General features: G+C 35.4%; 46 protein-coding genes, 1 tRNA gene and 1 pseudogene. 32 read left to right on the top strand and 16 right to left on the bottom strand.

The annotated features are described in order from the left end of the window. Positions 1-90 precede the first annotated feature (90 nt). The 4 genes from DFR56_RS21450 to DFR56_RS21435 all read left to right on the top strand — a co-directional run bounded on the left by DFR56_RS21450 (position 91) and on the right by DFR56_RS21435 (position 2,772). Entirely contained in the window at positions 91-513 is a 423-nt protein-coding gene (locus DFR56_RS21450; protein WP_244916610.1) for a phage holin family protein, read from the top strand. 38 nt (positions 514-551) lie between these two features. Further along, positions 552-1,538: a peptidoglycan-binding protein gene (locus DFR56_RS21445; RefSeq protein WP_110397503.1), complete on the top strand. Its 987-nt coding sequence runs from the start codon at positions 552-554 to the stop codon at positions 1,536-1,538. A gap of 275 nt (positions 1,539-1,813) precedes the next feature. Beyond that, the gene (locus tag DFR56_RS21440) at positions 1,814-2,287 is read left to right on the top strand and encodes a hypothetical protein (RefSeq protein ID WP_110397502.1); all 474 of its coding nucleotides are present in this window, start codon (positions 1,814-1,816) and stop codon (positions 2,285-2,287) included. Further along, on the top strand, positions 2,287-2,772 hold the full coding sequence (locus tag DFR56_RS21435; protein ID WP_110397501.1) for a hypothetical protein: 486 nt from the start codon (positions 2,287-2,289) through the stop codon (positions 2,770-2,772). Before DFR56_RS21440 ends, DFR56_RS21435 begins: the two co-directional genes overlap by 1 nt. A gap of 71 nt (positions 2,773-2,843) precedes the next feature. Here the strand turns inward: DFR56_RS21435 and DFR56_RS21430 are convergent, their stop codons facing one another. The 6 genes from DFR56_RS21430 to DFR56_RS21415 form a co-directional block, all read right to left on the bottom strand. Then, entirely contained in the window at positions 2,844-3,029 is a 186-nt protein-coding gene (locus DFR56_RS21430) for a hypothetical protein (RefSeq protein WP_110397500.1), read from the bottom strand. Between the two features lie 258 nt (positions 3,030-3,287). Next, complete coding sequence (locus tag DFR56_RS23165; RefSeq protein WP_158525761.1) at positions 3,288-3,455, bottom strand: hypothetical protein; 168 nt, start codon at positions 3,453-3,455, stop codon at positions 3,288-3,290. 110 nt (positions 3,456-3,565) lie between these two features. Then, a complete protein-coding gene (locus DFR56_RS23160; protein WP_158525760.1) occupies positions 3,566-3,727 on the bottom strand; it encodes a hypothetical protein in 162 nt (53 codons plus the stop codon). Between the two features lie 200 nt (positions 3,728-3,927). Next, positions 3,928-4,000, bottom strand: a tRNA-Val gene (locus DFR56_RS21425). A 128-nt stretch (positions 4,001-4,128) separates the two neighbouring features. Then, on the bottom strand, positions 4,129-5,226 hold the full coding sequence (gene serC, locus DFR56_RS21420) for a 3-phosphoserine/phosphohydroxythreonine transaminase (protein ID WP_110397499.1): 1,098 nt from the start codon (positions 5,224-5,226) through the stop codon (positions 4,129-4,131). Between the two features lie 212 nt (positions 5,227-5,438). Beyond that, positions 5,439-5,777: a MerR family transcriptional regulator gene (locus DFR56_RS21415; protein ID WP_242694595.1), complete on the bottom strand. Its 339-nt coding sequence runs from the start codon at positions 5,775-5,777 to the stop codon at positions 5,439-5,441. A gap of 143 nt (positions 5,778-5,920) precedes the next feature. Between DFR56_RS21415 and DFR56_RS21410 the strand changes: the two genes are divergently transcribed. Beyond that, positions 5,921-7,147: an MFS transporter gene (locus DFR56_RS21410; RefSeq protein ID WP_110397498.1), complete on the top strand. Its 1,227-nt coding sequence runs from the start codon at positions 5,921-5,923 to the stop codon at positions 7,145-7,147. Between the two features lie 13 nt (positions 7,148-7,160). Beyond that, complete coding sequence (locus tag DFR56_RS21405; RefSeq protein ID WP_110397497.1) at positions 7,161-7,580, top strand: carboxymuconolactone decarboxylase family protein; 420 nt, start codon at positions 7,161-7,163, stop codon at positions 7,578-7,580. 100 nt (positions 7,581-7,680) lie between these two features. Here the strand turns inward: DFR56_RS21405 and DFR56_RS21400 are convergent, their stop codons facing one another. Beyond that, positions 7,681-8,250 (bottom strand): uracil-DNA glycosylase, encoded by a 570-nt coding sequence (locus DFR56_RS21400; RefSeq protein WP_110397496.1) that lies wholly within the window; start codon positions 8,248-8,250, stop codon positions 7,681-7,683. Between the two features lie 524 nt (positions 8,251-8,774). Here DFR56_RS21400 and DFR56_RS21395 point away from each other — a divergent pair. From DFR56_RS21395 to DFR56_RS23605, 3 genes are all read left to right on the top strand, one after another. Beyond that, positions 8,775-9,437, top strand: coding sequence for a LiaF transmembrane domain-containing protein (locus DFR56_RS21395; RefSeq protein WP_110397495.1), 663 nt, complete (start codon positions 8,775-8,777; stop codon positions 9,435-9,437). A 71-nt stretch (positions 9,438-9,508) separates the two neighbouring features. Then, entirely contained in the window at positions 9,509-9,970 is a 462-nt protein-coding gene (cynS, locus tag DFR56_RS21390) for a cyanase (protein ID WP_242694596.1), read from the top strand. Positions 9,971-10,525: 555 nt separating this feature from the next. Next, positions 10,526-14,371, top strand: a complete 3,846-nt coding sequence (locus tag DFR56_RS23605) for a 5'-nucleotidase C-terminal domain-containing protein (protein WP_244916609.1) — start codon at positions 10,526-10,528, stop codon at positions 14,369-14,371. Between the two features lie 425 nt (positions 14,372-14,796). On the opposite strand, the gene DFR56_RS21380 is transcribed toward DFR56_RS23605, so the two are convergent. After that, on the bottom strand, positions 14,797-16,248 hold the full coding sequence (locus tag DFR56_RS21380) for an aminotransferase-like domain-containing protein (RefSeq protein WP_110397508.1): 1,452 nt from the start codon (positions 16,246-16,248) through the stop codon (positions 14,797-14,799). A gap of 125 nt (positions 16,249-16,373) precedes the next feature. Here DFR56_RS21380 and DFR56_RS21375 point away from each other — a divergent pair, with 125 nt between their 5' ends. From DFR56_RS21375 to fosM, 4 genes are all read left to right on the top strand, one after another. Further along, positions 16,374-16,991, top strand: coding sequence for a LysE/ArgO family amino acid transporter (locus DFR56_RS21375; RefSeq protein ID WP_110397507.1), 618 nt, complete (start codon positions 16,374-16,376; stop codon positions 16,989-16,991). A gap of 348 nt (positions 16,992-17,339) precedes the next feature. Beyond that, positions 17,340-17,969 (top strand): class I SAM-dependent methyltransferase, encoded by a 630-nt coding sequence (locus DFR56_RS21370; protein WP_242694603.1) that lies wholly within the window; start codon positions 17,340-17,342, stop codon positions 17,967-17,969. A 151-nt stretch (positions 17,970-18,120) separates the two neighbouring features. Beyond that, the gene (locus DFR56_RS21365) at positions 18,121-18,633 is read left to right on the top strand and encodes a P-loop NTPase family protein (RefSeq protein WP_110397493.1); all 513 of its coding nucleotides are present in this window, start codon (positions 18,121-18,123) and stop codon (positions 18,631-18,633) included. Positions 18,634-18,847: 214 nt separating this feature from the next. Beyond that, entirely contained in the window at positions 18,848-19,267 is a 420-nt protein-coding gene (gene fosM, locus DFR56_RS21360; RefSeq protein ID WP_110397492.1) for a FosM family fosfomycin resistance protein, read from the top strand. A gap of 123 nt (positions 19,268-19,390) precedes the next feature. Here the strand turns inward: fosM and DFR56_RS21355 are convergent, their stop codons facing one another. Both DFR56_RS21355 and DFR56_RS21350 read right to left on the bottom strand, forming a co-directional pair. Continuing rightward, entirely contained in the window at positions 19,391-20,050 is a 660-nt protein-coding gene (locus DFR56_RS21355) for a hypothetical protein (protein ID WP_110397491.1), read from the bottom strand. Between the two features lie 18 nt (positions 20,051-20,068). Further along, positions 20,069-21,586 (bottom strand): glycine betaine uptake BCCT transporter, encoded by a 1,518-nt coding sequence (locus tag DFR56_RS21350; RefSeq protein ID WP_110397490.1) that lies wholly within the window; start codon positions 21,584-21,586, stop codon positions 20,069-20,071. A gap of 500 nt (positions 21,587-22,086) precedes the next feature. Between DFR56_RS21350 and DFR56_RS21345 the strand changes: the two genes are divergently transcribed. The 7 genes from DFR56_RS21345 to DFR56_RS21315 all read left to right on the top strand — a co-directional run bounded on the left by DFR56_RS21345 (position 22,087) and on the right by DFR56_RS21315 (position 27,297). Then, positions 22,087-22,452 carry a hypothetical protein gene (locus DFR56_RS21345; protein WP_110397489.1) on the top strand — a complete coding sequence of 122 codons (366 nt, stop codon included), beginning with the start codon at positions 22,087-22,089 and terminating at the stop codon, positions 22,450-22,452. A gap of 255 nt (positions 22,453-22,707) precedes the next feature. Beyond that, a complete protein-coding gene (locus tag DFR56_RS21340) occupies positions 22,708-22,890 on the top strand; it encodes a hypothetical protein (RefSeq protein WP_110397488.1) in 183 nt (60 codons plus the stop codon). Further along, positions 22,871-23,443 (top strand): hypothetical protein, encoded by a 573-nt coding sequence (locus tag DFR56_RS21335; protein WP_158525759.1) that lies wholly within the window; start codon positions 22,871-22,873, stop codon positions 23,441-23,443. Before DFR56_RS21340 ends, DFR56_RS21335 begins: the two co-directional genes overlap by 20 nt. 196 nt (positions 23,444-23,639) lie before the next feature. After that, the gene (locus DFR56_RS21330; protein ID WP_110397486.1) at positions 23,640-24,320 is read left to right on the top strand and encodes a PspA/IM30 family protein; all 681 of its coding nucleotides are present in this window, start codon (positions 23,640-23,642) and stop codon (positions 24,318-24,320) included. Between the two features lie 119 nt (positions 24,321-24,439). Further along, the gene (locus DFR56_RS21325) at positions 24,440-25,468 is read left to right on the top strand and encodes a TFIIB-type zinc ribbon-containing protein (RefSeq protein ID WP_110397485.1); all 1,029 of its coding nucleotides are present in this window, start codon (positions 24,440-24,442) and stop codon (positions 25,466-25,468) included. Continuing rightward, a complete protein-coding gene (locus tag DFR56_RS21320) occupies positions 25,468-26,262 on the top strand; it encodes a TPM domain-containing protein (protein WP_110397484.1) in 795 nt (264 codons plus the stop codon). The genes DFR56_RS21325 and DFR56_RS21320 overlap by 1 nt, the downstream gene beginning before the upstream one ends. A 24-nt stretch (positions 26,263-26,286) precedes the next feature. After that, entirely contained in the window at positions 26,287-27,297 is a 1,011-nt protein-coding gene (locus DFR56_RS21315; RefSeq protein ID WP_110397506.1) for an SPFH domain-containing protein, read from the top strand. A 597-nt stretch (positions 27,298-27,894) separates the two neighbouring features. Here DFR56_RS21315 and DFR56_RS21310 read toward each other — a convergent pair. Continuing rightward, entirely contained in the window at positions 27,895-29,559 is a 1,665-nt protein-coding gene (locus tag DFR56_RS21310; protein WP_110397483.1) for an ABC1 kinase family protein, read from the bottom strand. Between the two features lie 344 nt (positions 29,560-29,903). Here DFR56_RS21310 and ric point away from each other — a divergent pair, with 344 nt between their 5' ends. Continuing rightward, positions 29,904-30,596: an iron-sulfur cluster repair di-iron protein gene (gene ric / locus DFR56_RS21305; protein ID WP_110397482.1), complete on the top strand. Its 693-nt coding sequence runs from the start codon at positions 29,904-29,906 to the stop codon at positions 30,594-30,596. A gap of 443 nt (positions 30,597-31,039) precedes the next feature. Here the strand turns inward: ric and DFR56_RS21300 are convergent, their stop codons facing one another. Genes DFR56_RS21300 through DFR56_RS21290 form a run of 3 tightly spaced genes read right to left on the bottom strand, consistent with a single transcriptional unit; the run spans position 31,040 to position 36,724 of the window. Next, complete coding sequence (locus DFR56_RS21300; RefSeq protein ID WP_110397481.1) at positions 31,040-34,285, bottom strand: hypothetical protein; 3,246 nt, start codon at positions 34,283-34,285, stop codon at positions 31,040-31,042. After that, on the bottom strand, positions 34,282-35,667 hold the full coding sequence (locus DFR56_RS21295; RefSeq protein WP_110397505.1) for a glycosyltransferase family 2 protein: 1,386 nt from the start codon (positions 35,665-35,667) through the stop codon (positions 34,282-34,284). Before DFR56_RS21295 ends, DFR56_RS21300 begins: the two co-directional genes overlap by 4 nt. 10 nt (positions 35,668-35,677) lie before the next feature. Then, positions 35,678-36,724, bottom strand: coding sequence for a HEAT repeat domain-containing protein (locus DFR56_RS21290; RefSeq protein WP_110397480.1), 1,047 nt, complete (start codon positions 36,722-36,724; stop codon positions 35,678-35,680). Between the two features lie 310 nt (positions 36,725-37,034). Between DFR56_RS21290 and DFR56_RS21285 the strand changes: the two genes are divergently transcribed. From DFR56_RS21285 to DFR56_RS21265, 5 genes and pseudogenes are all read left to right on the top strand, one after another. Beyond that, a complete protein-coding gene (locus DFR56_RS21285) occupies positions 37,035-38,729 on the top strand; it encodes a methyl-accepting chemotaxis protein (RefSeq protein WP_110397479.1) in 1,695 nt (564 codons plus the stop codon). 325 nt (positions 38,730-39,054) lie between these two features. Next, a complete protein-coding gene (locus DFR56_RS21280; protein ID WP_110397478.1) occupies positions 39,055-42,018 on the top strand; it encodes a DUF2252 family protein in 2,964 nt (987 codons plus the stop codon). 841 nt (positions 42,019-42,859) lie between these two features. Then, positions 42,860-43,045, top strand: a complete 186-nt coding sequence (locus tag DFR56_RS21275) for a hypothetical protein (RefSeq protein WP_110397477.1) — start codon at positions 42,860-42,862, stop codon at positions 43,043-43,045. A 125-nt stretch (positions 43,046-43,170) separates the two neighbouring features. Continuing rightward, entirely contained in the window at positions 43,171-43,596 is a 426-nt protein-coding gene (locus DFR56_RS21270) for a DUF1801 domain-containing protein (RefSeq protein ID WP_110397476.1), read from the top strand. Between the two features lie 146 nt (positions 43,597-43,742). Further along, a pseudogene (locus tag DFR56_RS21265) lies at positions 43,743-44,154 on the top strand (peroxiredoxin); the annotation flags it as partial. Between the two features lie 300 nt (positions 44,155-44,454). Here the strand turns inward: DFR56_RS21265 and DFR56_RS21260 are convergent. After that, positions 44,455-44,712, bottom strand: coding sequence for a hypothetical protein (locus DFR56_RS21260; protein ID WP_110397475.1), 258 nt, complete (start codon positions 44,710-44,712; stop codon positions 44,455-44,457). 765 nt (positions 44,713-45,477) lie between these two features. Beyond that, on the bottom strand, positions 45,478-45,774 hold the full coding sequence (locus tag DFR56_RS21255) for a hypothetical protein (RefSeq protein WP_110397474.1): 297 nt from the start codon (positions 45,772-45,774) through the stop codon (positions 45,478-45,480). A 244-nt stretch (positions 45,775-46,018) separates the two neighbouring features. On the opposite strand from DFR56_RS21255, the gene DFR56_RS21250 reads away from it, so the two are divergent. The 6 genes from DFR56_RS21250 to DFR56_RS21225 all read left to right on the top strand — a co-directional run bounded on the left by DFR56_RS21250 (position 46,019) and on the right by DFR56_RS21225 (position 51,053). Further along, positions 46,019-46,462, top strand: a complete 444-nt coding sequence (locus DFR56_RS21250) for a PTS sugar transporter subunit IIA (RefSeq protein ID WP_110397473.1) — start codon at positions 46,019-46,021, stop codon at positions 46,460-46,462. Positions 46,463-46,483: 21 nt separating this feature from the next. After that, a complete protein-coding gene (locus tag DFR56_RS21245; RefSeq protein WP_110397472.1) occupies positions 46,484-46,753 on the top strand; it encodes a PTS sugar transporter subunit IIB in 270 nt (89 codons plus the stop codon). A gap of 387 nt (positions 46,754-47,140) precedes the next feature. Continuing rightward, entirely contained in the window at positions 47,141-48,406 is a 1,266-nt protein-coding gene (locus tag DFR56_RS21240; RefSeq protein ID WP_110397471.1) for a PTS ascorbate transporter subunit IIC, read from the top strand. Between the two features lie 23 nt (positions 48,407-48,429). Continuing rightward, complete coding sequence (locus tag DFR56_RS21235) at positions 48,430-49,266, top strand: transketolase (RefSeq protein WP_110397470.1); 837 nt, start codon at positions 48,430-48,432, stop codon at positions 49,264-49,266. After that, complete coding sequence (locus DFR56_RS21230; RefSeq protein ID WP_158525757.1) at positions 49,259-50,209, top strand: transketolase family protein; 951 nt, start codon at positions 49,259-49,261, stop codon at positions 50,207-50,209. Before DFR56_RS21235 ends, DFR56_RS21230 begins: the two co-directional genes overlap by 8 nt. After that, positions 50,202-51,053, top strand: coding sequence for an HAD family hydrolase (locus DFR56_RS21225; RefSeq protein ID WP_110397468.1), 852 nt, complete (start codon positions 50,202-50,204; stop codon positions 51,051-51,053). The genes DFR56_RS21230 and DFR56_RS21225 overlap by 8 nt, the downstream gene beginning before the upstream one ends. Positions 51,054-51,526: the final 473 nt, after the last annotated feature.

Below are 51,526 nucleotides of genomic sequence, written 5' to 3'. Positions count from 1 at the left end.
ATGCGAAGATTGTAGTCACAATATACGATTTGAAGCTATCAGAAACTTTTTTAGAAAATATTAACACGTCCAATTAGGGGCGTATTTTTTATGTCTAAATTTATGGAGGTAATTATGGAAACATTATTTAAATCATTTGTCGCTGTCGTTGGGGCGATCGTTACATTTTTATTAGGAGGTTGGTCGCCTTTGTTGCAGGTACTTGTACTATTTATTGCATTCGATTATATTTTAGGAGTTTTAGTTGCTGCAAGTTATGGGCAATTAAGTAGCAAGATTGGATTTAGAGGTATTGCTAAAAAAGTAATGATCTTAGCTTTAGTAGCAGTAGCATATTCGATCGACACAATAATGGGAGATGGCACATTCATACGTGATGCAGTCATCTTCTTTTATTTGGCGAATGAGTTGTTAAGCATTTTGGAAACAGTAGGTAAGACCAATTTGCCAGTACCGGATGTACTTAAAAAAGCAGTTGAAACACTTAATAGTAAATCAAAGAGTAGCGAATAAATCGTTACTCTTTTTTAATTAAGAAAGGGGATATTAACATGAGTTACGCATTTCAAAAGTTACCACAGTTGGTTGATCATAGATCATCGATCCCTAAAAAGGGATCATATTCAAGACGTACACGAAAAATCACTCACCGTGTTTGGCATCATTCATTAACTAAGAAAACATTGGGTGGGTCTGTTGCAGCTGCATTCGCACGTTTTCATATTTCCTTAGGGTGGCCAGGTGTAGGTTATGCTTTTATCATTGAACCTCAAAACGTTGTCAAAACCAAAAAAGGGAATCGAGCAAGAATTGTCTATGCGAATGACATTAATCAACGCACTTATCACGTAGGAAACAGCAATCAATTTTCACTAGGAATTTGTGTTGCTGGGGATTATCGAAGTGATAAATTAGACGATGCAACAAAAGCATCCATTGCTGAATTACATGCAGCATTAGTCGCGGATCAGATTGGTAACCAGGATAAATCACACCATGAAATGCCGGGATATAGTTGGAAGGCTTGCTGTGTTTACAATTATAAAGAAGCGTTTAAGCTTTTAAATGTAAGTAAACCAACTGCAAAAACACCTGCAACTTATAAAATTCAACAGGGTGACACGTTCTGGGGAATCGCTCATAACTTGGATGGGATTACCGTAGAAGATTTAATTACTGCTAATCCAAAAGTAGATCCTAAAAAGTTAAAAGTTAGTCAGACAATCAACTTAGGTAAAGCTAAAAATACATTTACTCGTAAACCTAGCCAACCAAAGAAACCACAGTCGTCTTATAAATACCCATTACCAAGTGGGATTTTAAGAAGTGGTTCACGTGGCAATGGCGTTAAACAACTACAACAAGCTCTTAATGCAATTTACTTTAAATGTGGTTCTGTTGATGGAATACTAGGCCCTAAAACAGTAGATGCAATTAGACGCTTCCAAATGGTTTACTTACCGTATGAAGTGGACGGGGTATATGGTCCGAATACACGTAAGAAGTTGCAAGCTGTGTTGAAATCGAAAGGGTATTAATTTTTTGCCCATTACTTTATTACTGTGATAAGGTAAAGGTACTAAAAAATGTACAAGCCACTAGCCGTGGAAAAGCTAGTGGCTATTTTTTAAACTTTAATTATTTGAATAAATAGAATATATGTAAAGAGATTGTAACATAATACGTGACATTATTACCATATAATGCTATTATTAATATAGTATTCCATTATGCGGAATATAATGAATTGTCGGAAAAACGCGCGTAGTTACAAATATTAGTCGTTTATTATGGAATATAGGAAGTGCTTAATTTGTTTGCGTTTAAAAAAGGTGCACTGTTCATTAGTATGTTAGTTATTAGTTATATAGGTGAAAACGGTGAGGATTACAGGTCGTTTTTTGCTTCGTGGTTTATCTTTCTTTTGTTAGTAGTTATTGATTATATAGAAAACTATAATTTTAAAAAAATAGAAAATGAAAAATTTCCAGTGTTCCTTTACTCAATAGGAATTGCAATTTTTAGTATTTATGGAGGTATTTCTTTGTTGGGATCAATGGGATTAATTTATTTGGATAAGCTTTTTTTGACTGCTAATACCAACTTTATAATTGTAAAAGGGTTATTTTTGTTAATTCCGGGGAATAAGATAAGTGTAGATTGGTTTCTACTTTCGATATCCGCGTTTATAGTAATTTTCTTTATTCTAGAGTTCTTTGCTAAACCTGCACAATCGTATCGTGAAAAGCATAAATTGAAATATAATAAGAAGAGGGGGACGGCATAATGATTTTATTAGGGTATTTACCTTATTTGATATTGCTAGCTCTTTTTGTTTTTGTTGTTGCGTTGTACGTGAAATTATACTGTAGTACTAGAAATTTATTATATTCTTTTAAAGGATTGGTATATTTCATGGTTACTTCCTTAAGCTTTCCTTTTTCTTATTCTAATCACATATATAGACGTAGATCTGCTTTGAATCGAAAAATAAACTTAGATAAAAACCTTGATAAAGAACAACGTGAGAGATTGAAAAAAATAATAAAATCCAGAGTTCGACTATATTTCATTTTTACTTCTATGCATGTTTTAGAGTTTCCAAACTTTATTGAAGGATATTGTCGAGCATATTCAAAATGGTATAAGGAGAAAAACTCTAATAAAGATAAAAACAATGACAGTAGTATAAACCCATTATTGGAGATAAAAAGGTATGGAATTGGAGATTTCCCAAATTTATTCAATTCACTAAAAGAAAAAGCGATTTAGTTAAAAAACCTTTATTCCATAATTTCTCCCCATTCTATAAACCAAAAAACAATGCCCCTCTTATTGAGGGGCTATTCATTGATTAATACAGATTCCCGTTCATTTAACAATTCCCTCAACTCTTCAATATCATCAATTGTTGCTTGGTTACGAATAAAACTTCTCGCGCGGGACCGATCACTTAAATATTTAGCGCGTTCTTTATTTTTTTCTTGCCATTTTTTATTTGCTTCTGTTTGTTTGTTTTTATCGTCCATAATTTACCCCTTAATTTTTATTTCTCTTTATGATGAAAATTAAAAATACTCTTATGACATGGATTATAATAACAATGGTAAATAACGTTATTATAATATAATCTGCAATTCCCGGGTTTTTAATATCTACATATACAAACATGATAATAACACCCATGACAAGTAATGCAATATTTGTATAACCGAATTTTTTTAACATAATTTTAAGTGGATGTGTTATAATTTATTTGTAAGGGAGGTTTTACCCTCCCTAGGTGTTTAGCTGTCTTCCTTTTCAGGAGACGGCTTTTTGTTTTCTTGAGCCTCTTTCTTTTTAAGCTCTTTTTGTTCGACTACTATGTTGCTTACGTCTTTCGCACTAGATGTTATTCCTTTGATGGCTGTAACTGCTAGAACGATTATTGCTAGTACTTTCTCGACATCCACTTCCTCACCTCCTTATATATTATTATACTATGCATAGTATAATAAAGTCAACCTTTTTAATGTAATAATTTAATATTTTTCCAAATTAAAAAGACCGCTGTAAATGGCGGTCATTTAGCTTCATATTTTATCATGTTTTCTAACTGGATCAACATTTTATTGTAGTTTTCATTCTCTAATAATTTATGTACGATATTATTTGTCTGCTCGTCTGTTAGATTTACATGCATACTTGTCACAACCATTTTGACATAATCTTTAATATTTTGCACAATAGACCTCATTTATACCAAATATCGGCATATGTAAATAAAAGTAAAGAAAAAGACCGCTATCAAACACATTAAAATACATCGAAAAACACTAGAAAATAAGGTGTTTGTCGGCATTCTGTCGGCATTTTGCTTCTATAAAAAAATAGAGCAATTCCTTTTCATACAAGGAATTGCTCTATACCAACGTTTAACCCTAATGATTCCGATTGGGCTCGAACCAACGACCTCCACCCTGTCAAGGTGGCGCTCTCCCAGCTGAGCTACGGAATCGTATGTAATTGCAACATCTATTACTATATATAAAATTTGCGAATCTGTCAATCAATATTAATTTTTTGTAAAATATTTAATTTCATAGGCATTCTACCATCAAAAGTAGAATGCCTACCTACCATCATTTACCCGTTCTTTTGCTGAAACTGCTTCATAAATTCACTGAGTGCAAGACATGCTTCTTGTGGAACAGCATTATACGTAGAGGCACGACAACCTCCTACTGAACGATGGCCATTTAGACCGACAAATCCTTCTTCAACAGCTTCTGCTAAAAACTTCTTTTCCAACTCATCGTTTTGTAGACGGAATGTAATATTCATTAGGGAACGACTATCTTTACGTGCGTGTCCCACATAAAATCCGTTACTTTCATCCATAGCATCATAAATAAGTTTTGCTTTTTCTTCATTATTAGCTGCTACAGCATTAAGTCCACCTTGCAGTTCAATCCACTTTAGCACTTCTCCTAACATATAGATGCCAAAAGTTGATGGCGTATTGTATAAAGAATTACTTTTTATATGCGTTTGATAGTCAAGCATTGTTGGCACATCATTATTCGCTTTTTCAATGAATTCTTTTTTAATAATTGCGACTGTTACACCTGATGGACCAAGGTTTTTCTGGGCACCTGCATAAATAAGATCAAATTTACTTACATCAATTGGTTTTGACATGATGTCGCTTGACATGTCACCGATTAACGGGACTTGTCCTGTTTCAGGAAATTCCTTCCACTGTGTACCATAAATCGTGTTATTTGACGTAAGGTGAATATATGCGTCATTTTCATGAAAGCTACTTGCAGAAATTTCTGGAATATAGCGATATTGATCTTCTTTTGAGCTTGCTACATGGTAAGCCTCTCCGAAAAAAGTTGTTTCTTTAAAAGCTTTTTCAGACCATGATCCTGTCATAATATAGCCTGCTTTTGTATCTTTTGGCAAAAAGTTCATCGGTATCATGGCAAATTGCAAGCTTGCTCCGCCTTGTAAAAAGACAACTTCATAATTTTCTGGAATGGAGAATAATTTTTTTAATCTTGTGATTGCTTCATTATGTACATTCTCATATGTTTTACTTCTGTGACTTAGTTCCATGATTGACATACCAGTCGATTGGAAATTTGTCAGTTCTTGCTGGGCATTTTCAAGTACAGCAGTTGGAAGTGCTGATGGGCCAGCATTAAAATTGTATACATTTTGATTGAGGGGTTTCACATTTTTCACTTCCTATTCATTGTTAATTCTAATTATACTTTGTTAAAAACATTTTGTTAATTATTAATTATTGAATTAAAGTATTAATCGATTAAATCGCTACCAATAAACTGTTAAAGTTGATCCTATTTTTCAAAAATAACAGATGAAATTAGGAGAAAAACACCTGTAGATTCTCACCAATCAGCGCAACAAAAAGTAGTTAACACTTATTAATTGTCATCCGATATACTATTAGCCAGTTTCTGAAAAGCCTCATTTAACGTCCTCATTCTTTTTTCAACTTTTATAATCGCAGCATCTAATGTAAATCCTTCATCGACCATTTCTTGAATAAGGAGGATTTTTTTCACGTTTAAATAATTATATCTTCGTGTTGAACCTTCTTCATCTTGTTCAGATTGAATCGCACCTTTTTCTTCCCAATAACGAATTTTTCGTGTAGGAATACCAGTAATTTTAGAAACTTCCCCAATTCCGACAATTAGTTTATTTAGTAATTCAAAATCTAAAAGAGCATTTAGTTTTTGAACATCTTTATCCATTTCCATTCTCCTAACTCCTTAGTTTGTCATTATTTTACGCTAAAAGAAAATAAACTACAAACAATCTATTGACTTTAATTGTAGTTAAGTTACAATTATTATAATTAAATTCTATGACGGGAAGTTAAATTACATATATGGAGGTACTTATGGGAAATATCATAAAGTCTGGAAGAAGTACGCAGCCAAATTATTCGTTGTTGACAGTTATTTTGTTTTGGTGTGGGTTGGTCATTGTAGCGAGCAACTATTTGACCATTCCTTTAATGACTATTTTTAGTCAAGTTTTTGATGCTTCGATAGCAAAAGTTGCTTGGACAGGTAGTGCATTTTCATTATTTTATGCTATTGGTTCATTATTTTCCGGCCCAATATCAGATCGTTACGGGCGAAAAAAAGTAATATTAATAGGTTTACTATTATTAACCGTTATTACCTTTTTACTACCCTTGGTTAGTCATTTAACATGGATTATTATTTTACGAAGTATTCAAGGACTTACCGCTGCAAGTTTTGCACCTGTTGCTCTCAGTTATGTTGTTGATCTATTTCCAACTGAAAAAGTGGTCACCACTATTGGATTTATTAGCTCTGGTTTTTTAATGGCGGGAATTGTTGGACAAATTTTTAGTGATTTTTTTAGTCAAAAATTTGGTTGGCAAAGTGTATTTTATTTTTCTGGGGGTATATATCTATTTACAGCTCTAATTGTTGCTTTCTCACTACCGAAATCAATGATACAAAATGTAGATAGCAATTTAAGGACGATGTTTTATCAATTTAGAACGATTTTAGTTCAAAAAAAATTAATATTATGTTATGTGATAACAATTACTTTGCTACTTACATTTGTTGCTGTTTACACGGTTTTAGGTGATTTTTTAAGCGAAAAATATCATGTAGATGAGAGAGGAATTTTATCTATTCGAATGTTAGGGATCATCGGTATGCTATTTGCACCAGTAGCAGGGCTACTTACTCGCCGGTACGGATTGTTTCATGTATTACGTGGAGCATTATCCCTTGCAGTTATTGGCGTAGCACTCCTTGGCATTAGTTTTAACTTAATTTTTGCCGTATGTATGAGTATCGTTTTTGTCACTGGTATTGCTTTAACAGTTCCGACACTTATTTCCGTAGTCGGGGAACTTGGTGGAGAAAACCGTGGGGCAGCGGTATCTTTCTATGCGTTTATTTTATTTATTGGTACTAGTCTAGGTCCAATTATCGCTGTATTGTTACTTAAGTTTGGAAGTTACGTGATTGCATTTCTATCATTAGCATTGCTTCTTAGTGTGGGACTCTTCCTTTCGTTTTTACTAAAAGGCGAAGATGAGAAAGGAAGAGGCGAGAAAGGGAATTTAATTTCTAAATAAAGGAGAAATTGAATTGGATGAAGGTATTGTAAAAGGGTACGCTACTTCTGTTTTTGGATTGGATACGATTGTATCAGATTCGGCCATCGATGATACGTTACTGGAATTAATAGAACTTAGAACGTTGCAGATGAATGAGGGGATATGTCGTCTCGATATCTGTTGGGAGGATGTCAAAAAATTATCTGAAACGGAACGGAAATTGTACGAACTAATTATGTGGGAAAAATCCAACTTTTTTACTGCTAAAGAAAAATCTGTATTAGCGTTAACTGATGCGGTTTTGATCATCCAAGCACACCATTTTTCTGATCATGTCGATGAGGTGGTAATAAATCACTTTAGTCGAGAAGAAATTTCCGAACTTCTATTGGCAATTACTTCGATCATTACATATTATGGCCTGTTTAAAAGCAATGTAAATCTCAGCTAAGAGAATAGTTAGAACAATGAACGAGTATGAAATAATAAATGAAAAAGCAAACATTAGACCTCTGTTTTGTATCAGGGGTCTTATTATTTTATAAATAAAATCAAGAATAATAATGCTTTGTCACAAGCCGCCAGTCGTCTAAAAATAAGTTCCATAAATTAGGACGACGTCTAATGGCAAGCGGATGATATGCAACGATCGTTTGATACCCTTGCACATAATGTACTTTTCCGCGTAATGATTTTACGTCCACATCAGCATTTTGAAAAAAACTTTGTACCGCAATATTTCCTAAACAAAAAAGGAGAGAAGGCTTTTTTTCTTTTAGTTGTTGATGGAGATGGTGGATACATATTTGTCGAGTTTGTTCCTTCTCATATGCACGTTTCGGTCGTCTTTTTAAAATATAGGTGATATACAAGTCTTTTTCATGAAGTCCTACATGATTTGCCGCTAATTGTAACGTTTCTCTTGTACCACAAACATATTCGTTCCCTTCTTTATCTTCACGTGCACCAGGATTATCAAGAATAATCATGATGGAAGCAGTTGGATTTCCTTCTCCCCAAATCATCCGTGAGCCATGTTTATAAAGTCCACATTTTTTACAATGAATAAAATCCTCAGGGGTTAGTTCTTCTTGAAATGGGGTAGGGCAAAAGTGAGTCATTTGTATTCCTCCAAACTTTTATAGAAGTTGTTCAGAAGTCCGATAAAAAGGACACTTCGCATTTCTTTGGCGGTTAAGAAAGGATCAATCCTTTCTTCCTGCTCACTGGCTAAAGGCGCGACGTTCTGGGACGAGCATTTAGCGGAGTCCCAGGACGTCAGCGACTTAGCCGACCTTGGTCCTTTTTATCTTCTTTTTTGAACACGTACCTATAGAATTATCTTTCTCATTTAGCATTCGTCCATTACAATAGAAGTATGCAATGAACCAAAAGGAAAATGACAAGGGTGTGAAACTAATCATTCCTGCCTTGCTCTTGTTTTTAGTTTCATGTTTAGCCCTGAACCGTTCACACGTAGAAAAAGAGTAGATTTTATCAAGGGAAGGTGGGAATAGAGTAAAAAGTATATGCGGTTTTGGAATAAGGTCACTACTAAAGACCTAATGTATTTGCTATAATAAGTTAACATATTATTCGATGTACATATAATGGTAGAAGATGAAATGAGAAAGGATGTTATTTGATGTCTAGCAGGATTTGGTTAGGAATATTATTTCTTACGTTAGGACTTGGATTTTTATTACAACAAGCTGGTATTTTGCAATTTACAACTGTACTTTCCACTTGGTGGCCACTTATCCTAATTATTATCGGTATTATTCAATTATTGAATCGTACGCAAGGGTCATCCATATCAGGTTTTTTCTTTATTATCGTTGGCGGGTTGTTTTTAGCTAATCAATGGTTTGACGTTAATATAGCAACATATATTTGGCCAATAATTTTAATTTTTATTGGATTCGTGTTCATCTTTGCCCGCGTTAATCAAGAAAAATCGATCGATTCATCTCAAGCAGTTAATGCATTTGTTATATTTTCGGGGGTGGATGTTCGGAGTCAATCAGAAGACTTTCAAGGTGGAAGTGTAACAGCTGTATTTGGTGGCGCTGAAATTGATCTACGTGATGTGATTCTTTCAGATCAAGGTGCAACACTTGATTTATCGGCAATATTTGGCGGTGTTAGTATTACTGTCCCTGATAATGTACAGGTAGAAGTAAAAGGTATTCCCATTTTTGGCGGTTGGGAAGATAAGTCGAGAAAACATGTAGATAACGGAGAATTCCAGCCTGTGTTAAAGGTGAATTGTTTAGCGGTTTTTGGTGGTGTAGAAATTAAAGATTAATTTTTAAACATTACCTTTCCCGTCCTATGCTATACTAGGTTTAAATACATATCAAAAGGAGAGGTTACAGCTTGAGTGATAAAAAAAGTATTACGAGAGAGATGGCAACCGAAATAATTCTTCATGCAAAGAAAGAGAAGGGTTTAACTTTTGACGAAATTGCCGAGATAGTTGGACGTCATCCCGTTTGGACAGCATCTGCAATTATGGGGCAAGCAACAATGGACGAGGATGAGGCAGAAAAACTTGCTCAATTACTTGAACTAGATTCAGGGGTGGCAAAGGCGCTACAAGAAATACCCTATCGTGGCTCACTTGATGAGACGATCCCTGTCGATCCATTAATTTATCGTTTCTATGAAATGATCCAAGTGTATGGAACATCAATGAAATCCATTATTCATGAAAAATTTGGTGATGGAATTATGAGTGCAATCGACTTTAAAATGGATATTGAACGAAAAGAAGATCCAAATGGTGATAGAGTCGTCATTACGCTCGATGGGAAGTTTTTACCGACGAAAAAGTGGTAGAAAATTAAGATTAATAAAATATAAGGGTAATAGTATTCCCAAAGTAATAAAAAGGCGAGGCAGGACACATAACTGTTTCGTCTTTTTGTTTACTAAAAGGTAGTTGTAAGGGGCAAGTGATTAGAACAAGACGTTATTGGAAGATAAGGAAAGAAAAGAGGGGAAGGTAACCTCTAAAATAAATTGTAACTGAGTAGGGGGGGCTGGGCGCTAGCAAGGCAAAAATAAACCTCATGCCATATAATTCTACACTCATCATTATTTTTATAGGCGTTGCAGCATTCGCTATGTTTTTACCTGTTTTTGCAGTTTATCAATAAAAAAGGGGAAAATTATTAAAAGAAAGAAGGAATTTCAGATGAAAATGTTGAAATAATAAGAATAAGCATTATGTTAGATGAAACTTTGTCCACTTAACGTGATAATATTCGCTAAATTTATTCATATTTTAATAATCATAGGATTCTTTTACGTGTTTTTGATCTAATATTAATAAATGGTTGATATATTGTGGAGGAAAAGAAATATTTACATAAAAAAGGAGGAATACTTGGGGTGAAGAATAGAATATTTCGAAATACAATAGTAAAAACGATGCTTGCACTTTTACTAATCTTCTCCGTTTTACCAGCTCATACATTAGCGGAGGTAGAGTCGCAAACAGATGAACCTTTAGAAACAAATGAATTAGCTGAACGGGATGGGGAAGCCGTTGGTGATGAAGATGAATCTATAGAGTCAGTGAATAAAGAGGAGGATTCGACAGAAGAAGATGACTCCGAAACAGAACAAAAAGAGCAACTAGAAGATGTGTCTAAAACAAAAGAGGTAGAAAAAACAACTAGTGAGCATGAAACTGATCAAGGTAATGACCAAGTACATGAACAAGAAGCTCAAAAAGAAGAGGATGACGACGCGGGAGAGGAAGCAACTACTGAAGATGAAAGTCTCAATGTAACGATTATGCATATGAATGATACACATGCCCATTTAGATCCAATGCCTAACATGCTTTCAGCAATTAAAGAAGTACGCGCTAATAAAGACAATACATTGTTATTACACGGTGGAGATGTCTTTTCCGGGACATTATATTTTAATACATTTAAAGGACAAGCGGATTTAGCGTTAATGAATCTTATGGGCTTTGATGCGATGGTTTATGGAAACCACGAATTTGATTTGGGATCAGGTGAAGGCGGGCATAAGTCTTTAGCTGAATTTGTAAAAGGCGCTAACTTTCCACTTCTTGGAACAAATGTTGATTTTTCTGCCGACCCATATATGGCGGGACTTGTTTATTCAAATAAATTAGTTGAAAATGCTTCAGGTGGGAAGTCTTATCATAGTATTGTGAAAGAAGTAGATGGCGAAAAGATTGGAATTTTCGGTTTAACGACTGAGGATACAGCAGCGATTTCAAGTCCTGTCGGTGTAAAATTTTTAGATTACTATACAACTGCAGTGGATGCAGTAAAGACATTTGAAGATGCTGGCATTGATAAAATAATTGCAGTAACGCATTTAGGGTATGACAGTAATCCAGCAGTTGGAAATGATTTAGCGCTTGCGCAAATAGATGGAATTGATGTCATTGTCGGTGGTCATACCCATACAGCTTTACAAAACCCTGTTGTCATTAAGAAAGATAGGCAAGGGCAGGAGAAAGATCCAACTGTTATTGTCCAAGCTGGTCAGTATGCAGGAAATCTTGGGACGTTGGATGTGACATTTGACGAAGAAGGGGTTGTTTCCGATTATTCAGGAGAATTATTATCTGTAAGCAATTACCCTGCTGATCCAAATGCTAGTAAGATTCTTAAAACATACAGTGATGAAATTGAAAACATCAAAAATGAACCAAGTGGTGCAGTGGCTTTAAAAGATCTACCAAATCCACGTTTAGGCGAGGATAGTAACGAGAGTGTTCGTGCGAATGAGACGGAATTAGGTAATTTAATAACAGACGCAATGCTCGCAAAAGCGAAAGAAAAATTTCCTGATACAGTGATTGCCCTACAAAATGGTGGTGGAATAAGAGCACCGATTGCCAAGGGCGAAATTACAGTCGGTGAAATTATTAGTGTAATTCCATTTGGTAATGACCCGGTTATTGTCACGGTAACTGGAGACGAATTGAAGGAGATTTTAGAACATAGTGTTCGTTTAGCACCAAAGGAAAATGGTGGGTTTTTACATGTATCTGGTATGAAGTTTACCTATGATAGTAGCAAAGAACCTGGAGATCGTGTTTTAGATATGGAAGTAAAACAGGGTGATAAATTTGTAGCTATTGAGTCGGATACTGAATATTTAATTACAACAAATCAGTTTACCGCTCAAGGTGGAGATGGGTTTGAAACATTTCAAAAAGCTTATCAAGAAGGTCGCGTAACCAATATTGGAGAAATCGACTGGGAACAGCTTCGCGATTATATGGTAAATGAAAAGTATTTGAATGGTGAAGTTGATCCAGTTCGTGAAGGCAGGATAACAGATGTAGAATCATTCGGTAGCAATGTAACGATTATGCATATGAATGATACACATGCCCATTTAGATACGATGCCACAAATGTTTACGGCAATTAAAGAAGTGCGTGAGGATCATGCTGATTCCCTCTTATTACATGGTGGAGATGTTTTTTCGGGTACATTGTATTTCAACGAATTTAAAGGGAAAGCAGATGTAACATTAATGAATTTAATGGATTTTGATGCAATGGTGTTCGGAAACCATGAATTTGATCTTGGTTCGAACGAAGGTGGTCATAAATCATTATCGGAATTTGTCAAAAGCGCTAATTTCCCACTACTAGGATCAAATGTCGATTTTACCGCTGATCCTTATATGACAGAACTTGTTCATCCGGAAAAATTAGTAGAAGATGCCAGTGGGGGAAAATCATATCATAGTATTGTGAAAGAAGTCGATGATGAAAAAATTGGAATTTTTGGCTTAACGACAGAGGATACGGCGGCGATTTCAAGTCCTGTCGGTGTAGAATTTCTAAATTATTATACAACAGCAGTAGATGCAGTGAAGATGTTTGAAGATGCTGGAATTAATAGAATTATTGCACTTACCCATTTAGGATATGACAGTAATCCAGCAGTCGGGAATGATCTAACACTTGCACAAATTGATGGAATTGATGTGATCGTTGGTGGCCATACACATACAAAGTTATCAAAGCCTGTTGTTATTACTGAAAATAGTAAGGGACAAGATAAAGATCCAACTGTCATTGTTCAAGCAGGACAATATACCGAAAACTTAGGGAAATTGGATGTTTGGTTTGATGATGAAGGGATTATTACTCATCATGAAGGGGAACTAATAGATGTAACAAAGAAGGAAGCTGATCCAGAAGCAAGTGAGGTTTTAGCACCATTTAGTGATGAGATTGATAGTATTAAAAATGAAAAAAGTGGTGCAGTTGCATTAAAAGATCTACTGAATCCACGGTTAGGTGAAGATAGTGATGATAGTGTTCGAGCAAATGAGACAGAGCTTGGTAATTTAGTAACAGATGCAATGCTTGCAAAAGCGCAAGAGAAATTCCCTGAAACAGTCATTGCGCTACAAAATGGTGGGGGAATTAGAGCACCAATTATGGAAGGCCCAATTACTGTTGGTGAAATCATCGCTGTGCTTCCGTTTGGTAATGATCCAGTAGTTGCTAATGTGACAGGTACTGAGCTGAAGGAAATTTTAGAGCATAGTGTTCGTTTAGCCCCCGGAGAAAATGGTGGATTTTTACACGTTTCTGGTATGAGGTTTATTTATGATAGTAGCAAAGAAGAGGGCAATCGTGTTTTAAAAATGGAAGTAAAACAGGACGACAAATACGTAGAAATTAAACAAGATGAGGAGTATCTCATTACGACAAACCAGTTTACTGCTCAAGGCGGGGATGGCTTTGAAACATTTGCAAAGATTTATGAAGAAGGACGAGTAAAAAATATCGGTGAAATCGATTGGGAACAACTAAAGGATTATATGGTGGAGGAAAAATATTTAGATGGTAAGGTTGATCCGGTAAGAGAAGGACGAATTTTAGACGCTGCTCGGGACGAAATACCAGGTGAAGAACCTAAAGACCCAGACCCGAAGCCGGGTGAGGATCCAGACCCGAAACCGGGTGAGGACCCAGACCCGAAACCGGGTGAGGACCCAGACCCGAAACCAGGAGACAACACAGACAAACCGGGTGATGACACAGGCAAGCAAGATGAAGATAAAAATGGTACAAAAGTAACGATTGATGAACATGATGGCAAGGGAGGAAGTAAGTTACCAAGTACCGCAACTACAATATATACGACTTTATTAGTTGGTGGTTTACTACTGTTAATCGGTGTAGCAATATTTATTTACAGAAGATATAAATTAAATTAATTGATAGATTCATAATAAATCCCTCTGTACTTTGAGTATACGAGGGATTTATTCTTACCAAAGAGGTGTAAGTGAATTAAATGTTAGTTTTTAGTTGATAGGGATCAAAAATAACTAGCTTGAAAAACAGAATACCAAAGACAGTCGCAAATTAGGGATAAAATGGAGGAAAACACCTACTTTTTTTGCACCTAACTTGCAAATTATATAAGCGGTGAACGACGTTCCAAAAGTGTATATGGCTGAAAACAAATAAATACTAACTTATCTTCATAAGCTGAAACAATGATAGTTGTATGAAAGAGAAAATAGTTTTCATCATTCGATAGATTTTGTACTTTGATCGAAGTGGATCTAACTTTTACATGTACCCATTCTATAGTGAAAAATAATAAATGCATAGGTAAGGATCTAAAAGTATCTCCTTATTTATTCATTTTTTTGATAAGTAAAGCAAGTTTCTTTAACCCTGCTTCAAGCTGTGCTTCTGTCGCATATGAATAGGAGATACGAAGATGGTTAGCATCATTTCGATCATATATATTTCCTGGATTGATTAATATTCCTTCTTTCAAAGCATTATGAAATAACTTCACTATAGACACTTCCACATTTAATTTAAGCCAAATATAAAAGCCTCCTTCAGGAATATTCCACGTAGCAACATCTGAAAAAAAGTTTTCAAGGATTTGAATGGTTAAATCTCTTCTTTTTTTCAATTTTTTTCTAATATGATAAAGATGTTCCTCATATAAACCACTTGTAAGCCATTCGGTAACGGCAAATTGTGATAATGTGCTTGAGCCATAATCAGTTTGCATCTTTATATCAGATAATCGATCAATTACTGGTTCTGGACCGACAAGCCAGCCAATACGTAATCCGGGTCCTAATGTTTTGGACATGCTCCCCATGTATAAGATTAGTCCTTGTCGATCTATTGCTTTTAGCGGTTTTAATACGGGTTGCTGAAACCATAAATCTCCATAAGCATCATCTTCAATGATTGGAAGCCTTTCCTTACTGCAAAAATCCAAAAGCTGTTTTCTTCTATTATCGGTCATTAAAACGCTAGTTGGATTTTGGAAAGAGGGAATTGTATAGAGCAAGGCACCATGATGGTGTCGTTTTAATCGTCTTAATACATCGATTCGTATTCCCTTTTTATCCATCGGAACTCCAAATAAATTCATTCCTGCAGACTGAAACACATTGACAGATGTAAGATAAGATGGTGTTTCATGAAAAATGGTAGAACCCCTATGTAGTAGGCCAAGAGAGATCAATTGTAATGCTTGAAGTCCTCCGGAAACAATTAAAACGGAATCAGGAGTAATGCCTATACCTTTTGACTTCAAATAGTCACAAATAGCTACTCGTAAATGTATATTTCCTTTTGGTTCCGTATAGCTAAGAGATAGAGTATGTTTACTACCTTGAAGAAATATTTCTTTCGTCTTTTCGGATGGGAGAAGTTCAGGGGATAGTTCGCCTGTTGAAAGACGAATAATATTAGAGCTAAATTCCTCCTTATTAATATGTTGTATGACTTCTTGATTTGGATGATGTGTCCCCGATCTTACATAACTTTTCCAATCAGGTGGTGGAGTGGAAGTAATGATACTCCATGTATTATTAATGACTATTGTCCCTCTTCCAACTTTCGATTTAATTAACCCATCTGCAACTAATTCATCGAGAGCTATAATAATTGTACTTCGGTTCACTTTAAATATTTTGGCTAATGTTCTTTGTGGGGGTATTTTTGTCCCTATTGTCCATTCTCCATTCATTATTTTCTCCTTCATATATTCATAAATTTGTTGGTGTAAAGGAATTGGAGAAGTTCGAGTTGGTTTCCATTCGTAGTTAGACATCTTTTGCACTCCCACTTTTCTTTCATTATAACGAATTGGTTGGTTTAATTTCCATCCAATTGGTTGAAGACTTACCATTTCTCTTCTTGTAAAATGTTTTTATAGGATAAAGGAGGAATAGAATGATGGAAGCATTTATCCATGGGGTAACATTAGCTTTAGGTTTAATTCTACCTCTTGGTGTTCAAAATGTTTTTATTTTTAATCAAGGAGTTACACAAAAAAGTTTTTTACGAGCAATACCAGCTGTTATAACGGCGTCAATTTGTGATACAATTTTAATCCTTTTGGCGGTCACAGGTGTTTCGATCATTGTTTTTCGTTTTGAATGGTTAACGAATCTAATATTTATTATTGGATTTTTTTTCCTAATCTATATGGGATGGTCACTATTAAAAAGCGATCTTGATAAAGAAGCAAAACAACAAATGAATGAATTTTTTACTACAAAAAGACAGATTACATTTGCGGCTTCTGTTTCGTTACTTAATCCCCATGCTATTATAGATATTATAGGAGTGATCGGTCCTAGTTCATTGTCATACAATGGCTATGAGTTGGTAATTTTTACAGCTTCCTGTATTACTGTTTCATGGATTTGGTTTTTTGGATTAGTGATTTCAGGAAGAACTCTTGGAAAGGTTGATACGACTGGCAAATTGGTAAAACGATTTAATCAAGCATCAGCGATTATCATATGGGGGATGGCTGTTTATATTGGGATTCAGGTTATAGGTGGTTAGAGGATTTAGACGAAAATAAATGTATTGTAAACTCCCTCAGAAGGATTCGATTTACTCGTACATGCACGTCTAAACTGTTTAAGTAGATCAGTATATGGGGATAGTTTCAATTTTTCGTTTTAGTTTTTTTATTGTTTAAAATTCCTGTGGATATAATTTATCAAATAGTTATATCATCCGACTGTTAATATTTTTTCATCAATGATAAAATGAATTGTAATTAAATGTAAAGGACGGGATAGCATGAAAAAGTTATTCGTACTATATATAGATGAACAAAGGGGATGTATAAAATATAAATAATAAACGCTTATAGTCCCCGATAAAAATTGGAGGGTTCTATACTTGATGTTAAATAGTGAAGGTTTTAATTTATGGGCAAATAGTTACGATCAAACGGTTCAATTATGTGAGGAGAAAAATGAGTATCCGTTCGCAGGATATAAAGCGGTACTTGGGTACATTTTTAATGAAGTGATGCAAAAGTCGAATACAAATGTGTTAGATATCGGGTTTGGAACAGGCGTTTTAACGAGTAAACTGTATGAAAACAACCATACGATTACTGGGATCGACTTCTCGAGCAACATGGTAGAGATTGCGCAGGAAAAATTGCCAACAGCTCATATGGTAGAATGGGATTTAACCGATGGCATACCTACTTTTATTAAAAATAATTCGTATGACTTTATTATTAGTACGTATGTGTTTCATCACTTTAATGATCGAAAAAAAGTAGCGCTGATAAAAAGTTTGTTAGGATCACTATCAAAGGGCGGAAAAATATTGATTGGTGATGTCGCTTTTACAACGAAAAAACAGCTTGAAACATGTAGAAAAAATAGTATCAAATGCTGGGATGAGGCTGAATATTACTTTGTTGATGAACAATTACGTCCATTATTGATGGAATGGTGCCAATCTGAGTTTCATCCGAAATCACATTGTGCTGGAGTTTTTGTCATAACACATAAGTAAACGAACATAAACGTGGGATTTCTCACGTTTTTTATTTGGTATGAAGAAAGGAAAGAATAACTCTTTCTAACTCATAAATGCAAGGTTAATTTTCGCTAAAACAAGCTTGGCGATAAGCGAAGTTTTTTAATAACATGTGAGGTGAAAAGAAGTGAAAAGGATTATCGTCATGGGTGTTTCTGCTGGTGTAGGAAAGACGACTTTTGCGAATAAATTAGGAGAAATATTACAAATAAACGTTTATCATCTTGACGCTTTATATTGGAATCCAGGCTGGGTTGAGGCATCGAATATGGAGTTCACAACGGCACAAAAAAAGATTGTTCAACAAAAAGAGTGGATTATCGAAGGAAATTATACAGCCACATACGAAATTAGAGCTGAGCATGCAGATACCATTATTTATTTGGAGTTGCCACTCCTTACTTGTCTCTATCGTGTCGTGAAACGTTGGGTAAAGAATCGGGGCACAACTCGTCCAGATATGGGAAAAGATTGTCCAGAAAAAATAGATTGGGCGTTTATTCGGTTTATTTTGACGACGTATTACCCTCGAAAAAAAGCGATGATCAAACGACTTCGTGAATTCCAAAGTAAGGGAAGAAATGTTTTTATTTTACATGGGAATAAAGATATTCAGGATTTTTTTAAAAACAATATTTAATCTTTATTCGTTCAGTTATAGATGTACCAAATTGGAAAGATTTCGATAAGAATTGTTTTATCATGAAACGAAGTAAGTCTCCATTGATTGAACGATAAAATAGCAGCTTTAATTCAATTAAATTGTGTCTACGGAGGAAAAAACATAAATAATACTTTCTATTAAAATAAGAGAGTGCACGAAACCGATCATTCAGTGAAAAGGAGGTGATTTTTTGATCAAAGGGATAAATCATCTATTATTTTCAGTTTCAGATTTAGAAGAGTCGATCGAATTTTATCAAAAGGTATTTGGTGCTACATTATTAGTAAAAGGTAGAAGTACTGCTTATTTTGATTTACATGGGATGTGGCTTGCCCTCAATGTGGAAAAAGATATTCCACGGAATGAAATCAAACAATCGTATACACATATTGCATTTTCAGTGGACGAAGCCGATTTTGATAATATGTACGAAAAACTGAAAGTATTACAAGTACCTATTTTACCAAGTCGTCCAAGAGATAAAAGGGATAGGCGCTCTGTTTATTTTACTGATCCAGATGGCCATAAATTTGAATTTCATACGGGAACGTTACAAAACAGGCTCGATTATTATAAACAGGATAAACAACATATGCATTTTTTTGAGTAAAGGCCGTTACTCGACAACTTTTTCCAAAAAAATGAGGATGAGGGAACGCGGCGTCTTCCCGCGTGCCCTTCCTCGGTAGAAATGCGCCAGAATGTCACGCGGTGCATTACGATGAAAAGCTCCCTACTGATCAAAAATATTATGTACGAAGCTCCATTTTTCTGGATCAACAATTTCACTTTTTTCTACAACTAAATTACCGCCTAAATAAATCGTTCTTCCTTTAATAGCGATAACCATTGCCTGAATGATGGGGGCGCTATCGTTTTTTTGAAAAACATCCCCCATCTTAGGTAGATCTACTTCTGGTGAAAGCGGAATTGCCTCATGTTCATTCGAATTTTTGTCTGTTCTAGGGTGTTGGAAATCAATCTTATTTGCGCCTTCTAGCAAACCAGGCACCATTACCCAGTATTCATTATGTTTGATCCCGTTCGATTTATTACTAATGACACCATTTTTTTCAATAGATGAAACTAATTCAATGGCATGGAGATGATGATGATCTAGTGAATCAGGACGCGGGTTAATGACTAAAATATAATCTCCAATTTTAGCTTGACTATTCTTATGGAGGGTATACCGTTTATGGTTACAAATAAAACTATCCAAATGCTTTGGTTTATATAATTCGATTTCTTTCGCAGTAGTAAGTTGTTGTTCTAAATCGTTTAACCTTACAAGATGGACGGACTGTTTGAAAAATGGTTTAACCGAATACACTTTATGTAATTTATTGTCATAATAAACAAACTGACCTTTTCTCACATTGTATAATTTCATTCAAAAACGCTCCTCTCGTTAAAACACTTTCCGCTTTTTAGGATATGTTGGTCCTTCTTGTTTTAATCCTTTATGAAGGGAGAACATCATAAAAATTAGAATAATCACAAATGGAAAAGCAGAAACGATTGATGCAGTTTGCAAGGCAGTGAGACCGCCAGACCATAAAAGCACTGCAGCTGCCGAGGCTTGGATGATGCCCCATACTATTTTGATTAGAAGAGGCGGATTAAGCATGCCATTTGTTGTTTGCATCCCGATAACAAATGTCGCTGAATCAGCCGATGTGATGAAAAAAGTGCTGATTAAAACAATGGATAAAACAGATGCTATTGTACTTAAAGGCAAATGACTAAGTGTTGCAAATAGCGCTATTTCAGTATTATTTCCATGCTCCATCGCTTCCCAAATACCGCCATTTCCGAACATTTCAACATGGATGCCTGTTCCACCGAAAATGGCGAACCATAAGGCACAAAATATTGTCGGTACAGCAAGAACTCCCATAATTAATTCGCGGATCGTTCTTCCTTTAGAGACGCGTGCGATAAATGTTCCAACAAAAGGGGACCAAGCAATCCACCAAGCCCAATAAAAAATAGTCCAACCTTGGATCCATTCACTATTTTCATCACTAAAAGGAGCGAGACGAAAACTCATTTTAGGTAAATACTCTACATAACTTCCAATTGTAGTCGTAAATAAATTGAGTAAAAAAGTGGTTGGTCCTAAAATTAAGAAAAAGAGCATTAACAAAATAGCGAGAAGGATATTTATATTACTTAGCCATTTAATCCCCCTACCTAGTCCGGAAATGGCGGAAAGCATGAACAAAATGGTTACTCCGATAATAATGATCATTTGTACATTAAAGTTATTCGGAATATTATTATTTAAATAGGAAAACCCACCATTAATTTGAATGGCACCTAACCCAAGGGAAGTGGCGACGCCGAATACAGTTGCAAAAACGGCAATAAGATCGATTGTTTTTCCAATTGGACCATTAACATGTTTACCAAGTAATGGATAAAATGTTGCGCTAATTGTTCCTGGTGCATTTTTTCTAAATTTAAAATAGGCAAGAGCTAAGGCGATAAGTGCATAAATGCCCCAAGGATGTAATCCCCAATGAAAAAAAGCAAAACGTAATGCATTTTCTGCAGCTTCCGGAGTCTGTGCATCTCCAAATGGTGGGACATAAAAATGAGAAATAGGTTCAGCAATTCCCCAAAATACAAGGCCAATGCCCATTCCTGCACTAAATAACATCGCAAACCAACTGAATGTACTGTATTCAGGTTCATCATCATCTTTGCCGAGTTTGATGTTCCCGTATTTTGAGAAAGCTAGGTAGATTGTGAATAGTAAAAAAGTACTAGCGGAAATAAGATAAAACCAACCGAATCTTGTCTGTAAAAATTGTTGAATGTTGGATGATACAGATTCAAGGTGACTTGGTGCAATTGCTCCCCATAAAATAAAAATAACAGCTAAACAAACAGATATCATAAAAACAGGGGTTGTTCCTTTCATTGAATCTCCTCCCAGGGTGAGAAATGTAAGTTACCCTAACTTAATAATTGTAAAATTACGCTTTTATCATTATGTGACAAATTGTTCATTTTATGTGAAGGTAAAATAGTTGCAATGTATAATGAAAGATTTTTGAGTCAATTTCATAAATGCTTAATATGAGATATAAATGCGAACTAAAATACAAACTCTTATTGTTCGTATGCTTTAGATCTCTAACTTAAGATGATTGGAATGACTGCAGATGACTTCTGCGGGAAGATAGGATTAGAAGACCCCGCAAGATAAAGCCTAAGGATGCTCACCTGCTGTCTGCAGAAAGTATCCGCCTAGAGTGGGAATACAATTTGCTACATAAAAAATGTTCGGTTCTTCTCCTCATTAAATAAATGATGAAATGGATTCATTGATAAAAAATTTCATTTTTTTCAGGTTGACGCGTGATATTATGTCTATAAGAATGGTACAATAGTAGGAGATTATCTTGTGGAGGAATAACAATGCAAAAGATAATAAAAGGTTTTATAATATGTGCAATGATGATAACGTTTGGGATTATTGGTGTTTTTGTTGTTGAATCAAAAACGGAGGTTGTTCAAGAAGTGAATGATCAGCAGTTGGTTGAACATACACCCAAGATTGTATCTGCTGATGATCAGCTTTTATATGAGGATAGTAGATTAATTGGAATACATATTGCTTTAGGAGAAGTGTTAGGAAAGGCGACTTTAAGTAATGGAGGAATTCTTGGAGCAGATGAAGATCAACGGAGACATGTTCGGAAAAAGAATCTAGATTTCTATCCTGATGAGATAAAAAAAGTGATTGAAATAATAAATCGATCGATCTACAAAAGTGGAAAATGATTGAACAAAAAGTCAAATAAATCCCTCATTGCTAAAGGGATAGGGTCAAGACTACCATTTTAGGCAAAGTATTCTACCAATTATTTGATATTTATGATATAGGTCCATTGACAAAATCTCTCATAATGCTAGAAGCAAATGAGAGATTTTTTATACAATTATCAAACTCAAAAGGGGAATTATTGTGAATAATCACCCAAAAGTTCCATTCACCGTAAGTAAATGGGTATATGTCCTAAATGGAATTACGATTTTATGACCATTTTTAATTTGGAAATCGTACTAATCTTTATCATTCCATCAATCGATATGATGGGTCACTATCTTGGAGTTTGGTATGTGATCGTCGTATTTGCTGTTCCACTTTTGACGATTGAACTGTTTGTTGTCCGATTAAATAAAATAAAGGATGAGGCTAGTGGGATTAGAACAAATTAAAAATGAATTCAATGCAATTGCTAAAACAATTTATTTTGATAAGGCTCATTTTTTAAGGGAAAAAGCTTCTGACGAAAAGGCGGTAAGGATATTTCTAGAAAAAGTAGAAAGGCTTTTGCAAGAAAATGATCGAAAGCTGGAAGAACTTTATTTTGTGTATGGTGTTTTCGGCAATTTATATCGTGTGATAGGTCACCCGAAAAAAGCAATTCACTATTTACAACAAGCATTATGTTTAGCTGAAAGGGAGAACGATGATTCGCGAAAGGTTGTTTTTCTTATTCGTTTAGGAGAGGCGTTGAAATATAATGAAGAACATGAAAAAGCGCTGAAAACATTTGATAAAGCAATGGATCTTAGCGATACGCTCCAAGTTAGAAAGTATAACGATTTTATCTTCCAACATAAAGGAAAATGTTTGCTAGAATTAGGACATTTACTAGAAGCCGAAAAGTGTTTTCTAGAAGCACTTCACATTAGAAAAGAAAAAGGAGATCCTGAGTTAGTAGCTTCGACTGAATTAGCAATTGAATTAGTGAAAAAAAGTAAGTAATAAGCGTACTAAATAAATCAGCTATATGGGATTTCCTTGAATCCTTCTACATAAACAAAAACCTATAGTTCTTACGGCTTACTTTTCAAATTTTCCTTTATTATCGGTTCATACTAATGTAAAATAAAGGTGATCTGAAAATAAGGAACGTTCAACTTACATAAAATGGCTTCTAAAAGACGAAGGAGGAATTGTGATGAGTATTTTAAGAAGATTTAAAGATATTATGGCGAGTAATATTAATGCATTGCTTGATAAAGCAGAGGATCCTGAGAAAATGATCGATCAATATTTGCGAAACTTGAACCGTGATCTAGGGCAAGTGAGAGCTGAAACAGCAACAATCATGGCAGAAGAGCAAAGAGCGAAACGTAATTTAGAAGAATGTGTAGCAGATATAAATAAAATGCAAAATTATGCCGTAAAGGCACTTGAAGCTGGCAACGATGATGATGCAAGAAAATTTTTAGAAAGAAAAGCGACATTAACTGCAAAAGAAACAGATCTTAGAACGACACTTGAATTAGCGGAAGCCAACAGTGTCCAGATGAGACAGATGCATGATAAACTCGTAAAAGACATTGGCGAGCTTGATGCCCGCAGAGCGATGCTGAAAGGAAAAGCAGCGGTCGCCAAAACACAAAAAAGAATGAACGAAATTGGTACATCGGTAACTGGTGCAAATCAATCTATTTCCGCGTTTGATCGGATGGAAGAAAGAGTGAATAAATCTCTTGATGAGGCACAAGCAATGGCTGAATTAAATAGAGGGCAAGAGGATGATATAAAAGATTTAGCAGCCAAATATGAAACGAAAGTAGATGTAGAAGACGAGTTAGCTGCACTTAAAGCCAATCTAGCTAGCAAAGAGGAATAAGCATGTTAAGGTGTAAATCATGGCCGTAGCTTAAGTTACGGTCTTTTTTACATCGGATAATAAAGCGAATATTCCTCCATTCGATTGTCGTGTCCGAATAGATAAAAGAGGTGATTGTATTGTTAATCCATTATAAATGTCCAAATTGTGGCGATGATATGGCTTTTGATAGTGAGTCAGGGGCACTTTCTTGTAGTAGTTGTGGCAGGCAAGATAATATTGAACAATTTTCGGATGATTACATAAAAAATGTATTTACAGAAGAAGATGCAAAAGAATACCATTGTGAAAACTGTGGGGCTGTCGTCATTACTGATAATGATACGACAGCAACATCTTGTAGTTTTTGTGGAGCTGGTGTCGTATTAGGGGATCGATTGACTGGAAAGTTAGCACCTGGAAAAGTGATACCATTTACGATAAGTAAAGATCAAGCACGGGCAGCATTTAAGAAGTGGTGTAAAAATGGTCGTCTTACACCTAAAGGTTTTATGACCGCTGATCGGATTAAAAATATTACTGGAATGTATGTCCCTTTTTGGATCTACGATTTAAATAGTAAAGTGAAATATGAAGGTGCTGGAAAAAAGGTAAGAACGTATACGAGAGGCGATTATATTTATACAGAAACGAAGCATTATGATGTGTATCGTGATATCGATCTTTATCATGTTAGAGTACCTGTTGATGCATCAGAAAAAATGAATGATGAGATAATGGATAAACTAGAACCATACCATTATAACGATTTAAAAACGTTTAAAACACCATACTTAGCAGGTTATCTTGCAGAAAAATATAATTATGACGATAATGAGTTATTTCCACGCGTTAAATCTAAGATTAGTAGTTTTGTTGATTCGTATGTCCGTTCCACGATAACAGGCTATTCATCTGTTACTAAAAAACATGAACAAATCAACACGAACAATTTAAACAGTACGTATGTCTTATTTCCTGTGTGGATGGTTTATTATGATTATGATCGGCAAGAACATACTTTTGCGATGAATGGGCAAACAGGAAAAATTGTTGGGAAACCACCGATTTCACCTAAAAAAGTAGCAACTTGGTTTGGTGGAATTGCTGCATCATCATTTATTATCATTAAACTACTAGCATTTATCGTTAGTGGGGTGATTTGGTAATGAAAAGCTTAAAAAGCATCATTATTGCTCTCATTTTCCTTTTATTTATTCCGTTTTTTTCAAACGAAGCACATGCCGAAACAGTTGAAAAACAGCGAGTTTTTGATGATGCGAATCTATTATCGGATGATGAGGTCGAAAAGCTGGAAAAATTAGCTGCAAAATATAGTAAGAAAAGGGAAACTGACTTTATTATTATAACGCAAGAAAACATAGAGATAGATATTGAACAATATATGAACGATTTTTACGATGAAGAAGGATTAGGGTATGATAAAAAACATGGAAACACGGCGATGATTGGGCTCGATATGACAGAGCGTGATGTCGTCTTACACGGTTTTGCTAAAGCACAAACATATCTCGATCCTGATCGCCTTACCCAAATTCGGGAAAAAATTACACCTTATTTATCGGAAGGAAATTATTATACAGCTTTTGAGTCGTATATTTTACTGGTAGATAAATATATGAATTATCGTCCCGGTGTTAATCCGGAAAATCCAATTTATCGTACATGGGTACAGTTCATTATTGCAATCGGATTAGGAGCAGTCATTGTCGGAGGAATGGCGTACAATGTGAAACCGAAAATGACAACTACTCCTGGAACGTATCGGGACACTGAACGATCAAAAGTGTTACAACGAAGGGATCGCTATATTCGTACAACTGTCACAAAACGAAGAAAACCGAAACAATCAAGTGGTGGCGGTGGAAGTGGAAGAAGTGGTGGAAGTATTGGGCGCACAAGTGGTGGATTTTCAAGAAGTAGTAGTAGAGGTAAATTTTAAAAAACGGAGAGGAGCATGAAAATGATGAGTTTTTTTAAAGGGCAATTAGCGAATGTTGTAGAATGGGACGAATTTCGGGAAGATATGATTTTTTGGAAATGGCATAATAATGAAATTAAAAAGGGTAGTAAATTAATCATTCGTCCTGGGCAAGATGCGATTTTTTACAATCAAGGTAGAATTGAAGGGATTTTTGAAAAAGAGGGCGATTATGATGTGGACTCTGATATTATTCCATTTTTATCGACGTTAAAAGGATTTAAATTCGGTTTTAATTCGGGCATGCGTGTAGAAGTTTTATTTGTTAATACGAAGGAGTTTACGGTAAAATGGGGAACAAAAAGTGCGATTCATTTACCAGCTCCAGGTTTACCTGGCGGGCTTCCGATTCGTGCCAATGGAACGTTTAACTTTAAAGTAAATGATTATGTCTCCTTGATTGATAAAATTGTCGGTGTACGAAATAGTTATTTGGTGGAAGATATCAAAATTAGAATTACTGCTGTTCTCGACCAGCTACTAATGAAGTGGATTGGACGAGAAGGGAAAGATATGTTTAATTTGCAAATGAATGCAGATGAAATTGCAGCTGGGATTAAGCAAGATCTTGATATGCAATTAGTCGATGATGGCATGACGATTACTCGTTTCCATATTATGAGCTTCAACTACCCGAAAGAAATTCAAGATATGATTAAAAAGTCCGCTTCCCACGGCATGATTGGTGATGTGAAGAAATATCAGCAAGTAGAACTCACCGATGCAATGGCATCGGGAAAAATGGGTGGTGAAGGTGGCAGTGGTTCTGGAACGGCCTCTGAAATGGCTGGTATGATGATGGGAATGAATGTAGCGAAAGAAATGATGGAAAGTATGCGTGATTCGGGCGGTGAAACGTCAAAAGGACAAAGTGAACCGCAAAATCAACAAGCAAGTTCTGGGGGACAAGGGAATATCCCTAATTTTTGCCCAAATTGTGGAACGAAAACGAGTGGTGGGAACTTCTGTAGTAATTGTGGGCATAAATTAGTGTAAGTAAGTTCGATAGAGGGAGCATAATGAATAACGTTCTGGAAATGCTTATTTTGTGTGAAACTAATAAACTTGTTCATTAACATCCTACTGCTAAAAAATATTCATAAAAATCAAACGATAAAATAAAAGCTTTTTCCTCACCTACTGTAAGATGAAATTGGGTGAGGATTTTTTGCTAAAAAGTAAGAACAGGAGAAGGCACGTTCGCCCTCCTGTTTTTTCTATTTCGTGTAGAAATGTAAAAGCAATTGCACCACACCCAACCCAACAGTATGTATAAATGACTATGAAAAATCAGAATATACTTGTTACTGATAGAGAAAAGGGCATTCCTCGGGGACGAATAGATTGCTAATTGTTACCCTAAAAAACAGAAAACGTCATTCCTTGGGGACGAATAGATTGCTAATTGTTACCCGATAAAAGAGAAAACGACATTCTTACAAATAAGTCCTAATCCAGGTTTCTGCGAAAAAAATTTTGATCAAAATGGAGCATTTGGCATACTATCAACCCTATTGTAATAAGGTTTTAGTTTCAAATGTTCAATCTTAGCGACCAGCTACACAAGGGTGTAAAATCTTCAAATCGGGCTATCTACATCCTGCCAGAACGAATAATCGTAAAGATCATAAACAAAAACATTAATGTTGCAATGACAGAACCGATTTCAATCACAGGTATCCGAAAAAGCAGATTCGTTTGTCCAGAGATAGAAGCACCAATGATAAGGCCTACCATTAAGATACTGAACGAAAGTAAAATAATACTGAAGGAAAGCCGGTTGCTAATTCGGTCAAGCCGTTTCAAAAAAGATTGCATGTCCGTTACATTTATATCAAAGTGCAATTTTCCTTTCTTAACAGTTGAGGCAATATCTTTCATATCTTTTGGAAGTTCAGATAAAATTTCTGCATTCTCCATGATTTGATCTAACGATTCCTTGGCGATATTTTTCGGATGGAAACGTGCCTTCATTAATTTTTCCCCGAAAGGTTCCACTGCTTTCATAATACTAAACGTTGGATTCAATTTTTTCATGATTTCTTCCATCGTTAAAATTGCCTTTCCTAAAATTGTAATATCGTTTGGAATTTGTACTTCATGTGCATAGGCAATGGAAAAAATTTCGGCAATGACTCCACCTAAACTAATGTCTTTAAGGGCAATATCATAATATGTAGCTTGAAGATGTTCCAAATCCCGATAAAGGGAATCCCTATCCGTCGTACCGTCGATCAAGCCCATCGATGTGAATGTTTTAATCATTCCTTTTATGTTTCCACGTTGTAAATGGATAATTAGGGTGGCAAAATTATATTTTAACTCATCACTTAAGCGACCGACCATGCCAAAATCTAAAAAAGCGATCACATTATTTGGCATAATATAAATATTACCTGGATGTGGGTCTCCATGGAAAAAGCCATTCTCTAAAATTTGCACAAACATAGCGTTTGTAATTCTTTCGGCAATAACATTTCGATCATATCCCTTTTCATCGAGTGTATCAATATGGGTTACTTTAATCCCATGAATCATTTCCATTGTCAATACTTTTTTTGTAGAAAGATCCCAATAAATTTTAGGAATATGGACTGTTTCATCATCCCTAAATTGATTCGCAATCCGTTCAGCATTACGTCCTTCAACACTGTAATTTAATTCATCTCGAAGGGAGTAGGAAAATTCCTCTATCATTTCCCGAATTCGGTATGTTCTCGCCCATGTAAATCGATCTTCTAAAAGTCTAGCAAGATCATGAAGAATTTCTAAATCGGTTTCAATGGTTGGTTGAATATCAGGGCGCTGAATTTTAATGGCAACTTCTTCACCTGCAAATGTTTGTGCAATATGTACTTGTCCAATCGAAGCAGTTGCTAGTGGTGTTTCATTCACCTGTTCCAATAAGTTCTCCAGTGAATCACCGAGTTCAGCTTCCATAATGGAGCGCACTTCCGAAAAAGAAAATGACTGAACATCATCTTGAAGCTTCTCTAATTCCGTTGCAATTTCTTCTGGAATTAAATCACGTCTTGAACTAGCAATCTGTCCTAATTTGATAAAGGTAGGACCTAGCTCCTGGAACGTTTTTCTTAACCTCATCCCAATATCTTTCATATTCATATTTACATTTTCTTCTTTTTTATGACGCCGTTCTATTAAGCCAATTCGAAACAAAAAATGACTAAAACCATTTTTAAAAAATCCATTTAGTATTTCTTGAAATCGTTGGGTGTGCTTCATTCTTCGTCGAAACATTGTATTCTCCTCCTAGCAAATGGCTAGTATCTGTTTTCCCTATCTTATACGAATAAAAAGCTACTATTGCTTATCATTATAGAAGACAGGGAGTACAAAACCAATTATTTATTAAATGGATCCCTTGTAAGACTATGATGGTGATCGAATTCTTTAGCGCATAATCCTTAGAAACAGCACATTTCGCAATCGTTTTTTAAGAAAGAAAGCTTAACATTTACATCTTCCTGATTATGTTGATTATTGAATGTAAGAATGAAATGTAAGTAAAGTGACATATATCACAGACTTTTACAATGAAAGTGATTATCATTTAAGTAAAGAAAATAGAGGAGGTTATTCTAATGAAATTATTTACAGCGGAAAATACACCTGCATATATCGTAAAAGTCTTCCCACAAGCGAGCGATATATTTATCAAATATATGATTGATTATTGTTGTGGTGGCAGTAAACCCTTAAAGGAAAGCTTTAAGGAGAAAAATCTACCGAGAGAATTAATTTTATCTGAACTAAATACTGCTTACCAAAATTGGCGAACAGAAGATAATGAGGTAATGGACTGGGATACAGTTCCACTACCAGAATTAATCGATCATATTGTACATCACCATCACGATTACTTAAAAAATGAGTTGCCTGCACTTGGAGAATTTGTAACGAAAATTTTTCGTGTACATGGTGCGGATGAGCCACATTTACAAGATCTCCACCGTTTATATAATGAATTTCGGATGGAAATGGAACAACATACAATAAAAGAAGAGGCAGAAGTGTTCCCACTAATTAAACAATATGCAGAAAATCCGAATCCAGAGCTTTTACAGCGAATTAAAGAGGCGAACGGTGATTTAGAAGATGAACATGAAGTAGCTGGTGATTTATTGAAAAAAATGCGTTCTATTACAAATGGATTTGTACCCCCAATCCATGCGTGTGGATCTTATCATATTACGTATGATCGATTAGCTGAACTTGAATTGGATACATTCCAACATGTTCATTTGGAGAATAATGTATTATTTGCGCAATTATGATCAGGTACTGAGTAGGGGATTTCAACTCTCCTGTTTTAAATAATAGGCTTTGTGATAGTTTAAGATTGATATTTGGAATAAAAATAGAACTTTGATAAAAAATGAAGTTCTATTTTTGTTTTACCTTACTCAACTAAAGCCCTAGTTAGAACAATAGAATAAAAACGAAGAAACAATCTAATTATACATTTCTGTGTGTTGTATTAACTTTCCTTTAATAATCAAGACATTCATAGTGACTTCGTTTCCCTGGTGTTGAATACTTACTAATACTTGAAACCAGTGTTAAGAATATTAGTTGCTTTCACGTTCATCACCAACCTTGATATTTATAAACTTATTGTAGAATACTTGTTTTTGGGAATCGAATTCTCAAACAACTTACTTGAACAGAGCCAAATAAAAAAAGACCCGCAATATCCCCGGGTCATATCCTTATCGTTTTACTTTATTTCACCGTACGTTTCTTGCAACATAAAATACGACTTTTTCAACCGTTCGTGATATGTTGGTTCCTCCCAATTTTCCCACGTATAATGAAGCCAGTTAGATAACTCATTGTTTTTTGTTTTGGGAATTATTTCTACAGTTTTTCCGTCAAGATCAGTAATAACAAAGGCAATCTCTATTCCATCGATTCGCCTACTTGATTCGATTCCATCCTCTGACCAAATATCACCCATTATTTCTTTTTTACTCGGATCTTTGAAGTTAAGCAGAAGCCAAGGGAGTCGAAGTTCAAAAATACCTTTTTCTTCATCAAGATAATAATCGGCTAATGAATTGAACTGTTCAGATTGTGGGTTTCCATTCCCATTGGTTAATTTGCCTGTTTCATATGACTCAAAGGGGTATGTCATTGTTTTACCATCTTTTTCAATCGACATTTCTTTATTCAAAGCGAACCGAATTGGGTGAAATATACCATTATTTTTTTCTTTTGCATAGGGGGCTTGCGGAATCATCTGTAACATTTCCCCGTAATGATAGTAAAAAGTATCATAGTAACTGTCAATACGTACATTTGCTGATTGTTTGTCCTCTATTTTAACAACAAAATCAATTCCTTCTGTCTCCAAGTTTTTAATATCCTGTTCGCTCGATTGACCTTGCTCTTTTGTTGTATCTAGCAAAAGGAACGTGTCTTGCTCTTTGACATTCCATTTATTTGGATCAAATTCCATTCGGACATAAATGCCTCTTTCATCACTCGTCATAAAAATTTGTTTGATCATATCATCATTTCCAATATAAATTGTTTTTTCTTCACGTGCTTCCCAGTCATCGATTTTTCCATCTAATTTAATCAATGTTTCTTCCGTTTGTGGGTCAAAACTTAATAAACCAAAATGTTGTTCATTTGTTTGAATATTATCCCAATATGGGCGTTCGTCTGGGTTATCATAATCCATCGTATTCCATGTTCGTTTAAACCATTCATCTTGCCATGTAAAGACAAGCCCACCAGCCATTTTTTCGGTAATGATGTCCTCGTACAATTTGCTGACATATTTTCCTTGGTCTTGTTCTGAATGAAAACCTTGGTTCATTCCATATATATTTTTATGCGTCATCCCTCTGGAAGCTGGGATACCGAATTCGGCAACTAAAACCGGCATCTTATGGTGTTCTCGTAAATCATGTAAATAACCAGCATAATTATTTTTTTCGCCACGATGATCGAGATAAGAAATGTATTTTTCTTCTATGTTTAAAAAGTCGGGATAATACGGATAAATATGGTAAGAAGCAAAAACTCCGGGATAGAATGCTTCTTTTGTTTTTATCACATTAGGATCTACAGAGACCATATCCTCTTTTTCAATTGGTTCACTTGGATGATCAAGTAAATCGGTCGTCACCCAATTAGTAAAGCTTAAAGGGCGCTGTGTATGATATGTTTCTGCTTCATATGTCGCAGTATAATCCATCATTTCAGCCAACCACACTTCAAATGGACTTGCTTCATTTACGATAAAATAGTTCCCATCAAACGATCTTTTAGTGCTGTTTTTCTGATTTGTACTGACAACAACTTCTGGATCCCACTCTACTCCAATAATCCAGCCTAAAACATATGGAGAAATATTGTAATGGTAGCTTCCGCTGGCATGTCCGGCACGATTTTCAAGCTCTGCATTTCCATGGATAATATGAATGATTCGCTTTATTTCTTCTTTAAAGTCCTTCGTTACTTCTTCATCAAATGCATTGTTTTTTCGAACAAGCTCCTCTTCATTCACCCATACACCGTGAAAAAGGTATAAAGGTTCCTCGCGATCTAAATTATGTTCATATAATGCTTCATAAAAGGGAGGTGGATGAATGGTATACACACGAATCGCATTCGCATTCATCTCACTGATCATCTCAAACCATCGAGCATATTCCTCTTTTGTAATGGCTGTTTCACCTGGAAAATGTCCAGGTTTTGCAATGCCCATATTGACACCTTTAATCATGAGGTCTTCCCATTCTCCGTCTTGATACACTTGTACATAATTATTTCCAACATTTCCGACTATTTGCATATCGTTTTCTATTTTTCGTTCCCGCACATGATCCTTGTCATCTCGTTTTTCTTTCGATTCACCTAAAATAGTTGTCATAATCGGTACATATGCTTTCCAAAAAAATGTATCTGTTCGACCTTTTTTCTGGACAGAAGTAACTTTTTTCCACCAAGCGATCCCTTTAGATTGATAGAGGCTAGGTACTTCTTTTTGGTCGACAAAATCACCTGCAAAATAATAGCTTTCATACTGTGGATGCTGATGATAAATAATCGCTGGAAAAGTTGTCGGTATGTTTTTATCTGCTAACTTTTCTGTTCCTGATGTAGAAAGAGCAAGTTGAAAATTCGCCTCAACATTTGAAGTTTTATTAGGTTCAACAATATCAAACCAATAGTCATAATCATACGTACCATCCAGTTGAAAGAAGCTTGCCCCTGCATCCGATAATTTCATGGAAACTCCTTCTTCATTTAAGTCGTCTTTATGTAAAATAACGACTTCTCCCCCCTCATGAACGAATACAACTCCATACCCGGAAAAATTGTATGTTTCCCCAGATTGTTTTTCATACGTTTCTTTTACCCAAGAAGGTACTTCCTCACTATGTAATTGATGAAATGCTCTGCCAATCCAACCTGTCCAATTGACATGTAATAACTCATATAATAGCTTCTTTACTTCTTCATCCGTAGGCGAGCCAAATGAATTAAATTCGGCGATAAATGTTTGATTATTGTTAATGAGTGAATGTTTAATCGCCTCAACCTCATCCATTGTCATTCCGCCATACAATATGTTAGATCGCTTACCTTCAACCTTATCACCATGATATTCATCTTCCGTCACACCATAGCTATCAGCGAGATAAATGATTTCATAGGCTGATAAGTCTTCTGGTAGTTCTTTTACATCAAAGTCAGGTGGATTTTTTGGCACAAATCCACTGTAATCCTCTTTGACATCATATGGTTTACCATCCGCTTTCGTAAATTTTAAATGGTTTAATAACCAGATTAACCCTTTATGTTCTCGGTAGGATGTATCTGGGACTGTTTTATCGATAATTAATACATTTACATGTTTAGATGGTTGTAATTTCCATAACCAAAAAGGCGATGAAAAAATGAATAAACAGCTCATAAGACAAATGAAAAATATTCCTTTTCGCTTCATTTTGAAACACCTTTTCTATCCATTTCTCCCCACTCACGATTACCAAATATTAATTCAAACATACCTTCCATGCGCCAAATGACAGTGAGAGGTCTGTACCAAAAACTTTCCGTTAAGGACCAAAAAAAGATGCGAATAAATTGATTCGTATTTGGATACCGATCCATACTCCATTCTTCCAATAAGACAGAAACCATGGAATAAATAGTACCGTAAATGATCGAAAGAAACAGAAAAGTAAGGGCAATTTCGACATAAATATCTCCCGTAAAAATAGAAATGATAACGAGCATATAGCCAGCCAGTTCTATAATCGGGCTTAAAAATTCAATCAAAAAATAATAAGGCATGGATATCATTCCAATCGAACCGTATTTCGGGTTAAAAAGCAAAGTACGATGTCTCCAAATACTTTCAAATAACCCTTTTTGCCATCTTTTACGCTGCTTTCGTAAATACTTGATCGATTCAGGTACTTCTGTCCAGCAAACGGAATCAGGAACGAAGATAATTTTTTTATGTAATTTTTGTTCTTTGATCATACGGTGAAGCCTGACGATAAGCTCCATATCTTCACCAATTGTATCGGCGTAACCACCAGCACGTACAACCCACTTTTTATCAAATACACCAAAAGCACCAGAGACGATTAATAGTAAATTAGAATGGCTTAAACCAATTCTCCCGATCAAAAATGCTCGTAAATATTCAATGACTTGCATGAGGACAATTGGCTTTTTTGACAGTTTTGTTTCCATTACTTCGCCATTTTCGATCAAGCTACCGTTAGCAACGCGAACACTTCCGCCAGAAGCGATAACATGGTAGTTTGATTCCATCATCGGCTTAACAACTTTTAAGAAAGCATGTTTTTCAATAATTGAATCTGCATCTAATGAACCGATATAAGGATATTGGGCAACGTTAATACCAGCATTTAGGGCATCGGCTTTTCCACCGTTCCATTTATCGATGACGATAAGATTTTCGTAGATAGATGATTGGTAAATTGCTTTTATCTCTTTCGTCTCAAGTTGTCTTCGAATCACTCGTTGGACTTTATAACATTGAAACCGTTCAAGCACTTTTTCCAATGTGTTATCTGTTGAACCATCATTAATGATAATAATTTCATATTCCGGATATTCAATATTTAACAAAGAGCGGACACTTCCATAAATGCCAATCGATTCATTATAAGCAGGTACTAAAATAGAAACAGGTTTAATAAAGCTTGATTTTAAAAACTTTTCATAAGGCTTATTATTTCCGAAAGAATGGTTTCTCCTCATTTGAAAAAGGGATACGATAAGCATTATTCCATAGATAGTAATAATAAAAAACATAAAAATAACGATGATGAGACTGCCTACTTCTAAGATGAGAGACCAATTAATAAAAATTTCTAACCCGCTCCTTTTGTAACCATTCGTTAGCCATGTCGACAGCAAATGGATCGTCACTTTTTTTCGTTATTTCTCTTAATAATTCTTCGCCATCTGGAAACTGTACTAAAGCTTTTGCTGCTTCTTTTCGAATAATATATTCTTGATCTGTTAAACGATCCACAGTGGCATCTTTATAGTAGTCTAGTTTTTTTGTTCCTACTATTTTGGTAGCCATTAACCGCAATTGCCAAACATCATGATATAAAAAAGGAATTAAATCTATATTCTCTACGGAAATATCTGTTTCTGCATATACTTTTAACGATCTAATCTTTAACTCTATTTCATTATCCTCTAGTAGTTGTCTAATGAGGGGGGCAAACTCGTGACAATTTTTATTAGCAATCGTATCTAAAATAGCTAATTGATAAGGAAAAGGCAATGTTTGAAACTGATCACTAAGCTTCGTAAACGTCGTCTTATTCATCTGGGCAAAAATAGATAATAATTCAAAATTAGATAATGAATGTTTTGTATGCAGTACTTTGTCGATTATCGTCTCATAATGGAACATCGCATACAGCTTTAATAGTTGTGTTTCTTCTAACTGTGTTAACTTTTTATACGTAAAATGAGCTTCTAATTCTGTTTGTAAATGATCCATCTGAAAATTTTCAATCATATAAAGAGCATTTAAACGGATATTCCACCGTTTATGCCGTAAATTTTCCGTAATGTATGTATACATATGTTTGTTTGCAAATTGTTTCAAACGTTGAGAAGCTTCTTGATCGTCCATGACGAGAGCAAAATCATTTAATAATTCAAAAATAGCTGTTATTTGTTCTTTTGAGTATGTTTTAGATAAAGCTTCCTTTTCTCCTTCATATAAAAATTGATAGATTAAGAAGCGGGTTTCCTCTTTAAATGAATCAATTAGTTTTCGTTTATTACTCATTCCGATTTTATGAATAGTGAGATAAATAAAGAAAATGATTAAGAGCAAAAATAATAGTGCCAAAATGGTGAATAAAAGATCCGACGAAATCAATCATTACTCAATCCTTCTTCATTATATTTTCTTTCTTTAGTTTATCTATCCTATTAAAAAATTCAAGCTTTCAATAAATCTACTAGCCTATACGCTTAGTAGGTCTTTATGCTTAATTTAAGGAAGGAAGCACGATCATGATTATTATCTTAACAATGATAAATAAACAAAAAATGAACAAAAAGAACTAGCCAATAAATTTACATTTCTTTTACGTCATATTTACTTTTACTACATAAACATTCGTTATACTAAAAATAAATAGGTCATAAGCATGATGTTTTGAAAGGTGAGAGGAGTAATAACATCAATGAACCGCTTATATGAAAATGTGCTACTAAAAACAACACTAAGAACAAGGCTATTACTATTATTTATATCTCTAATCGTCATTTCCATTACAACAGTAGGGGGTACTTCCTACGTAAAGTCGAAAAATATAACAATAAAAACAATTGAAAATAGATTAGTAAGTGAAACGAAATTAATAGGATATATAGCAGAAAATCTTCATTTTACATATGTTAGTGATGAGGAATATTTCATGCAACAATTAAATGCTAATATTCGGATACAACAAAAGCAACTGGAAAATGAAGGGATCAAATCAGAATACTTTTATATAAGTGATTCAAAAGCAACTTCTTTTCCAGTAAGTGAAAAAACATTACCTGAAATTCCAAAATCAATTATCGATAAAATATCAGCGCAAAAAAGTGGAGTCATTAGAGACAATATTAATGGCGAACCACATACGATTTCTTTTCAAGAGATGGAAGAAATCAATGGAATGTATGCATTACTCGTCCCGACAAAATCATTTATGGCACCTGTGAAAAACATGGGGTATAATACGATACTCATTATTTCTATTAGTTTAATTGTATCCATCATCCTCATCATCTTGTTCGTTCGTTCCTTAACGAAACCGCTTCAAGTATTGCGTAATACGATGCGGGAAGTAAGAGAAGGAAATTTATTACCTATGAAAGAGATGAATACAACATTGCCAGAATTTATCTCGCTGCATAAAAGTTATAATGCAATGATTAGCCATATGCGGATTGTTTTACAAGAATTAAGTGAAACAACGATTCGCTTAAATGAAACGGGTGAAACTTTAGCAGATCAATCGAAAGATACAATAGGAACTAGTAATCAGCTGGTTGAAGCGATAAATATTGTGAAACATGGAGCAGAACAGACAGCAAGTAATTCTGAACAAAATACGAGTAGTTTTATTGCGATGAAAAACAAAATAGTCAAGATGTTAATGAATATGGAGTCTGTATCCAATCGATCAGAAAGCATGAGTATTGCGGCCAATCAAGGTGAAAATAATATCGCCACCTTAATTGATACGATCGGACAATTTGAGCGAGATTTCCAACAGTTTAATCAAACGATCCAGCAAGTTAATTATTATTCTCATTCCATTACAAATAGTGTCAAACTCATACATAGAGTTGCCGAACAAACGAAGTTATTAGCATTGAATGCTTCGATCGAAGCAGCCCGTGCTGGTGAAGCTGGAAAAGGTTTTTCCGTCGTAGCAAATGAAGTTGGCACTTTGGCTGAAGAGTCTGCCAATGCTAGCCAAGAAATAACGAAGGCCATCTTTGACATGGAAAATATGACCATTAGTGCTACAGAAGAATTTAAACAAATGTTTGAAAAAATGAATGGAAATTTAACTTTGGCAAATGAATCAAAAGAATCATTTGATCAATTAATGCAAGAAATTTCTGAAGTAAGGACTCATATTGAAAAAGCGCAAGGAGATTTGCAAATGCTGGATGAAACACTGCCAGAACTTGAATTATCAGCAGTTGATTTCGCTTCAGTATCACAAGAAACATTAGCAAGTGTAGAAGAAATGTTAGCAAGTAGTGATCACCAATTTCATCAAGTGCAAAACACACATGAAATTGGTTTAAAGCTATCAACCATTTCAAGATCCTTATCGACGATGACCAAAAGGTTTAACGTCGAGGAAGCTAAGTAATCATTGAATTTTAATTATCTAGCATTGCCAATAAAAATTTCCTAATCCTCTCCTTAACAAAGATCGCTCAAGGAAAACCTTTTAGAAGCAATGCCAGTTAATTTTTCCTACCTAAATAAATTGAATCCCCCATTCAATTTATTTAGGTTTTGTTTATTTTATACTAAATTTTAAATCGTAGAATAGAAGTTGATAAGATATTAAGTAAACTATGGTATGTTAATTTACTGTAATGAACATATTTAGTTTTTGTAAACAGAAACTTATTGCAACGAAATTCCTCTATAATGAAATGCGGTAATTACAATAATAGGAGGAAAATATTATGCAACGTTTGCTGTACATTTTTATTAGCTCCACATTATTATTTTCCATTTATGTTCCTACACCAATTACATATGCGGAGGAACTGTTAGAAGTAGAGAACGAGGAAGAAAGTCTGGAGAAAGAAATACCAAAGAAAGTAGAAGAAGCAGTCGAGACTCCAGATTCAATTAGTGAACAAGAAGAAGCAGTGGATAAGGATGTTATTTCAGAACCGGAAATGACAGATGGCATAGTAGAAGACGAAGAAAATAATGAAGCAACGAGTGAGCAAACCGAAGAAAAAGATGGAATCGAGAAAGAGGAAACGAAAGAAGTTAAAGCAGAAGAGGAACAATTGACAGAAGTAGTTATTGAAGATAAAGCGTTACATCAAGCAATTCAACAGGAACTTGAAAAACTTGGACATACAGAAATGACGCATGAAACGTTAGCAGAGATAAAAAAATTAGAGAAAATTAGAGATAAAGGGATTAAAAGTATTGAAGGAATTCAATATCTCGTAAATCTAGAAAAATTAGAATTACGTTCCAATGAAATTGCTGATTTAACCCCACTAAAAACATTAAAACAGCTTCAATCAATTGATTTACGTGAAAATAATATCTCCTCATTAGCAGGAATAGCAGATTTGCATAAATTAAAATCGTTAGATGTCCGTTCTAACTATATCGAATCATTAGAGCCAATCAGAAACTTAACGAATCTTGAATCAATTGATATTCGCAATAATCAAGTAACTAATATTGAAGCCGTTCAGCAGCTAACTTCATTAAAAAAGTTTTCAGCACGAAATAATGGGATAAATGATCTATCCCCTTTAGCAAATTTGGTTGAGCTACAAGAACTAAATCTACATTCAAACCAAGTAGTAGACTTATCATCGATTAGTAACTTGACTAAATTGGAAGAACTTGTTTTACGAAGAAACCAAATTGTTGATATTACACCATTACAACATTTACTCGCCTTAAAAGATGTAAATTTACGTGATAACGATATAGCAGATTTAGGTCCATTAAGTGAACATCAACATTTGACTGTCCGACTTCATTTAGATGGAAACTCAAGACTAGTAGATTTCTCGGCAATCGCTCATTATTACGATGAAATAGAAGATGTTGACTTTGTGTTACCAGGCAGAACAACGATTGACGTAACTAAATTTAATCCTTCTTCAGGAGAAGAAAGAAACAACGATTTAATTAAAAACATCATTGCATTCAATGAGCATATTAGCGATGCAAGTATGAAAGATACGAAACTTACTCAAATGGCATCCAGCCCATTTTCATTTTATCGTGGTACAGCTGCATTATTTTTTGTAGACGTAAAAAATAATGTTATTGAAATTCCATCAAATTGGTATAAGATAGAAAATCCAAATACTTGGATCACTGGTGACTTACATATTGAAAACGTTGGATTTTACGGCAACAAACATAAAGAAGCAGTTTTTGATTTAAATGATTTTGATGAAGTTGGTATCGCTCCTTTTTATTACGATCTATTAAATTTTGCAACAAGTATTTATTTATTAAATGATGTTGCACCAAAATTACAATTAGAGGAAACAGAAATTGTAAATATGACAGAAGCTTATGCAACCTATTATAGGGAAGCAATTCAACGTGTTGCTGATGGTTCTATTGATGTAGACAATCATTCTTTTAAGAAAGATAATATGGATGGATTTGTCGGTAACATTGCAAAAGATGTCAGTAAAGAACCTTTAAATAAAGAATTACTTACATGGACAACGATCGGAGAAACTCGTGAATTTGATTTAACGAATAATCGATTGGAGAAGGCTACTGATGAAGAAAAAGAAGAAATTGTAAGTAATTGGGATTCTTATATCGACAAATTAGATCCTACTATTATCCAGCAATATGGTAAAAGCTATTTTACGGTTAAAGATATTGCAAGACGTGTAAATGCCGGATTGGGCAGCTTAGGTTATGATCGTTACTATATATTAATTGAAGGAGAAACTACTTCTGACGATGATGATATTATTTTAGATGTGAAAGCCCAAGGCCGTTCAGCTGTAGAAGCTTTAGGTGGGTTTGACGGCAGTCAGTATGGTCCAAATGCAACGCGAACGATTACTGGAGCGTTTGCACTACATAATGATGCTGATATTCATTGGGGAACGCTTGAGACAAAGAAACAATCATATTTAGTGAAAGAGCGTTCTCCTTTTAAAGAAGAAGTTAAGCCAGTTGATTTCGAAGGGGCAGCAGACTTAGAGGATTTTATAAAAATAAGTGCCGAAGTAACTGCGTATGCCCATGCCCGTGCAGCGAATTCTTTAGGAAATGATACATTCGCAAGTAAGTTATCTGCTGCATTTAACAATGATCTAAGTGATTTTGACAAGGAATTAGCGGAATTAGCACTTGCCTATTATGCTCAAGTAGTACATGATCATTCATTGTATTCTAATTTATATGAAAACAACGTCTTTGATCAAATAGATAATGAAGAAGATCCAGATGAACATGATCCAACAGACAAAGATCATGAGGAATCTCCCGATGGTGAAAATAATAACGAAGAAGTGGACGAACCGACTGATGAAAATAGTCCAAATGATAAGGAAACGAACGAAGAGGATTTAGATGGTGAAAATGGACAAGAAAATAATGAAAAAATTGAGCAACCAGTAGACGAATCAAATAATAATAATGGAACAGTAAATGGTGAGAAGTCTACTAAAAATGAAGAACAAATAACGAAGAAAGAAGAATTAAAAACAGATGAAGTAGCAGGAGTGACTGTCAGAACGACTGGGGAAAAAGGAGAGAACCCTATTCAGCAATCAAATGATTCTGGCTTAACAGAAGGTAAGTTACCTCAAACAGCAACAAACTATTTTAATAACTTATTTGCAGGCTCATTAATCTTCTTACTTGGCGTAATTGCATTATTGTTTTTACGTAAAGAAAAATTAAAGAGCTAGAAAATATAAGATGACAATAGGCTGGGACAAAATTGTTTTACCAAAGATAAATCCTAACAATGGTAGCAACATATAACCGGCTCCGGAAATATACTTCGCGCATCCTAAGTTGACAGGTGAGCCTCTGATGTATAATGTTTATTGCGACGAGTAAGCGCAGTCGCAGAGCTCTTCGATGGGACGAGCATTTAGCGCAGTCCCAAAGCTCTTCGATGGGACGAGCATTTAGCGCAGTCCCAAAGCTCTTCGATGGGACGAGCATTTAGCGCAGTCCCAAAGCTCTTCGATGGGATGAGCATTTAGCGCAGTCCCAAAGGTCTTCGATGGGGCGAGTAAATACGCAGCCACGGGACGTACTAGTGTCGCTGACGTCACAAATCTTTTTGGTGGGACGAACGAAGTGCAAGGCTTTTCGATGGAACGAGTAAGCACAGTCTCAGGACGTGATGGGTGTCATCGACCTCTTGCTAGCGCATCTTTAGAGGGCTCACCGTGCTTTTTCTCCCGCGATGCTCAGGTCGTGCTAGGTCGGCGTAGTCACATGGAGTGACCATTTCTAGCCGACCAAGAGTTTATGTATATTTCCTTTGCTAAGGTAACACGCTATTTTTCTTTAGGTTTGATCGTTTTTATTATGGTCCAGTCCTTTTTTTGTGTCATTTTAACTCATTTGCTAATAATCTCTTTGTATCGTTCTAACTTTAGTATTATCCATCAATCCTATTTCTCTATTATGAATGAAAGAATTAGTTTAAATGGTTCACTTTATTTGGAAATACAGGTATAGTTTTAATGAAGAGTTCTTTCAAACGACGCAGAACGTATAAATGGAGGTGGGACAATGGAGATTTTTGCACTTTTCCCGATCTTTCTTATGTTAATTGTTTATGTAGCTGTCATTGGCCTTACTATTTGGTTTGCAATAACATTTCTTCATAGACAAAAAGAAAGAAACTTGATCTTGAAAGAAATTTCAAACAAACTTAGTCATATCGAAATTAGGAAGAAAGACGAAGAGGTTTCCTGAAATAGATGTCTACAGTCCATCGATTGTAGACGTTTGTCCTTTATTGATGACATTCCTCATCCTTTTTGTTTTAATAAATGGAAGAAAGGCTTTTTTTCTACATATAAATGGAAGGGGCTTTTAAGATGTATGAATTAAAAACGAAGGAAACAGATAAGAGTGTTATTGAATTTATTGAAAGCGTAGAGAACCTAAAAAAGCGGGCAGATGCTTATCAATTACTAGATATTTTTACGGAAACGACGGGATTTGAAGCGAAAATGTGGGGACCTAGTATTATTGGATTTGGTAAGTACCATTATAAATATAAAACAGGTCATGAAGGGGAAGCGCCACTTGTCGGTTTTTCTCCAAGAAAAGCAAGTATTTCTTTATATTTTGCCTCAGGTGAATTCAACCGAGAAGCATTATTAAAAGATTTTGGCAAACATAAAACAGGTAAAGCTTGTGTCTACATAAATAAAATTGCTGATATCGATGTTAGTGTTTTACAAAAAGTGATTGTGGAGTCTATAAAATATTTGCAAGAACTTTATCCTGATAATAAATAAGGTTCAAAATTAGAAATTTCTAAATGAATGAGATTGGGATCGCTTCATAAGCATGTTCATTTTGCACTGAAATACTGCTGTATTAGTGGTAGTGATATGTCTAGATTATGATAAAAATATAAGATTTACTTCCATCAATATCTTGTCCATTGGACTTCACATTCGTATGCCCAACTGAAATTACAGCGATGTCTGACCGTTACGATGAGTTCAAAGAGTTAAACGCTGAAATTATTGGAGTTTCAACAGAAACAATTTATACACATAAACGTGGATCAATACTGTACGTGAAGAAAATGGGTTAGGTGAACTAAATTATCCATTAGCGGCAGATACGAATCATGCTGTATCTAAAGAATACGGAGTACTTATAGAAGAAGAAAGAATCGCACTTCGCGGCCTATTCATCATCAGTCCAGAAGGAGAGCTACAATATCAAACAGTTTTCCATAACAATATTGGCCGTCATGTAGACGAAACTCGGGTGTACTACAAGCACTACAAACTGGCGGACTTTGCACAGTTAACCGGAAACCAGGTCAAAAAATACTATATTAATAGGAACAAAAAGGTCGATGCTCATCACTAGAGCATCGGCTTTTATTTTAGAAAAAACTCACCCTTTAATCAATATAAGTAACCTTAACATCCCAATGTTTTCCTTTTTATTTTCTTTGCAGGTATCCTTCCATTAACATGCATACATGAGGTGATAAATGTTTTCTAGACAACATTTTGATTTTAACAGATCCAAGGTTCGTAACCTAAGATATCGTTATTTCTCTTTCCGTTCTTGGTGAAGCATGAAATAAGTATTAGTATTTTTGGGACAGCACTTTCACTACATAACAGGAGTTGTTATGATTTAATGGAGACCTTTATTTTTTCAATTTCTGCAGTTAATTCATCCATTTGCTTTTGCATCAATTGCAGTTGTTGTAATTGATCTTGTGAATCTGATCCATCATCTGATTTAGCTGCGATTTCGTAAGCAAGTAATGAAGCCAAGGCTGACAAAGCATCCCCGAAAGTAGTAATGGCTGATCCAATAAAAGCAATTTTGGCAACCATCGCTTCAGAGGGAAGAGCTTGAGATTCATTTTGATTTTGATTCAATTTTTTCACTCCCAAACAATTATCTTTGTATATGTAAAAGTAGGAGATTGGGGCAAAAGTGGTTTTGTTAAAGAAAAATCAGAAATGGTAGCTACATTCAACCCACTCAGAAAATTTCCGTTGCGCAACCTAGGGTGTCTGGTAAGTTTCCAACTTACTTTATTTGGCGAGTAATCGCAGTCGCAACGCCTTTCGATGAGATGAGCGCAAGCACAGTCCCAAAAGATGTTTGCTGAGAGGAGACTTATCGCAGTCCGGACGTACTAGTGTCGGGCGCAGCCACATGGACGTGACCGTTTCTAGCGGACCTGGTCTACGTATATTTTCTCCGTTAAGATGATGCAATGTTCGTTTTTAGATTTGATCGTTTTCGTTATGTCCCATCTCCATGATAAAAGAAAACAAGCGAAATTTATATTAACCTTTGCTTTGTAGCTTGGAAATGGCTATTATTTCCAAGCTGGATTTACGGTTGCCAGTAGTCGCTGTTAATGCCACGCTTTCCCTATAATGATCGTTTTCATCAATGAAATGAACAGGCATTCCTTTTAGTTTACCCGGCAATCAAAGGTAAGTGTTTTACTATAATTTATTATTTAGGCGGATGATATGAATCTTGTCTATCCTACTAAGCTATATAAAGATTTATTCGTCGCGAATAGAAAACGAAAGGTACCGCAAATGAAAGTGTTTATTAATTGGAGAATAGAAGAAGTAATGTTGCGGGAAGAGTACTTATTTTTCATGTTTTCATACTAGCAATACTTAACTTTTTTGTCTTATTACTTTTCTTTTTCTGTTTTTAAATGCTATCCATGAAGTTTTTAAAGAAGCATACATTCCAACAGCAGCCGCACTGTAAAATCCCCCCATAAAAATTCCCGCCCAAATATTATGCGGATGACTATAGAAAATAGAAATTCCAAAACCAAAAATTGATGCAATTGTAGGGAAATATTGTCTTGGAATCGGAAACAATTTGAAAAATTGGGTGATCAAGACTATTAACGGAACTGCAATAATCCCATCCCAAATATTCGTATGAATAACTGGAAATTCCATCAAAAATCAACCTTTCCACGATCTTTTTTTTATTATTCCCATCTACTAATAAAAAATAATTGAAAGTTGTCATTTTACGTAGTTGAAGATGTTTAAATCTATCTAAAACGACAAAAGTTGACATATTAAGTGAACAAATTGGGTATATAATAAATGATAAGAATGTCCAATATGCTTCTATCACTAATAGGAATCCATAAATAAGAAATGGAGGGGTTTACATGCATGAAAAGGGGAGGTTATTATGAGTGTTTTTAATGAAAAGTTCATCGCTGTAGAGAAAAAAATAGATTCATGGGAGGAGGCAATTACTTTTAGTGGGAATTTATTATTAAAAGAAGGAAAAATATTACCTAGATATATTGACGCAATGATTGAAAATGTGAACAAATTAGGACCTTACATTTTAATTGCACCAAATATCGCTTTGCCACATGCCCGTCCTGATAGTGGAGTACTGGAAGAGGGAATTAGTGTCCTCGTCTTAAAACAGCCTGTTTATATAGGTGGAGCAGAGGATAAACCAGCATTACTTATTATTTGTTTGGCCGCAAAAGATGCACATTCCCATATTGATTTATTGAAAACTATTTCTAGTTGGTTAAGTGATGAATCTTTAGTTAATCAAATGTTAGAAGTTGAAACAAAAGATGAATTAAATGAAATAGTAAGAAAATATTATATATAAAAATGTTGGGGGTAAGTAAAAATGAAAATATTAGCAGTTTGTGGGATGGGGTTTGGATCAAGTTTAATGCTCAAAATGACGGCAGATCGTGTGTTAAAAAAGCTTGGTGTAAAAGCAGATGTGGAAGCATGCGACATTGGAACGGCTGGTGGAATGCAGGCTGATTTAATTTTAACAAATGCAGAGTTCGCCAAACAATTAGCTGGTGGGCAAGCTCCAGTCGCAGCAATATTAAATATGGCAAGCGAGGATGAGGTTGAAAAAGCGCTAAAAGAAAACTTAGATTTATGAGAGGTTGTTCAAAAAGTCTGGTAAAAATGACATTTCGCATTTCTTTGGCAGTTATCAATCCTATCTTGCTGCATAAGTATTCGCAACGAAGGACTGGCGAATGCCAAGTTTTCTAATTGGTTTTAGCTACTCACGTATTAAAAGCATACACTGCGTTGCTGGAAACTACGCCGCCTCGAACTGCGATGCACAATGTGTATTGCATCGAGTAATCGCAGATCCAATGTCTTCGATGGGACGAACAAATGCGTAGTCTCAGGACGTGCTAGTGTCGGCTTTGCTGGTAGGACGCCAGCGATCTTAGCTGCCCTCGGTCCTTTTTATTCTCCTTTTTGAACATGCACTATAAAGAGATCGTGATTTCTAAAAAAATAAGGAGTGATTAAAATGGCATTTTTTGAATTTCTTATGAATGAAATCTTAAGTTTACCTGAAGTTTTAGTTGGCGTAATTGTTTTAGTTGGATTATTGCTACAACGGGAAACATTTTCAAAAGTGTTTTCAGGGACATTAAAAAGTATTATCGGTTTTCTTATATTAGGAGCAGGGGCAACCGTTGTAATCGGCTCACTAGATTCATTAGGTGGAATAATTTTTGATCGGTTTGAAGTACATGGAGTCATTCCAAATAATGAGGCAATCGTTGCATTAGCCCAACAAACATTAGGAAAAGAAACAGCTTTAATTATGGGATTTGGATTTTTAGCCAATATTTTATTCGCTCGTTTTACACCAATGAAGTATATCTTTTTAACAGGACACCATACGTTTTTTATGGCAGCATTATTATCGGCTGTGCTAGGAACAGCTGGTCTCAGTGGTGTATCACTCGTTATAATAGGTTCCCTTATTCTCGGATTTGTTATGGTATTAATGCCTGCAATTGGACAACCGTTTATGCGACAAATTACTGGTGGAAATGATATTGCGATTGGTCATTTTGGCACCATCGGCTATGTGTCAGCAGGATTCGTTGGAAAAGTAATTGGAGATAAAGAAAAAAGTACGGAAGACATTAAAATCCCTGAAAATTGGTCGTTTTTGCGGGATTCCTTAATTTCAACTGCCCTTACGATGGTCATTATGTTTTTAATCTTAGTCTTAATTGCTGGACCAGATATTGTCGGTACATATGCCGGAGAGCAAAACTATATTATGTTCGGAATTATGCAAGGGATCACGTTTGCTGCTGGATTTAGTATTATTATGGTTGGAGTGCGGATGATTTTAACAGAAATCATTCCAGCCTTCCGTGGTATCGCAGAAAAATTAGTCCCAGGCGCAAAGCCAGCACTAGATGTTCCAATGGTCTATCCTTATGCACCGACAGCGGTTTTGATCGGATTTATTAGTAGTTTTATCGGTGGGTTAATTAGTATGTTTTTACTAGGAATTTTTTCATTAGCATTAATCATTCCGGGGCTAGTTCCTCACTTCTTTACAGGTGCAGGAGCGGGCGTGTTTGGAAATGCAACTGGTGGTCGAACTGGAGCTGCTGTTGGGGGCTTTGTAAATGGTGTTCTGATTAGCTTTATTCCAGCATTTTTACTTCCAGTCCTCGGTAATTTAGGATTTGAAAATACGACATTTGGAGATTCAGACTTTGGCATTATCGGGATCATTGTCGGCTTTATCGCTAATTTATTTAGCTAACGAACAAAAGGAGTGACACAAAAATGGATGATCTAAAAGAATTTGCTAGGAAAATTCGGCAAGGAGTAATTGAAGTTGTTTACCGTCAAAAACAAGGGCATATCGGTGGACCACTTTCAATGGCGGATGTACTAGCGTTTTTATATAGGGAAGAATTACAAATTGACCCAAAACGTCCAGATTGGGAAGAACGAGATCGTTTCGTTCTTTCCAAAGGTCACTCTGCTATTGCTTTATATGTTGCAATGGCATTGCGTGGCTTTTTTGAATATGACGAACTATTTACATTTGATGAATTGCATTCTCGTTTGCAAGCGCATCCTGATATGACGAAATTACCAGGCATCGATATGTCGACAGGTTCGCTCGGTCAAGGTCTTTCCGCAGCAGTAGGTATGGCATTAAGTGCAAAACTTCAACATAAAGATTTTCGTGTCTTTGCGATGATCGGAGATGGCGAATCACAAGAAGGGCAAATTTGGGAAGCAGCAAGGATTGCGCAGCGATATAAACTCGATAACTTAATTGCTATATTAGATCATAATCATTTACAGCAATATGGCTGGATCGGGGAGGACATGAAAACAAGAATGGCTCCGGAAAATGATCCCGCTGCCAAATGGCGTGCTTTCGGCTTTGATGTCCAAGAAATAAACGGGCATGATTTCTCTAGGATAAAACAGGCGTTCTTCTATGCAAATAACGAAAAAAATGAGCGCCCACATATGATTATTGCTAATACAATAAAAGGAAAGGGTATTAGCTTTATGGAAAATCAATATGGCTGGCATTCCAATGTACCATCGGATGAACAGTATCAACAAGCAATCCAGGAATTGGCGGGTGTTTCGAATGAATAAGACAAAAAGTATGCGCAATGCTTTTGGCGAAAATTTGGCAAATATGGCTTTTAATGACGAAAAAATCGTCGCCTTAGATGGAGATTTAGGAAATTCAACTAGATTAAGTTATGTGGAAGAAAAGAAACGTTCTGCTTTTTTACAGATGGGCATTGCAGAACAAAATATGGTGAGTGTTGCTGCAGGACTTGCGGCAACTGGAATGAAACCGTGGGCATGTAGTTTTGGTGCCTTTATGACAAGACGGGCATACGATCAAATTGTTGTGCAAGTGGATCAACCCAATTTAAATGTCAAGTTAGTCGGCGCTTATGCGGGACTGTTGACGAGTAATACTGGGAAATCCCATCATTCCCTTGAAGATATTGCTTTAATGCAAACTTTACCAAATATGACGGTCATTGCACCAGGTGATGCTCGTGAAGTAGTACGGGCAATGGAGGCGATTGCATCCTTTGATGGACCAGTTTATTTACGGTTATCACGCGATGAGACGCTTGATTTTTTGCCTGGAACTGATAAAGAGTTCGAAATTGGAAAAGGCCAATTGATTGAAAAGGGCGAAAAGATAGCGGTACTGGCAACCGGGAGTATGTCTTCACGGGTATATAAAGCAATCGAACAACTGAAGGATTATGGAATTCAGCTCACTTTTGCCCATATTCCAACGATAAAACCGTTAGATAAAGAATTGATTCTTTCATTGGCAAAAACTCATTCTCATTTTATTACCGTAGAAGAGCATTTCATACGAAGTGGGTTTGGTGCAAGTATCGCCCAACTGACCAGTGAACATCACCCTCTTTTTGTGAAAAAAATTGGCATAGAAGATACATACAGCCAATGTGGAAAAGATGCTGATTTATTATCCTATCATTGTTTATCTACTTCGCAATTGTTAGAGAACATCCGCTTCATTTACGAGGAGGTACAGCATGAATAAACAGGCAATTGCTTTAGATATGGACGGTACATTACTCGATCCAGTTGGTAACATTACTGATAACCTTCACCAACTTATCGTTACATTACGTCAAAAAGGGATCTACATCTTTTTAGCAACAGGTAGAACAAGGAAAGAGGTAGAAGATGTTTTGCCGGAATCGTTTAAGGTGGATGGAGTTGTTTGTGCAAATGGGATGGAGACATATATTGATGAAACACAATTAGAATACCATGTACTTGATGAGGAACTCGTCAAAGATATCGTTGAACTAGCAAGGAAAGAAAAATTGTACTATGAAATTCATCCATTACGAGGTTCGCGTTACGCATTATTTGCTGATAAAACATATATGGAAATGGAACTTCAAAAGTCTAAACCAATTAGTTTGTTAGAAAATGAATATATTTCTAGAATCGACGCTTTAAGGACACATATTAAATGGACAAATACACTAGTTGATCAAAACATTGTAAAGGTGTATTTTTTTAGTATGGATAAGAGAAATATCATTGATTGGGAAACAATACTTCACCAGATGAAAAGAAAGCACCCATTTTCCACCTCATCCTCCTCCCTGCATAATATCGAAATGATGGTAGCGAATGTGTCAAAGGCAACAGGGATCAAAAAACTGCTTAATCATTATCAATTTTCTAACCAAACATTACTTGCGATTGGCGACGGCGAAAATGATTTACCTATGTTTGAGTTAGCCAATCATGCGATAGCAATGAAAAATGCAGCTAATTTTGTTAAATCAAAAGCAGATGAAATTACAACATATTCTTATGAGGAAGATGGATTATTTCAATTTTTGAAAGAGCATTGGAAAGATTCATAGCTACACGAGACTTATTTCGTAATAAGGAGGATTTGAAGTAAAAAGAGGCCGGAACATAACTAAAACGACCAAATCTAAAGACGAACAATGCATTACTTTAGCGGTGGAAATATACGTAGACTCCTGGTCGGCTAAAAGCGGTCACGTCCTGTGACCACGCCCGACACTAGCACGTCCTGTGCGTCGCGGGAAGAAAGGGAGGCCACTGAAAAAGTCCCCAAGGTTTGTGTACATGTGTTCCATCCGAATCCACTTCGCTTTCCGCGGGCAACGCCTCAACTAATTTCAAACGTTTTATTCAAAACGTTTGAAATGGATTTTCGGCTGTTGCTTTTCCAGCAAATATTTACGATGGGACGAGCATTTAGCGCAGTCCCAGGAGTTATCATGAACGAAACTAGCCCCATCTTCGTAACAACGTAGATTAATTTGGTAATAATATTAAAAAATCAAACTACCAAAACAGAGCTACA

The organism is Pseudogracilibacillus auburnensis (assembly GCF_003201975.1).
Taxonomy (GTDB): Bacteria; Bacillota; Bacilli; order Bacillales; family Amphibacillaceae; genus Pseudogracilibacillus; species Pseudogracilibacillus auburnensis.
The sequence above is the reverse complement of the archived record's forward strand: the minus strand, read 5'-3'. Positions and strand labels throughout refer to the sequence as shown.

Bases quoted from the DNA above. Each gene is read 5' to 3' on its own strand.
- DFR56_RS21450 (WP_244916610.1), top strand. From the start codon at position 91: ATGTCTAAATTTATGGAGGTAATTATGGAAACATTATTTAAATCATTT.
- DFR56_RS21445 (WP_110397503.1), top strand. From the start codon at position 552: ATGAGTTACGCATTTCAAAAGTTACCACAGTTGGTTGATCATAGATCA.
- DFR56_RS21435 (WP_110397501.1), top strand. From the start codon at position 2,287: ATGATTTTATTAGGGTATTTACCTTATTTGATATTGCTAGCTCTTTTT.
- DFR56_RS21430 (WP_110397500.1), bottom strand. From the start codon at position 3,029: ATGGACGATAAAAACAAACAAACAGAAGCAAATAAAAAATGGCAAGAA.
- DFR56_RS21415 (WP_242694595.1), bottom strand. From the start codon at position 5,777: ATGGAAATGGATAAAGATGTTCAAAAACTAAATGCTCTTTTAGATTTT.
- DFR56_RS21410 (WP_110397498.1), top strand. From the start codon at position 5,921: ATGGGAAATATCATAAAGTCTGGAAGAAGTACGCAGCCAAATTATTCG.
- DFR56_RS21400 (WP_110397496.1), bottom strand. From the start codon at position 8,250: ATGACTCACTTTTGCCCTACCCCATTTCAAGAAGAACTAACCCCTGAG.
- DFR56_RS21395 (WP_110397495.1), top strand. From the start codon at position 8,775: ATGTCTAGCAGGATTTGGTTAGGAATATTATTTCTTACGTTAGGACTT.
- DFR56_RS21380 (WP_110397508.1), bottom strand. From the start codon at position 16,248: ATGTCTAACTACGAATGGAAACCAACTCGAACTTCTCCAATTCCTTTA.
- DFR56_RS21375 (WP_110397507.1), top strand. From the start codon at position 16,374: ATGGAAGCATTTATCCATGGGGTAACATTAGCTTTAGGTTTAATTCTA.
- DFR56_RS21370 (WP_242694603.1), top strand. From the start codon at position 17,340: ATGTTAAATAGTGAAGGTTTTAATTTATGGGCAAATAGTTACGATCAA.
- DFR56_RS21355 (WP_110397491.1), bottom strand. From the start codon at position 20,050: ATGAAATTATACAATGTGAGAAAAGGTCAGTTTGTTTATTATGACAAT.
- DFR56_RS21350 (WP_110397490.1), bottom strand. From the start codon at position 21,586: ATGAAAGGAACAACCCCTGTTTTTATGATATCTGTTTGTTTAGCTGTT.
- DFR56_RS21345 (WP_110397489.1), top strand. From the start codon at position 22,087: ATGCAAAAGATAATAAAAGGTTTTATAATATGTGCAATGATGATAACG.
- DFR56_RS21340 (WP_110397488.1), top strand. From the start codon at position 22,708: ATGACCATTTTTAATTTGGAAATCGTACTAATCTTTATCATTCCATCA.
- DFR56_RS21330 (WP_110397486.1), top strand. From the start codon at position 23,640: ATGAGTATTTTAAGAAGATTTAAAGATATTATGGCGAGTAATATTAAT.
- DFR56_RS21320 (WP_110397484.1), top strand. From the start codon at position 25,468: ATGAAAAGCTTAAAAAGCATCATTATTGCTCTCATTTTCCTTTTATTT.
- DFR56_RS21315 (WP_110397506.1), top strand. From the start codon at position 26,287: ATGAGTTTTTTTAAAGGGCAATTAGCGAATGTTGTAGAATGGGACGAA.
- DFR56_RS21310 (WP_110397483.1), bottom strand. From the start codon at position 29,559: ATGTTTCGACGAAGAATGAAGCACACCCAACGATTTCAAGAAATACTA.
- ric (WP_110397482.1), top strand. From the start codon at position 29,904: ATGAAATTATTTACAGCGGAAAATACACCTGCATATATCGTAAAAGTC.
- DFR56_RS21300 (WP_110397481.1), bottom strand. From the start codon at position 34,285: ATGAAGCGAAAAGGAATATTTTTCATTTGTCTTATGAGCTGTTTATTC.
- DFR56_RS21285 (WP_110397479.1), top strand. From the start codon at position 37,035: ATGAACCGCTTATATGAAAATGTGCTACTAAAAACAACACTAAGAACA.
- DFR56_RS21280 (WP_110397478.1), top strand. From the start codon at position 39,055: ATGCAACGTTTGCTGTACATTTTTATTAGCTCCACATTATTATTTTCC.
- DFR56_RS21275 (WP_110397477.1), top strand. From the start codon at position 42,860: ATGGAGATTTTTGCACTTTTCCCGATCTTTCTTATGTTAATTGTTTAT.
- DFR56_RS21270 (WP_110397476.1), top strand. From the start codon at position 43,171: ATGTATGAATTAAAAACGAAGGAAACAGATAAGAGTGTTATTGAATTT.
- DFR56_RS21255 (WP_110397474.1), bottom strand. From the start codon at position 45,774: ATGGAATTTCCAGTTATTCATACGAATATTTGGGATGGGATTATTGCA.
- DFR56_RS21250 (WP_110397473.1), top strand. From the start codon at position 46,019: ATGAGTGTTTTTAATGAAAAGTTCATCGCTGTAGAGAAAAAAATAGAT.
- DFR56_RS21245 (WP_110397472.1), top strand. From the start codon at position 46,484: ATGAAAATATTAGCAGTTTGTGGGATGGGGTTTGGATCAAGTTTAATG.
- DFR56_RS21240 (WP_110397471.1), top strand. From the start codon at position 47,141: ATGGCATTTTTTGAATTTCTTATGAATGAAATCTTAAGTTTACCTGAA.
- DFR56_RS21235 (WP_110397470.1), top strand. From the start codon at position 48,430: ATGGATGATCTAAAAGAATTTGCTAGGAAAATTCGGCAAGGAGTAATT.
- DFR56_RS21230 (WP_158525757.1), top strand. From the start codon at position 49,259: ATGAATAAGACAAAAAGTATGCGCAATGCTTTTGGCGAAAATTTGGCA.
- DFR56_RS21225 (WP_110397468.1), top strand. From the start codon at position 50,202: ATGAATAAACAGGCAATTGCTTTAGATATGGACGGTACATTACTCGAT.